Here is a 56156-nt window from a genome sequence, read left to right as displayed (position 1 = left end):
CAGCTCGAACACGATCAGCGTCGTCGAGATCGGCGCGCCGATGATCGCACCCGACACGGCGCCCATTCCCACCAGCGCGTAGAAGGTCGGGTTCGCCACCGCCGGCCCGAAGGCGAGGTTCAGGCAAAGGCCGAAGGCCGCCCCGGACATCGCACCGAGGTAGATGCCGCCGGAGAACACGCCGGTGCCGAAGCGGCAGGACAGGCACAGCACGGTCGCCAGGATCTTCGCGACGAGCAGGATCGTCAGCAGGGTCAGCGTGTACTGACCCGCGATCGCCTGGCTCGTCGCCTCGTACCCGACCCCGAGCGCCTCGGGCAGGAACAGCGCCACGACCCCCATCCCGACGCCGGCGATCGGCGGGAGGAGGGCAGGCTCGACCCTGCGGCGGGAGATCAGGCCGCGGGCGATCCGGCGGCCCTTCGCCGCGAGTTGAAGGAACGTCCAGGCGACCGCACCGCAGATGACGCCGAGAATGGCGCCGAGCGGCACGTCGTAGGCACTGGCGAGCCCGTAGTCGGGAATGACGAAGCGGTGGAGGTCCCCCAGCTGCGCGCGGTTGATGAGGGCCGCGAGCACCGAAGCGAGGACGACCGGGCCGAAGACGCTTAGGGCGTAGTTCGAAAGCACCACCTCGAGCGCGAAGAGCACGCCCGCGATCGGCGCGTTGAACGCGGCCGATACGGCCGCCGCCGCGCCGCAGCCGATCAGCGTGCGCGCCTCCCGGCTCGACAGGCCGAAGCGGTCGGTAAGATAGGTGGCCAGGGCGCCGCCGATGAAGACCGACGGCCCCTCGCGTCCGGCGCTCGCGCCTGTGCCGAGCGCCAGCGCGGTGGCCAGCGTGTTCACCGCGCCGGCCGCGACCGACACGGTGCCCGGCGGGCTCGCCCGCGCCTCGATGACCTCCGCGACGCCTTGGCATCGCACGGTGGCGAGCACCCCGATCCTGTGCGCGAGCCAGAGAAGGCCGCCGACGAGGAAGCCGCCGATCACCGGCACGATGAAGGCCCGTGCCGGGTCCAATCCCCGTGCCCCGCGCGCCAGCGACGCCGTGCCCTCGCCGTAGGACAGCGAGGTCAGGTACTCGACCGACATGATGAAGCCGAGGACGGCGTAGGCGGTGACGACCCCGAGGACGCTCGCCAGCACCCACACCTTCCAAGAGGTGACCGTCAGCGCGCGCTGTCGCGCGTGGCGGAGCCACAGGCGGATGCGGAGAACGGGAGTGGCCATCGCCGCCGCGGCTATCACGCTTCGCAGGCCGGCAGAACAGCTGCGAAGGGTTCGTCACGCAGCGTGATCTGGGCTGCGCCTTTGACCTCCGACAAGACGTGGTAGAAGGCGGCTTCGAATGAGAACAGCCCCGGGGGCAATCATGCGCCACCTTCTTTCCCGTAGTTTCGTCGGCATCGCCGCGTTGACCGTGACCGTGCCGGCCCTCGCGCAGGTCCAGGCGCAGCCTGCCGGCCGCGGTCTCGCCGGCAGCTACGACCGCGCTGCGGACCGGCTCGCCGCGGTCGAGGAGGCGGTGCGCGACCTTCAGGCCAGCGTCTACTCGGTCGAGGGCGGCCAGCGTCCGTTGGCCGCGCAGCCCGCGCCTCGCCAGGCGCCGGCGGCAGACGCCTCCACCGTCATCCGCCTTCAGGAGCTGGAACAGCAGGTCGCCGAGCTGACCGGCAGGATCGAGGAGCTGACCTTCCGCCTCGCGAGCCAGCAGCGGCAGATCAACACCATGCTCGAGGTGATCGGAACGCCGGACCCGATGGCCGGTCCGACGGTAAGCGGCGCCGAAGAGACCGATGAAGGCGCGCAGCCGCAGGAGCTCGCCGAGGCCGTCCAAGCCGGCGAGGGAAGCACGACTTCCGAACCCGCGACCATGGTCGAACTGCCGGACGATCCGGACGAGGCCTATGACGTCGCCTACGAGGCGCTCCTGGCGGGCGACTACCCCCGTGCGGAGGCGTCCTTCGCCGCCTACAGCGCCAAGTTCCCCGAGGGCGTCCGCACGCCGGAGGCGAAGTACCTCCTCGGCGAGATCTACCTTGCGACCGGTGCCTACAAGGAAGCCGCGAGCACCTTCCTCGACCACGTTCGCTCCTACCCGGAGGACCCCCGTGCGGCCGAGGCCTACCTGAAGCTCGGGACGGCCTTCGCCCGCCTCGACCGTGCCGACGAAGCCTGCAAGCTGTTCGCGGCGAGCGAAAGCAAGTTCCCCGATGCGAGCCAAAGCGTGAAGGCCCGCCTCAGCGCCGAGCGCAATCGGGTCGGCTGCGCGGCCGGCTAGGGGCGGTCGAGCCGCGGCCTATGGCGCGGACGGTTCGGCGTCGCCCGTGTCTTTCCCCTCGCGGCGGCCCGATCGAGCAGACCGCGCAGGACGGGCTAGATCGTTCTTCGAAGTCGTCAGGCAGCGACTCGTAGGCCGCGTTTGGCCTGGATGAACTCGGCGTAGCGCTGAAGCCAGACGGCGAGCGCCTCGCCCGGGTCGTGCTCGTTCGAGATCGCCGCGGCTGCCTCGGCGCAGCCACGGAACTCCCGCCGGAACATGGAGACGATCGGATCGGAATGCTGGGGGAAGGGCCGGTAGAGCGTGCCGACACCGCCCCCGCCCGCTCTGCGATGTCGCCTACGGGAGCATGGACACCCGTCCCCACTCACCGTCACCCCGGGCCCGTCCCGGGGGCCAGCGCCCGACTTCCTGTCCTGCGCAGCACTGCTAGCGGGGCACGACGCCGCCCCTCGCGCCTCTTCTGTCGAAGGCCGCGGCGCTCCGAGGCCCAGTAGGGGATGGCCCGCCTTCGGCGGGACGCGGAGAGGCGCTCCAAGCGCAGAACTTATCCCCGCCTCGTTTCCTCATGCCATGCTGCCCCCGTTCTCTCGGACAGGCCGGGCGGTGTGCACGCTACTCATCGGTTCGGGGGACGGTGATCCTAAGGCGAGCGGGCGTAGCGGCCCGTACCATGAGTGGCTGATCGGGGCGCACGGCTCACTTCCGAGGGACGAGGGATTGAAGCGCTATCGCGGACCCCGTCGCCCGAAGGGCGACCGCTTTCTTGTAGGCCCGCCTCCGGCGGGACGGCGCCGAAAGGTCGCCCCCTGCGAGGGCCCCTTGGCAAGATCGCCGCCGGACGTTCACCGTTCTGGGCTACAGTATCACTTTCCCTTCGCGCTCAGCGCGGGGACGTCCGGACACCCGGCCCATCGTACACCCCGCCCTAGCGGGCGCTTCGGCGCGCGCCCTGGTGACAACCTCTCCGGTCGGGTTCACAACGCCCCCGTGACCCGGGGTATCCTTTCATGAGAGTGATCGTCTGCGGCGCGGGGCGCGTCGGCTACGGCATCGCCGCGCGCCTGACGCGCGAGAAGGCCAACGTGACGGTCATCGACCGGAACCCGGCGCTCATCCGCGGCCTGGCCGAGCGGCTCGACGTGCGCGGCGTCGTCGGTTCGGGCTCCTACCCCGACGTGCTCGTCGAGGCAGGCGCGAAGGAAGCCGACATGGTGATCGCCGTCACCGCGTCCGACGAAGTCAACATCGTCGCCTGCCAGATCGCCCATTCGGTCTTCGGCATCCCGACGAAGATCGCGCGTATCCGCGCGCAGGCTTACCTTCAGACGCGGTATGCGGACGTCTTCAGCCGCGACAACATTCCGATCGACGTCATCATCTCGCCCGAACGCGAAGTCGCCGAAGCGGTCCTTCAACGCCTGACGACGCCCGCAGCCTCCGACGTGAAGGCCTTCGCCGACGGGCGGATCTGGGCGGTCGGCGTGCGGCTGCGCGAGGACTGTCCCGTCCTCGAGACGCCCCTGCGTCAGGTGCGCGAGCTGTTCCCCGACCTGCACGTTACCATCGTCGGCGTGCGGCGCGGCAACACGCTCTTCCGGGCGCAGGCCGCCGACCTTCTTCAAGCCGGTGACGAGGTCTTCTTCATCTGCGCGGCGGAGTGGGTCGAGCGGGCGCTCGAGATCCTCGGCGAACCGCAGCCACGGGCCCGGCGGGTCATCCTGATCGGCGGCGGTAACATCGGCTACGACGTCGCCTCGGCGCTCGAGGCGAAGGGCCAGGTCAAGATCCGCCTCATCGAGCTCGACGAGGAGCGTGCCGCCTTCGTCGCCGAACGCCTCGAGAAGACCATCGTGCTGCAGGGCTCGGGCCTCGACCGCGAGGTGCTGCGCGAAGCCGGGGTCGCCGATGCGGAAGCGGTCGTCGCCCTTACCAACTCCGATCAGGTCAACGTCCTCGCCGGGGTCATCGCCAAGCGCGAAGGCGCGCGCCGGGCCAACGTCCTCATCAACGAGGCGGAGTACGGCCCGCTTAGCCACTCCGTCGGCATCGACCGCTACATCGACCCCCGCGCGACCACGATCTCCACCATCCTGCAGCACGTGCGCCGCGGCCGGATCAAGGCGGTCTACTCGCTCATGGACGGCGCCGCCGAGCTGATGGACGCAGTCGCCCTGCAGACGTCGAACCTCGTCGGCACGCCGCTCGGCGAGGCGCACCTGCCGCCCGGCGTCGCGATCGGCGCGATCCTGCGCAGAGGCGAAGTGATCCTGCCGGACTCGACCACGTCGATCGAACCGCAGGACCGGGTCGTGCTCTTCGCCCTACGCGAGAGCGTCGAGGCGGTGCAGAAGCTCTTCCGCGTCGGAATCGAGTACTTCTAGAGAGATGCCGGCGCGACCGATGTCCGCCCGCCCGGCGAGGGGCCGCTAGAACGTCATGTCCTTCGCCCCCATCGCCCGGTTCCTGGCCTACGCCTTCTTCGCCGTCGCCATCTGTACCATCATACCCGGCATCTACTGCGCGGTCACGCGGTCACCGGACCTCGACGGCTATGCGTTCGCCTTCGGTCTCAGCTTGTTCGCGGGCGGCGCCGCGCTCGCCTTCTCGAGCGGCCTACGCGAGCGGCCCGCGGTGCGCGGCGGCCTGCGCGAGCTTCTCGCCGCGCTCGTCCTCTTCTGGGCCGGCGTGCCAATCGTCGCGGCGGTACCCTTCTTCCAGCAGGGCTGGAGTTACGGCGATGCCTGGTTCGAGGCGGTCTCGGGCCTGACGACGACAGGGGCCTGGCTATCGAGCCCTTCCGCACGAGCGAGCGAAGCGGACATGCTCTACCGGGCCTCGCTACAGTGGACCGGCGGCCTAGTCTCTCTCTGCACGGCCGCCGCCATCTTCGTGCGGGCGGAGTTCATGGGCGTCGCCCCGCTCGTTCCGCCCTTCGCGAGGGGGGAGAGCGGCTCCTACCTCCGCGCCTTCGCGGCGGCTTACCGGGTCTTCCTGCCCGTCTTCTCGAGCCTGACCGCGATAGGCCTGCTGACCCTCTTCCTTTTGGGAGTGCCGATCGTCGAGGCCGTGGTGCTGAGCATGTCGCTCCTCTCGACCAGCGGCTTCGTGCCAGACCCTGGCGGCATCGAGAGCTACGGCGTTCCGGTCACGATCGTGGCCGTCGTCCTCATGGCGCTCGGCGCGGTGAACTTCATCGTCGTGGCGCAGGTGTCGACAGGGCGAAGGCGGCGCATGCGGGGGGGCGAAGACCGCGAGACTCTCACTTTCTTCCTCCTCTGCCCCGCGATCGCGCTCCTCTTCTGGCTATCTGCCGGCGCAGGCGACCTCGACCGCCTTCTGCCCCAGCTGTTCAACGCCGTCTCGATCCTCTCCACGAACGGGGTGACGATCGGCGAGCCGCCGCAGCTGACGCCGGTGCTGGTGACGGCCGTGATCGGCGGCGCGGCGGTCTCCACGGCAGGCGGCGTGAAGCTCCTGCGCTGGCTCGTCACGTTCGACCGGGCAGGCGAGGAGCTATGGAAGCTGATCCACCCAGGCGGCGTCGTCCCGAGGCCGGTGACGATCAACGAGTTCGGCGTCTGGATCCATACGATCGCCTTCACGATCCTTCTCGCCGTCTTCGTCCTCATAACCGCGTTCTTCGGAAGCTCGCTCGAGGCCAGCGCGGCGACGGCCGTCGCCATGGTCGCGAATGTCGGCCCGCTGCTCGACCTAGCCCCGCGGATGACCGCGGATTACGTGCTGCTCGACGGCGCCTTGAGGCCTTTGCTCGCGCTCGGCATGATAGCGGGCCGGCTGGAGCTGGTCGTGCTGCTAGTGCTACTGAACCGCCGCTTTTGGGAGAGTTGAGCCAGAAACTCTTAGCGGTTTCGATTGTTGATGTTGCAACGCACATCACGCTGGCGGATCATGCCGAAATGAATCGAAGGGTGTTGCCATGACAGATAAGAAGCCTGCCCTACAGGACGTTTTCCTCAACCAGATGCGCAAGGACAAGGTTCCCGCGACGGTCTTCCTCGTGAACGGGGTGAAGCTTCAGGGTATCGTCACCTGGTTCGACAGCTTCTGCGTTCTTCTGAAGCGCGACGCGCAGGTGCAGCTTGTCTACAAGCACGCCATCTCTACGATCATGCCGAACGGGACGGTGAACCTCCGCGAGGTCGAGGAGGACTAGACGTCCCCCGCCACGGAGCAAGACGACGCCCCTACCAACTACCGAACCCGCGCAGGGCGGGGAGGCACCGATCGCCCCCATCGCGAGGGCCTTCGTTCTCCAGCCCGTCTACGTCCGTGACCCTTCCGGGCTGCGTTCCGAACGAGGCGCCCTCGACGAGGCCGTCGGTCTCGCTGCCGCCATATCGATCGAGGTCGTCGAAGCAGAGATCATCCGGCTGGCGCAGCGGCGGCCGGCAACGCTGTTCGGTACCGGCAAGGTCGACGAGATCAAGGCGAGGCTCGAGGCGGCGGGGGATATCGGGCTCGTCATCGTCAACGGCACGCTGACCCCGGTCCAGCACCGCAACCTAGAGAAGGCTTGGAATGCGAAGGTCCTCGACCGGACCGCGTTGATCCTGGAGATCTTCGGCGAGCGGGCCCAGACCCGCGAAGGCGTGCTGCAAGTCGCGCTCGCCCACCTTACCTATCAGCGCTCCCGCCTCGTACGGTCCTGGACCCACCTCGAACGCCAAAGAGGCGGCGCGGGCTTCCTCGGCGGTCCAGGCGAGCGTCAGATCGAGGCCGACCGGCGTGTCCTCGCGGGTAAGATCGACCGGCTGAAGGCGCAGCTCGAAGAGGTGCGGCGGACGCGGACCCTGCAGCGGGCGAAGCGCAGCAAGGCGCCTCAGCCTGTCGTCGCGCTCGTCGGTTACACCAACGCAGGCAAGTCGACGCTCTTCAATCGCCTCACCGGGGCCGAGGTGATGTCCGCGGACCTCCTCTTCGCGACGCTCGACCCGACGATGCGGAAGGTGGATCTGCCGTCGGGCACCAGGGTCATCTTGTCCGACACGGTCGGCTTCATCTCGGACCTTCCGACGACGCTCGTCGCTGCCTTCCGCGCGACGCTGGAAGAGGTGCTGGAGGCCGACGTGATCCTGCACGTGCGCGACGTCGCGCATGAGGAGACGGACGCACAGCGCGCCGACGTCCTCTCCGTCCTCGGGGAACTGGGCGTTCACGATGAGGACGGGCGGCGGGTGATCGAGGTCTGGAACAAGGCCGACCTCCTTCCGAGCGCGGACCGCGACGTCCTCTCCTCGACAGCCCGAACGAGGGCAGACGACGCGCGTGGTACGCTCGAGGATCCGATCCCGGTCCTCGCCTCAGCGCTGACGGGTGAGGGGCTCGATACGCTCTTTGCTGAGATCGAGCGTCTCCTGACCGCCGAGCATCGGACTCGCTCCGTCGCTCTGCCGCCGGGGGAGGGCGCCGCCCTGTCGTGGCTTCACGAGCGTACGGACGTCGTGTCGGCCGAAACGACGGACGACGGCGGTGTCGTCGTCACGGTCCGGCTGGGCGCAAAGGAGAGCGGTCAGTTCCAGGAGCGCTTCGGCTATGCCTTCGCAACGGCCGAAGAAGCCCACCGGGGACGCAAACGCGCCTGATCCACACGCGCGTCGCGACAAAAAAAGAGGCGGCCCCGAAAGGCCGCCTCGATAGTCTTCGCTGAGTCTAGGTTCAGGCGTTGCGACGGCGGCGAGCCGTCGTGGCGCCGGCCGCAGCCAGACCCGAGAGCATGAAGACGGCCGCACCCGGAAGCGGGATCGGGTTCGCCGGCGTAACCACCGTCACGTCGTCGACCATGCCGTAGTAGCCGTAGCCACCGAACTCGAACAGCAGGTGAGCGGCGACGTAGGAGCCGAGCGCGTCGAGCGCACCGCTCATCGTACCGTCGTTCAGCATGTCGTTCATGAACATGAAGCTGATGTGGAAGTTGCCGATCAGGTCACCGGCCGCGTCCCCGGTCGAGGAGACCAGTTCGAAGTTCAGCTCGTCCATCGCTTGCGACGACGGGTCGGAGGCGATGTCCACGACCTTCGTGAACATGTACTCGGCAGCGCCTTCGCCACCGGCCGCGACCGAGATCAGCGCGGAGTTCACTGTACCCGCGGCGAACACCCCTTGCGAGTCGGCGACGGCGTCGTCGTCGACGTCGAGCACGATGCTGAAGTTGGAGAACGCATAGCCGGGATCAGCGGGCGTCGCACCTTCGAGGCCGGGGCCGTTCGAGGGCATCCCCTCGTCGAGCGTGCCAGAGACAGTGACGGTCGAGGCGCTGGCGGCTGCGAGGCCGAGCGACGCGACGACGCCGGCGGTGGACATGAGTAGCTTACGCATACGTATTAAACCCTCCGAAAGCTTTGGAACCTTGCAACAGGTAAACAGAATTGTACCTCGATCGTTCCAAAACCATGTCGCCCCGTTAATCAACCGTGGTTGATGCGTCGCAGCATAAACTTATCGTGTGTCGCTGGCCGACTCCGGCGCGCCGAGCGCGTGTTCCATGACGTAGTAGAGGACGTTCTGTTCGAGCACGCCCCCGACGAGCCAGGATCCCGGCCCGTCCGCGAAGACGATAACGTCTTGTCCGCCGTGACTTTCGGACGGCGCCGGGATCAATGATTGCTGTTTGAAATCAACGTCCTCGACCTCTTCTTCGGTCAAGACGGGACGTCCGCCGTCGACGTCCGGCAGCATCAACGTGCCGGGACCATTGGCATAAGAGAGGGTCGTATAGGGTTTGCCGTCAGCAGCCGGGACCGGCGTCTCGGCGCCCTCGTCATCCTCCATCACGAGTCCGAGAATAGGGTTACCGCGGCGGGGGTAACCTTGAAGCGCGAGGGTGTGTCCATGGTCCGCGGTGACCATGATGAGGGTATCCTCGAGGCCGGCCGATTCGATCGCCGCCTCGACCGCAGCGTCCAACTCGACGGTGTCTTGGAGTGCGCGCGCGGCGTTCCCCGCATGGTGTGCATGGTCGATCCGCCCGGCCTCGACCAGCAGGAAGTAGCCGTCGTCGGAGCGGCTCAGCTTCTCGATCGCGAAGCGCGTCATCTCGGCGAGGGAGGGGTCGTGCGAGCCGTCCTGACGGTCCGCTTCGTACGCCATGTGGCTCGGCTCGAAGAGGCCCAGGACAGGTGCGTCGTCCGAGGTATCGAGCTTTCGAAGACCCTTGTCGTCGAAGACGAACTCACCGCCGCTTTCTTGCCAGGCCTCGATCAGGTTCCGACCGTCCGCTCGTCCGCCTCGGCGCTTCTCGTACTCGGGATCACGGGCTTCCGCCGGGAGGAAGTTCGACCGTCCGCCGCCCATCGCAACGTCGAGGTTGAGGCCCGGGGCACGCTCGAGGAGCTGGCGGGCGATGTCGGTACACGCATCCGCGCTCTTCGGCATATCCGCGTCGCTCTCCCAGTCCCGGTCGGCGCTCGAAGCATATAGCGAAGCCGGGGTCGCATGGGTCAGGCGGGCGGTCGTGACGACACCGACGCGGCGGCCCGTCCCGGCCGCGAAGTCGGCGATGGTCTCGAGCCCGCCGCCGAGCGCCGCCTCGCAGTCACCACGGGGGACGGTCTGATCGACGTTGATGACGCCCGAGCGGGTCTTGCGGCCCGAGAGGATGGCGGTCGCGGTTCCGGCGCTGTCCGGCGTCTGGTGGTCGGTATTGTAGGTCTTGGACAGGGCGGTGTGCGGCAGCGATTCGAAGGTAAGGACGTTCTCCTCGCCCGTCTCGCCGCGCTGTTGTCCTTGATAGATGCGGGCGGCGGTGATCGTCGTGCCGTCCATGCCGTCGCCGATGAAGAGGATGACGTTCTTCGCCGGACCCTTCTTCGCTTCGACCGACATGCGGGCGTCGAGCGCGGCGCGCCCCTCCGCCTCCCAGTCGGGTGCGGCGGGCGTGGTCTGAAGAAGAGTGGTGGCGAGGAGGGCGAGAAGCATTAGGTCCGTCCGTCTGACTTGAGGGAGGGTTAACGGGGGTTGGCCTAGGGGGGAAGCGAGCTTTCGCCGCAGCGCGGAGAACGAGGACCGATGAGACGACGCGCCGCGCATCTTCTCCTGCTGCTTTGCGCCGTCCTGACGCCGGTCGCGGTGATCTTGTCCCATCGGAACTTCACGGTGCTGCTCGGCCTGCTCGGGCTGGCCGGGCTCTTCTCTCTGCGGCCGAAGGTGCCGTGGTGGGCCGTCCCGGCTGCGCTGCTGGCCGGCTGGGCGGCGCTGACCACGCTCTGGTCGCCTTATGACGACGCGCTGTCCTGGCCGCCCTACCTCGGCCTCCTCGTGCTTTTGACGGCGGGTGCGGCAGGCGTGAGGGGGCGCGGGGCACGGGCGGTTCTGATCGCCGCCGCCATCGGTGTCGCACTGCTCGCCTTCGAGGGCCTCACCGGCGGGGGTATTCGCGACGCGCTGCCGCCGCCGAACCGGGCGGACAAGGACGACGTCGCGACCGCGCGGGGGATCGGCCTCGGCCTCTTCCTTCTGCCGGGCGCCATCTTGTTCCTCGTCCGGGAAGGGCGTCCGCGCCTCGCCGCGGTCATCGCGCTCGGCCTCGCCTACGCCTCGACCCGCTTCGGCATCGCCGCCAATGCCCTTGCCATGCTGGCAGGGGCGGGAGCGGCGTGGACGGCGACTTTCAGGCCGAGGTGGACGCTGCGGCTTCTGACCTATGCCGGTGCCGGTGCGTTCGTGGCGCTTCCGCTCTTCGCGCAGCTCCTGCCGGCACCGGACGTACTAGTGACCCTGGAAGACGGGCCAATCAGCTGGCGCCAACGGCTCCTCATCTGGAAGACGGTTTGGACCGCGACGACGGAGGGATGGCTACCCTTCCTCTTCGGTCATGGCATCGAGGGCGCGCGGATTCTGGGCGAAGGGCTCGGCACGGTCGACTTCGCGAACAGCAACGCCGTCACCTTCGTCGTGCCGACCCATCCGCACGACGTGCCGCTTCAGGTTTGGCACGACCTCGGGCTCGTCGGCGCGGTGCTTTCTATCTGGGCGGTCCTGGCGGTTGATCGGCGGCTCTTCCGCATCCAGGACCGGCGCGTCGCGGCGGCAGCGAGCTTCATTCTCGCGGCGACGATCGTCTTCGCCTTGGTCGATGCGAGCCTTTGGACGTTGTGGCGCGTCACGGGCCCGATCTTCGGCGCCTGGCTCGTCACTGCCGCCGCCGGCCCTCATGCGTTAAGGCGGCATCGTGACCGAGCTTGAGATCGACTGGGACCTGATCGGCGACGCGCCCGTGGCCGTCGCGGTATCAGGCGGTGCGGACAGCTTCGCGCTGCTGCACGCCCTGACGGAACGCGGCCTGCCGGTCGTCGCGCTGACGGTGGATCACGGTCTGCGCGAAGGGTCGGCGGGAGACGCAGAGACCGTCGCCGAGTGGTGCCAGGCGCGCGGTGTGCCGCACGAGACCCTGGCTTGGGAAGGCGAGAAGCCGACGACCGGCATTCAGGACGCCGCGCGGCGGGCCCGCTACCGCCTCCTGTGCGAGGCCTGCGAGCGGCTGGGGCTGGATCGCCTCGCCGCCGCCCACACGCTCGACGACCAGGCCGAGACGGTCTTCATGCGCCTGCGCCGGGGCGCGGGCAGGGGCCTCGCGGGCATGCCGCCCTCACGCAAGATCGCGTCGGGGCCGGGTGAGCCGGTGACGTTGCTGCGGCCGCTCCTGGGCGAACGCCGCGCCGCGACCCGCGCCTACACCGAGGCGCACGGCCTGCCGGTCCGCGAGGACCCGACCAACTTCGACGAGCGCTACGAGCGCGTGCGGGTCCGGGCGTTGCTCGCAGCGCTGGAAGAGCAGGAACTGCTGACGGCGGAGGCGCTGGGGCGGACGGCAGACGCGATTTCGTGCCTGAAATTACCGGATACCGACGACCCCCTTCTCCACCCACTAGCATGGGAGCCAAGCGAAGACGGTACAGCGTGCGTGGACGCAAGCGAGGGCGGAGACCCGTGGACTCCCAATGTTGTCTTTGCGGTTGGCGGCGGCAGCTCGCTCTACGAGTTGCGGCGGAGACAGGAAACAGGTGGGAATGCCCTTGAAATCGGAGGGGTCCTCGACGCGCCAAGTGGCAACTCGTTCCGCGGAACGCTCGTTTACCGAGAACCCGCCGCCCTCCTAGGCCGCGCTGACGGTACTCCCGGCCTTGCGCCCGTCCCGGCGCCGCCGGGCTCTAGGCACCTCTACGACCGGCGCTTCATCGTCCACGTCCCCGCAGACGCACCCGAAGAGCTCACCCTCCGCCCGCTCGGCCAGCTCGTCCCGCGCGACATTGCGACATCGACACTCGCCCGGTCGCGCGTGTCGACCTTACCCTGCCTGTCTCGAGAGGACCGAATCACCCACTTGCCTGCGACCGCGCAGCGCGCCGTTCGCGATGCCCTGAGCGGTTGGAAGGGAGCGAAGGAGTGCTTACCTCCTGACAATGCCACGTTCGAGGTCCGTTCCTTGCTTGCCGAACGGTTCGCGAACGAGGTGATTAGGTACTGATAAGCCGGGTCTGCTACGATGCGCGGACCGCTAGGGACGAAGGACCCGCGAATGAACAACCGCCACTGGATGGTCTGGGGCCTGATGCTCGTCGTCGCCCTGATGATGCTTTACGTGTTCTCGAACGCGGGGCCGACCGGCACGACCAGCGAGCTCGCCTACTCCGACTTCCTCGAGCGCGTCGACGACGGGGCCATCACCTCGGCCGAGATCGACGACAACCGCATCCGCGGCCTGATGGAGGGCGGACGTCGCTACGAGACCACAGTGCCGCGCACGGCGGACGTCTCGGGCCGCCTCGAAGACGCGGGCGTCAACATCAGCGTCGTGCCCGAAGAAGAGGTGCCGCTGCTCCTCGCGCTCCTGTTCCAGCTCCTGCCCATCCTTCTCATCGTCGGCCTCCTCTTCATGGCGGTCCGTCAGATGCAGGCGGGCTCCGGCAAGGCGATGGGCTTCGGCAAGTCCAAGGCGAAGCTCCTGACCGAACGCCACGGCCGGGTCACCTTCGACGACGTCGCGGGCATCGACGAGGCCAAGGAAGAGCTCGAGGAGATCGTCGAGTACCTTCGCGACCCGATGAAGTTCCAGCGCCTCGGCGGCAAGATTCCCAAGGGCGCGCTGCTCGTCGGTCCTCCGGGCACGGGTAAGACGCTGCTCGCGCGCGCCATCGCGGGCGAAGCGAACGTGCCCTTCTTCACCATCTCGGGCTCGGACTTCGTCGAGATGTTCGTCGGCGTGGGCGCGTCCCGCGTGCGCGACATGTTCGAGCAGGCGAAGAAGAACGCACCCTGCATCATCTTCATCGACGAGATCGACGCGGTCGGCCGCTCGCGGGGCGCAGGCCTTGGCGGCGGTAACGACGAGCGCGAGCAGACGCTGAACCAGCTTCTGGTCGAGATGGACGGCTTCGAGGCGAATGAGGGTATCATCCTCATCGCCGCGACCAACCGCCCGGACGTGCTCGACCCCGCGCTCCTGCGTCCCGGCCGCTTCGACCGTCAGGTCGTGGTGCCGAACCCCGACCTCATTGGGCGGGAGAAGATCCTCGGCGTTCACATCAAGAAGGTGCCGCTCGGCCCCGACGTGAACGTCCGCGCCATTGCGCGCGGCACGCCCGGCTTCTCCGGCGCGGACCTCGCCAACCTCGTCAACGAGGCGGCGCTGCTCGCGGCGCGTCGCGGCAAGCGCATGGTCACGAACAAGGAGTTCGAGGACTCCAAGGACAAGATCATGATGGGGGCGGAGCGCCGCTCGACCGTCATGACGGAGAAAGAGAAGACGCTGACCGCCTATCACGAGGCGGGCCACGCCATCGTCGCACTCAACGTCCCCTCGACCGATCCCGTCCACAAGGCGACGATCATTCCGCGCGGCCGGGCGCTGGGCATGGTCATGCAGCTGCCCGAGCGGGACAAGTTCTCGATGTCGAAGCAGGAGATGACCTCCCGCCTCGCCATCCTCATGGGCGGCCGCGTCGCCGAGGAGCTGAAGTTCGGCAAGGAGCACGTGACCTCAGGCGCGAGCTCGGACATCGAGCAGGCGACCAAGATCGCCAAGGCGATGGTCACGCAGTGGGGCCTCTCGGACGAGCTCGGCCCCATCGCCTACGCCGAGGACGAGGGTGAGGTCTTCCTCGGCCAGTCGATCGCGCGGTCCAACTCGATCAGCCCCGAGACGGCGAAGAAGATCGAGGAGGAGATCCGCAAGCTCGTGACGACCGCCCATAACGAAGCGGTGCGCATCCTCGGCACGGACCATCACGACGACTGGGTGAAGCTCTCCGAAGGCCTCCTCGAGTACGAGACCCTGACGGGCGAGGAGATCAAGCGGCTCCTGGGCGGCGAGAAGATCGTCCGCGACGAGCCCCTCGACCTCGGCCCCCCGCCGTCCTCGGTCCCGAGCAGCGGCCGGGAAGGTCCGGCGGCGGGACCTGAACCGGCCGGCGCTTGATAGAGACGACCACGTTCACCCCCGCTCCGGCGGGGGTTTTCGTTTTCGCGGGCCAGCATTACCCTTCGCGTGGGAACGAAGGGGCATCTCATGAAGACTGACAAGCTGCCGGTCGGCGAGACGATCACGTTCGCCTTCCGCTTCGGCACGCGTGCGATACCGACGCTGATGCGGCTGGGGTGGTTGCCTCTGGCCCTGATGGTAGGTGGGTTCGCGCTCGTCGGGTGGGGCCTAGCCGATACCCCGATGATGGCAGCGAAGATCGGATTCGGTGGGATCCTCACCCTGGCCGGAACGCTCCTGTTTGTTCCCATATACGTTATTCTGATCCGAGAAGCCGCTGGCGGCTACAAAGCGCCACCTGGCCTCTTTGTACTGAGTTTCGGCGGACGCGAGGCGCGCGTGTTGGGTGCGGCGTTCATCCTCGGGTTCGTCTTCCTCGTCGTGGTCGTCGGGTTTCAGGTCGCGAAGCTCGCGATCGGCGCCGTCGCCAGCTTCGTCGTCGGTGACGGCGTACTCGGTCTGATATTGAGTGTCGTCATCACGCTAGCATGGTTCGTCGGTATCGCCTGGTTCTACTGCGCCACCATCACCTTCGTTCCGATGGCCGCCACCGAGAACCGGATCGCACTGACCGAAGCGTTCGCAGCAACGAAGGATAACGTCTGGCGGATCCTCGCATGCGTCTTCGTCGTGTTCGGCACCCTCTTCGTACTTGCGATCCTGATCCAGTTGATGAGCTTCGCGATGACCGGCGGGTTGATGGCGGTCGGCAGCGAGGTGGCGCTCGCGTCGATCGTGTACGCCTTGCTGACCGTCGTCGTCTTTCTAGCCCTGCAGATCTACCAAACCCTCGTTGGCATCGCGCTGCCAGGTCGCATCACCGGCGCTCTACGCGGTACGCCGGACGACGCGGTCGAGGATGTGTTCGCTTGAACTCCGTCGTGTCCTGCTAGAATTGTGGGTTGTCAGCGCGGAACGCTTCGTCAAGCCGTCGCTGGTAGTGCGACTGGATGACCAACGGGCGGCCACCAACGCGGCGTATGCCAGCCTTACGCATCGTGGGCAGCGCACTTCTCCTACGATCCCTGCGGAAACGCGCAGTCATCAGGGCGCTTTGGCTGCCCGCGGCGTTGGCGCTCTACAGTGTGACCCTATCCGCATGGGCGTATGGGGTTCACTCTGCCTCGTTCGTAAACTTCCTGCCTAGCTATGTCGGGTATGTTGTCACTGCCCTTGCATTCGTGAGCGCAGGGGTGAACCTCGTTCGCGGGATGGCGGGTCAGTCCACCCCTACGGGCCTTCTCCCGCTTCGGCTGGGACGGCCCGAGTTCCGCACCTGCTGGGCGGTGGGTACGTTGGTCCTCGTCGGGGTGACGATGGCGGGACTTCTTCTGCTCATACCTGGACAGGTGGATCGCGCACTTGGCCTGATCCTTCCTTCTTCTACGCCGTTGGACGGTATGGCGCGGCGGGTTGTTCTCATGATCGCGCTCCTCGCCCTGATCGCGATCATGGTTTGGCCGATCGCCCGATTGGGCCCGCTGCTCATGATTGCGGCCGTAGAAGGGAGCTTCGCCCCCCGCCGCGCCTTGGCTGCCACCAAGGACCAAGTTGGTCGACTTACCGCAGTCGTGTTCTGCGTTTTCCTACTTGCCCAGCTGGTCGCGCCTCTGTCGAACGGATTGATGGCGGTGTCGACGGGACCGATAGTAGAGATGACAGGGAAATCTCACCTCTTGGCGGTGCCGCTCCTAGCGGTAACGAGCCTCCCGCTACGCCTCTACTTCTTCTTGGTGGTGGTCTGCCTGGTCGGAGAGCTTGGTCGAGTTCTGATGGGCTACGGAGAAGTCGACCTCGAAGAGGTTTTCAAATGAACCTCGCGCCTCCCATCCTCATGGGCATCGTCAACGCGACGCCCGACAGCTTCTCCGACGGCGGACGGTTCGCCGGGCAGGCTGGCGTCGAGCATGGCACAAGGCTGGCTGAGGAGGGGGCGCAGGTGCTCGACGTGGGCGGGGAGAGCACGCGCCCTGGCGCCGCCTTCGTGCCGGTCCAAGAAGAGATCGACCGCGTCCTGCCGGTCATCGAGGGGCTGAAGGTGCGCTCGGACGCACGGATCAGCGTCGACACGCGAAAGCCCGAGGTGGCGCGGGCAGCCGTCGCGGCGGGGGCGTCGATCTGGAACGACGTCAGCGCGCTGACCTTCGGTGAGGACAGCCTTGCGACCGCCGCCGCGCTCGGCATGCCGGTGGTCCTGATGCACGCCCAGGGCGATCCCGCGACCATGCAGCAGGAACCGCGCTACGGCGACGTGGTGGGCGAGGTGCTAACCTTCCTGCGCGCCCGGATCGAGGCGGCGCGGGCGGCGGGCGTGGAGCAGGTCATCGCGGACCCAGGCATCGGCTTCGGCAAGACCCTCGACCACAACCTCGCGCTCTTCCGCTCGCTCGAGCGTTTTCAGGAGTTCGGCGTGCCGCTCCTCATGGGCGCGTCGCGCAAGCGCTTCATCGCCAGCCTCGACCGCGACGGCGCGGCGGACGAACGCCTCGGCGGCTCGGTCGCGGCGGTCCTGCGGGCGAGGGCGGCGGGGTTCGGCTGGTTCCGCGTGCACGACGTCGCGGCTACGCGGCAGGCGCTGGCGGTGTGGGAGGCCTCGAATGACGCTGTTTGAGGATGGAAATTATATCTGGCGAAGGCCGGTCGTAGCTTTTGTTCCTCTCTCGATAATTTTTGGTGGACTGACGAACCCAGCCGCTCTTCTGTGGTTAGAGAAGGGTAGCAACGAGTCGTACGTAGAAGCCTATATTCGTACTCTACCCATCTGCGGTTACCCATCGATTCTAGCACTGCTAATCGTATTTACTTGGTTGTCCTTGCTGAAGCCCACGCCGATCAGCCTCTTCTACGCGACATTCTTCACCACTATATTCGTTGCGGCCTTTTGGATTCCGCTGTCGCACTTCTTCGGTTCGGACATAGGAGATTGGAGTCTACGATCCTTCGTAGAGGTTCTGACGGCATCGCTTCTAATTGCAGGCCTGACAATCCTAGGTGGAATGGTGTTCTGGCTTCCAGCCGCCCTTGCGGGCGGTCTTATCTTCCGGTTGATCGCTTTCAGGTACAGACTGTCCGAGTGACGGAGGCCCCCATGCCCGGCGACGACCAACCCTTCGAGCGGCACATCTTCGGCACGGACGGCGTGCGGGGGCAGTCGAACTCCGGCGCGCTGACGCCGGACGGCGTGCTCCGCCTGGGTCTCGCCGCCGGCAAGGTGTTCCAGCGCGGCGATCACCGCCACCGGGTCGTCATCGGCAAGGACACGCGGCTCTCGGGCTACATGATCGAGCCCGCCCTCACGGCGGGCTTCATTGCCGCCGGCATGGACGTGATCCTGCTCGGCCCCGTGCCAACCCCCGCCATGGCAATGCTGACCCGCTCCATGCGGGCGGACATCGGCGTGATGGTGTCTGCCAGCCACAACCCCTATCAGGACAACGGCATCAAGTTCTTCGGCCCCGACGGCTACAAGCTGTCCGACGAGACCGAAGCGCAAATCGAGCGGATCATGGAGGAGGGGACGGAGGACGTCCTCGCCGAGCCCGCAGACCTCGGCCGCGCGAAGCGGATCGAGGACGCGGGCGCGCGCTACATCGAGTTCGCGAAGGCGACGTTGCCCCGCACGTTGAGCCTCGAGGGCATCCGCGTCGTCCTCGATTGCGCCAACGGCGCCGGTTACAAGGTCGCGCCGACCGTTCTCTGGGAACTCGGCGCCGACGTGAAGACGATCGGCGTCTCGCCCGACGGCTTCAACATCAACAGGGGCGTCGGCTCCACCGCGCCCAAGAAGCTTCAGGACGCGGTCCTCGAGTATCGCGCCGACATCGGCATCGCACTCGACGGGGACGCGGACCGGGTCATCATCTCGGACGAGAAGGGCCGCATCGTCGACGGCGACCAGATCCTCGCCACCATCGCCGCCGCGATGAAGCGCACGGGCCGCCTGCGCGGCGACGGCATCGTCTCGACCGTGATGGCGAACATGGGGCTCGAACGGTTCCTGGCCCGCCACAAGCTCGGCCTCACCCGCACCAAGGTCGGCGACCGCTACGTCGTCGAAGCCATGCGCGAAAGCGGCATGAACGTCGGCGGCGAGCCGTCCGGCCACGTCATCTTGTCCGACTACGCCACCACTGGCGACGGTCTCGTCACCGCTCTTCAGGTGCTGGGCCTCGTGCGGGAGGAGGACGCCCCCGTCAGCCGCGTCTGCCACCGCTTCGATCCGTACCCGTCGCTGCTGAAGAACGTCCGCTACAAGGGCGGCGATCCTCTCGAAGCGGACAGCGTCAAGGACGCGATCGAGAAGGCGAACGAGACCCTGGGCGAGCGCGGCCGCACCGTGATCCGCAAGTCCGGCACAGAGCCCCTGATCCGCGTCATGGCCGAGGCGGACGACGAAGCGCTGGTGAAACGGGTGGTGAGAGACATCTGCGCGGCTGTCGAGAAGGCGTCCTAGTGAGGGGACGCGTTCTGATCGTCGCTGGGTCCGACTCCGGCGGCGGGGCGGGCATTCAGGCCGACATCAAGACCTGCACCGCGCTCGGCGCCTACGCTGCGACGGCCGTCACCGCGATCACGGTCCAGGATACCCGCGCAGTCCACGCCGTGCATCCGGTCCCGCCGGACGTCATCGCGGCGCAGATACGGGTCGTGCTGGACGACATCGGCGCGGACTGCATCAAGATCGGCATGATCGGAAGCGCGGGCGCGGGCGAGGCGATCCTGTCGGCTTTGCCCGACGGCGTGCCGGTCGTCCTCGACCCCGTTCTCGTCGCCACCTCCGGGGACGCGCTCGGCGACGGCGAGGTGGCGGCGCTGATCCGCGACCGGCTCATCCCCCGCTCAGCGGTGGTAACGCCGAACCTGCCGGAGCTGGCGGCGCTTTCGGGCCTCACGGTCGACGACGAACCCGCGATGCGTCGCGCGGCGCAGGCGCTGCTCGCTTCCGGCGCGGGCGCGGTCCTCGCCAAGGGCGGCCACATGGACGGCGACGAGGTCGTGGACCTGCTCCTCGGCCAGTCGGACGAGACGGCGATCCGCCACCCTCGGCTCGCGTCGAACGACACTCATGGGACCGGTTGCACGTTGGCGAGTGCGCTCGCCGCTTCGGTCGCTCAGGGCCTGCCGCTCGAGACCGCCGCCCGCCGTGCCGTCGCTTACACGGCGGCCGCTATAGAGCACGCGCCCGGCCTTGGGCGTGGCCACGGCCCGCTGAACCACGCGCTGCGCGAAACGCCCGAGGGCTGGACGGCTGATCGAAGCGTGAGGTGACGGCGCGCATCGGGCGGGGCAGTCTAGATGCGATGTTCGAACTCCTCCTTGCGACGGCGCTCCAGAACGCAGCGGTGCCCATCGAAACCGAAGTCCTCGAAGGCATCAGGGCACCCGCCGCCCCGATCTGCTCCGTCACGCTCCACGTCGGCGTAGACGAGGCGGGCGAGCCCTTCGACCGCTCCGTCTATCGCTACGATGCGCCGTCGGACGAGTGGTCGCTCGTCTCCTTCAACGGCGGCCCGCCGCCCGAAGAGGAGCTGGAGGAGTTCGAGAAGAACGGCCGCGACGGTGGCGACCGCAGCGACGATCCCGTCCTTCCTGGTGCCTTCTACGCGGACAGCGTCTCGAAGTTGAGCGCCGATTGGGTCCGCCTGTCACCGTCCGAGGAAACGGAAGCTGTGCTCTATGGGCTCGAGGACTTGCCGGAGGACACGGTGATCGCGAACGGGCGCGATTTATCGGACAACATCCGCCTGCAGTTCTTGATCGAGAAGGCAGAGAACGGTCCCCGCATCGCGATGGCCTTCGGCCAGCTGAAGAAGAGCTGGCGGATCCCGCTCATCGCTCGCATCGACCGCTTCGACATCGCCCGCCGCTTCGCGCCCGCGTCGCAGGAGACCGGCGTGCCGGGCGCCATGCTGCCCGTCGCCGAGCACGTCGAGATCTCGGCGGACGTCCTCGGGAAGGACCGGAGCGCCGTCATCGACACGACTTATGGGGACTGGGACTGCGAACCGGGCAGCACGGACGAGTCCTAGAGCCCGGCGGCGCTCTTCGCCCGCCGCACCGCGGAGTCGAACATCGCCTCGGTCAGAACGCCGGTGTTCGTGTTGTAGCGAGAACAGTGGTAGCTGGAGACGAGCGTCAGCGGCCCGTTCGGCCCTTGAAGGTCATAGGACGCTTCGTGCCCAAAGGGATGGCTCGCGACGCGGGCGCCGAGGGCGCGAAGGGTCGAGTCGTGACTGATCTTGCCCAGGCAGAGGAGGGCGCGGAGGTTCGGCAGTGCCGCCATCCGAGCCTGCAGGTACCCGCGGCAGGTGTTCGCCTCTTGGGCGGTCGGCTTGTTCTGGGGAGGCACGCAGCGCACGGCGTTGGTCACCATCACGCCGCGCAAGGTCAGCGCGTCGTCGGGGCGTCGCTCGTATGGACCGCTCGCAAGGCCGCTTTCGATCAGCGTCGCATAGAGAAGGTCCCCTGCATAGTCGCCGGTGAACGGGCGGCCGGTCTTGTTCGCCCCCTGAAGGCCCGGGGCGAGTCCAATGATCAGAAGACGGACAAACTCTTCGCCGCCCTCCGGCGCGAAGCTCGGCACCGCGCCGTTGAACCATTCGGGATGCGCCGCTTCGTTCGCCTCGCGGAACGCCACGAGGCGAGGGCAGAGCGGGCAGTCCGGCGGGGCCTCGGGCGGCAGCGCCTTGCCGGTCACTCCTCCTCGTCCACGCGCGCTGGGGACTCGCGGCGGGGGCCGCCCTTGCGCGCGATGACGTCTTCGATCTCGGTCAAGTCGATGAAGACGTCCGCCTGCCGGCGGATCTCGTCCGAGGCCAGGGGCGGTTGTGACTTGATCGTGGAGACGCAGATCACGCGGCAGCCCTGCTCCTGCGCGCGGAGGATCGCGTGGCGGAAGTCGCCGTTTCCGGTGAACAGCACGATGCAGTCGAGCTTGCCCGCCATCAGGACCATGTCGGTCGCAAGCTCGATGTCGGTCGACCCGCGATAGCGCCGCACGCCGTCCTGCCCGACGAAGCTGCGCGCGGGCTTCGTCACCATGGTGAAGCCGTTGTAGTCCAGCCAGTCGACGAGCGGGCGGAGCGGCGAGTAGTCGCCCTCAGGATCCTCCTGCATGGCGGTGTAGTAGCTCGCACGGACGAGGCGGGTCTCGCGGCGCGCGCGGGAAAGAAGGCTCTTGTAGTCGATGTCGAAGCCGAGTGTCTTCGCGGCCTTGTAGAGGTTCGCACCGTCGATCAGGATCGCCGTTCTATCGTCGGGGTCGAGGCCCATCCAGTCTGCCATATTATGCTTTCAGTCTCTGGTGTGTTCGAAAGGCGCGACACTAGAGAAGACGAATGCTCATGAAAACCGTCGTCCTGATCGGGCTCGGCTCGAACAAGAGTTTCGGACCTTTCGAGCCGACGGCGCTGGTCGTGAGGGCTGCACGAGCCCTCCAAGTCCTCGGACCGATCGAGTGCACCCCCTTCTACGGCAGCGAAGCCTGGCCCGATCCCGCCGCCCCCCCTTACGTGAATGCGGTCGCCGCGGTGGAGACCGCTGCGGAACCCGAGAGCGTACTCGAAGTCCTACTCGCCATCGAAGCGGGGTTCGGCCGGCGCCGCGCCGGGTTCGACCGTTACGCGCCGCGCACGCTCGACCTCGATCTCCTGGCGGCCGGCCCCTTGCGGCGCGATACGCCGCGGCTCTGTCTGCCGCATCCAAGGCTTGCGGAACGCGGTTTCGTCCTTCTGCCGCTAAGAGACCTTGTACCGGACTTCGTGCATCCTGTTACCGGCCGTACCGTCGACGAGATGATCGACGGCCTGGTCTCTCCGGGAACCTGGCCGCTCAGCCCGCAGCCCGATCTTCCTCGGTCCAAGACAAGAGCTTCTCGAGCAGGAGCTCGCGCTTGATGGGTTTCGCTAGGTAGTCCGACATCCCGGCCTTCAGGCATTTCTGCCGGTCATCGGCGAGCGCGTGCGCCGTGACGCCGATGATCGGCACGCGCGCCCCGGCGGAACCGCTAGCCCGGATCGCAGCGGTCGCAGCGAAGCCATCCATGATGGGCATCGAGACGTCCATCAAGACGACCTCCGGGGAAAGCTCCGCGAACAGCGCGACCGCTTCCTCGCCATTGTTCGCGAAGTGTACCGCGTAACCCGACCCCGTCAGCATCGTCTTCACGACGAGCTGGTTCACGGCGTTGTCCTCCGCGACGAGAAGGACTCGTTCGCGGTCCGGGGACGACTTCGGAGGCGCGGCGGCGCGCAGGGCGGCTCGGGCCTCGCCTGCGGTACGGACGGCGCCTTCGGTCAGCGCTGCCGAGACGACTTCCTGCAGCACCTGCGCGCGCGCTGGTTTCACGAGGAAGGCGTAAAGGCCGAGACGCGCCTGCAGCGCGGGGTCATCGAGCTCACCGGCCGAGGAAAGGATCATGCGCGGCGTCTTCGCGGTGGCGGGATCGTCGGCGAGGCGTTGAGCCAGCATCACGCCGTCCATGTCAGGCATATGGTGGTCGAGGATGATCAGCGCGAAGGGGTCCTTCGAACTCGCGCGTGTTTGCGCGAGCGTGAGGCCCTCCGCACCCTCGGACGCCAAGGTGACGCGCAGTCCCCAGCCGGAGAGTTGTTCGTGCAGGATGCGCCGGTTCACCGCGTTGTCGTCCACGACGAGGACGGGCGCGTCGCCGAGATCGACCTGCGGAAGGGCGCTTGGCTGCTGCGTGTCGGACAGCGGCAAGGTCACAGTGAAGGTGAAGACGGAGCCCTCGCCAACCGTGCTGCGTACGCGAAGTTCGCCTCCCATCAGCTCGGCGATCCGTTTAGAGATCGACAGTCCGAGGCCAGTGCCTTCGAAGCGGCGAGACACCGAGTTGTCGACCTGTTCGAACTGCTGGAAGATGCTCTCGAGCTTCTCGTCCGGAATCCCGCAGCCAGTATCCTCGATCTCGACGGTCAGTTCGACTTCACCGTTGTCCACCTCACCGGTGACGGCGATGAGGACGTGGCCCTTGTCCGTGAACTTGATGGCGTTGCCCGCCAGGTTGGTGATGACCTGACGGAATCGGCCCGCGTCGCCGACGAGGCGCAAGGGCAGGTCCGGTTGGATCGAGACCATCAGGTCGATCTTCTTCTTCGCGGCCGCAGGCGAGACGATGGCCGCGACGTCCTCTATCGCTGACGCCGCACTGAAGGGTTCGGTCGCCACGCTCATCTTGCCTGCCTCGAGCTTCGAGAAGTCGAGGATGTCGTTGATGATCGTCAGTAGACTGTCTCCAGAGCGCAGAATCACTTGCGCCATGTCGGCCTGTTTTGCCGAGAGTTCCGTCCCGATGAGGAGTTCCGCCATCCCGAGGACGCCGTTCAGCGGCGTACGGATCTCGTGCGACATGTTCGCTAGGAACTCGGACTTGGCGCGGGAGGCGGCCTCGGCCTGCTCCTTGGAGACCCGAAGGTCATCCGACAGTTCGCGCAGCTCGTCTTCGCGCCTCAGGTCGCCCGTCATGTCGGTCAACGCCACGACGTAGCCGCCGCCCGTGCGCGGCGAGTAGTTCTCTCGGAACGCCGTACCGTCCGGTCCTCGGCGATAGTGGACGAGCGGCTGGTGGGTCCGGATCGCTTCAGGGTCGAAGTCGTCCCCGACCGATGTCGACGAGACGCCGTCCTCCGTACGTCCGAAGCCTTCCTTGTAGGTCGCCGCGTAATCGACGCCGATCTTCCAAGTGGCGTTCGGCAGGCAGACCGACGCGCGGTCGTTCATCATCTCGATGCGTCCGTCCGGGCGAAGCACGACGAGGCCTTGCCCCATCGTGTCGAGGACTTCTCCGAGCAACTCCGTACGCTCGCGCAGGGACCGTGTGCGCTCGGCGATCCGGCTTTCGAGGAGCCTGTTGGTTTCCTGAAGCGCCTCGCGAGCCTTCTCGGCGGCGCGGCGGGCGTTGTATTGCTCGGTGACGTCGCGGGTGCATCCGCGGAAACCGAGATAGGTTCCGTCCTCGTCGTAGCGCGGCACGCCGTCCGTCGCGAGGACGCGGCCGCCCCTGGTCGTCATCATGTGGTCGGTGAAGGGCTTCCTGCTTTCGATCTGCGTCAGGTATTCTTGCCACCGCACTCGACCGTCTGCGTCAGCGGTCTCGTTCGCGTAGAACGCTTTGAGCGGCCTACCGACGATCGCGTCGGGGGTCATGCCCGTCCACTCGGTCACAGTGTCGGAGATGTAGCTGAAGCGACCCTCCGCATCCGACTCCCAAAGGCAGTCCGCCGCCAGCATGGCGAAGTCGCGGAAGCGCGCTTCGTTCGCCGCGAGCTCGGCCTCGGCTGCGCGACGGTCGGTGATGTCGACGATCCAGCCGCGGTATCCAGAGAAAGCGCCGTGCTCATCGAGGATCGGCACGGCGGTGGTCAGCGTCGTAACGAGCCTGCCTGCGGCGTTGTAGCCGCGGGTCTCGAGGTCGCGGATCCCCGACTGCGTCTCGAGGGCCGCCCTCAGACGGGGCATGTTCGCAGCGGAAACCGGATCGGCGGCGTCGCAGAAGCGCTGCAGCGGCACGCCGAGGAAGGACTCGCACGGTCGGCCGGTGAGCTTCTTGAAATTGTCGGAGACGTGGGTCAGCCGACCTTGCTGGTCGGTCTCGAAGTTGTAGTCCTGGCTTGCGGACAGGAAGTCGGAGAGCGCGATCTGCGTCAGCTCTCCCTGTCTGGTTTCCAGGGCGATCCTCGCTTGCAGGTCGCCGATCAGCCTCTGCATCGCATCGAGGATGAGGTGTGTGAGGCCGATCAGGACCAGCATCGTCAGGCCGATCGCCTGTACGAACCCGTCGCCCTGTCCGAGCAGGTAGAAGCCCGTCGGTGCGATCAGCGTGATCAAGACGAACCGCGAGAGCTTCGGCATCACGTAGAGGCAGAAGCTCGACGCGACGCCGGCGATGCTCAGCCAGCAGGCCAGCAACATGACTTCGCTCATCCCGCCGCGGGTGATGAGGAAGGTCATATGAGCGGAGTAGCAGAACGCGATCGCCGCGCTCGTCACGTGGATGCGCCGAAAGGCCGCATCCGTCTCCTCCTCGTTGAAGCGCTCCACGCCGGCGTGCCGCCAGTGGACGAAGCGCATGGCAGAGTTGATGCCGATGATCGCGGGCAAGATGGCGCTGATGTGGTGCCCGGTCGCCCAGCTCGCCCAGGCCCCGATCATCGATGCGCAGGTGATCGTCGCATAGAGGATCGGCGTGAGATAAACGAACTCACGCAGCAGCCTGACGCGCAACGCGCGGCCGGCTTCGGTCTCGTCGAATAGCCTCGCCATGGTGCCCCGGGGGTTGCCAGCCCCCTGGGCCTACGCGGCATGGGTTAAATGCGCGCTACCATATCCGGACTCGTTCTTCTGGCGGCAGGTATAGGTCGTCATCCGGCCCAACGTCGAACGCTTCGTACCAAGCGTCCATGTTCCTTACGACCCCGTTGGTCCGATACTGTCCCGGGCTATGCGGGTCTGTCGTCAGCCGGTTCTTGAGTTCGTCTTCACGATAGAGCGTCTTCCAGACCTGAGCCCAGGCCGCGAAGAACCGCTGATCGCCGGTCATGCCATCGATAACAGGGGCTTCCTTACCGTTGAGGCTGAGCTTGTAGGCATCGTAGGCCATGGTGAGCCCGCCGAGGTCGCCGATGTTCTCGCCCATGGTGAGGCCCGGGTTCACGTAGAACCCTTCGACGGGAGAGTAGCTCCCATACTGGGCGCCGAGCTGCTCGGTCTTCTCCTCGAACCCGGCGGCGTCGGCCTCGGTCCACCAGTCGCGGAGCATGCCCGTGCCGTCGGACTTGCGGCCCTGATCGTCGAAACCGTGCCCGATCTCATGACCGATCACCGCGCCGATGCCGCCATAGTTCACGGCGGGGTCGGCGTTGGGGTCGAAGAAGGGCGCCTGCAGAATCGCCGCCGGGAAGACGATCTCGTTCCTGTTCGGCGAGTAGTAGGCGTTGATCGTCTGCGGGGTCATGAACCACTCGCCTTCGTCGATCGGACCACCGAGCTTGGAGATCATGTCGTTGAAGGCGAAGAGGTCGGCACGCTTCTTGTTGCCGAGCGCGTCGTCCGGATCGACCTCGAGGCTGGAATAGTCGTGCCACTCGTCGGGGTAGGCGATCTTGGTCGTGAAGGAGGCTAGCTTCGCCTCAGCCTGTTCCCGCGTCTCGGGGCTCATCCAGTCGAGCGTGCGCAGGCGCGCTTCGAAGGCGGTCTTCAGGTTGGCGACCAGACGCTCCATCTGCGCCTTCGACTCTGCGGGAAAGTACCGGTCGACGTAGACCTCGCCGATCGCTTCGCCGAGCGCGCCGTTGACCGCCGCGACACCGCGCTTCCAACGCTCGCGCTGCTGAGGCACGCCGCGAAGCGTCCGGCCGTAAAAGTCGAAGACGGCATCGTCGATCTGGCTCGGCAGAACGTCGGCGTAGGAGACGAGGGCGTGCGCCTTCAGGTAGTCTGACCAGACCTCGACGGGCGTGTCGCGAAAGATCTCGGCCTCTGCGCGCAGGGCATCGTTCTCCTCCGCGATCAGCGGCGTCGAAGGGTCGATACCGAGCTGCTCGAACATCGACCGCCAGGGCATGCCGGGCGCGTACTCGGCCAGCGTTTCGATCGTGTAGGGGTTGTAGGTGAGGTCGCGGTCGCGCTGCTTCGCGGGTTCCCAATGGGCTTCGGCCAGCCGCTTCTCGAGTGCGTAGACCGCGTCGGCCTTCGACTGGACGTCATCCTCGCCGGCGAACGTCAGCATCTGCGCGAGGAACGCCCTGTAGGCCTCCGCCTTATCGGCGAACTCGGCCTTCAGGTAGTAATCCCGGTTCGGCAGGCCGAGACCGCTCTGCGTCAGGTAAACCGCGTATTGCTCGGGGTTCTTCGAGTCGATGTTGACGTAGAGGCCGACCGGGCTCTCCGACGCCGTCCGCACGTTGGCGAAGGCTGCCGCGACGTCCTCATGGGTCTCCAGAGCGTCGTAAGCGTCGAGGTCGGCTTGGATCGGGGCCATTCCCTTCGCTTCGATCTCCTGGGTGTCCAGGTACGCCGCGAAGTAGTCGCCGATCTTCTGCTCGTTCGAGCCGGACTGGACGGTACCGGCCTCGGCCGCCGCGGCGGAGTCGGTGATGATGTCGCGCACGCGGTCCTCCGAGCGTTCGAAGAGGACCGTGAAGGCACCGTAGCTCGAGAACTCGGCCGGAATCTCGAAGGTATCGAGCCAGCGGCCGTTGACGTAGCGGAAGAAGTCGTCGCCGGGATCGACGCTCTGGTCGATGTCCGCCGTCTCGATCCCGAAGGTACCGAGTTCAGGTGCGTCGGTCGTCGCCCTGGCGCTCGTGGTCTGCTCGGGACCTTGCGGGTCCGTCGGCGCTTGCTGAGTACCGCATGCGAGAAGTGCGAGCGTGGCCGCACAGCCGAGAAGGGTTTGCCTTTTCATTCGGTAGGTTCCGTCGTGGCTTAGGGCGTGAAGCGGCCCTCTTTCGCTCGTTAGACCGAACACGCGCCGTTCACAAAACCCCGGAACGTCGAACCCGACCGGCGTCGCGGCTGTTGGACCGTCACATTACTCGCTGCCATAGCTGGGAGGCACGACGCGATGACGATCGGAACGACGCGGCCGCACTGGGACATCCAGCGCCGGGGTGGGCCCGTGCTCGCCACCGCCGTCCACGCCGGCCATGTCATCCGGGAGGAGTTGAAGCCCTACCTCGCCATCTCGGAGATTGATCAGCGACGCGAGGAGGATCCCATGACCGGGATCTGGTCCACGGTCGGGGACGACGCCTTTCGGAGCTATGACAGCCGCTTCCAATGCGACCTCAACCGCCCGCGCGACAAGGCGGTCTACCGGACGCCGGACGACGCATGGGGACTGACGGTCTGGAAGGAGCTACCGCCCGAGGAGATGCTGGAACGCTCTCTGGCTGCCTGGGACGACTTCTACGAGATGATGGCGACTTGGATCGAAGGGCTCATCGCCGAGTGCGGCAAGGTCCTGATCCTCGACATTCACAGCTACAATCACCGCCGCGACGGAGCCGACGCCGAGCCCGCGCCTGGCAAGGACAACCCCGACATCGATCTGGGCGTCACCACGCTCGATCGGGATCGGTTCGGTTCGGTGCTCGAGGCGGTGAAGGGCCCCCTGATGGAGACACCGGCGCGCGGTCACTACCCTGACGTCCGCGAGAACGTCCGATACCCCGACGGTGGCCACTGGCCCGAATGGGTCTTCGCCAATTACGGCGACGACGTCGCGACAATCACGCTCGAGTACAAGAAGTTCTACATGGACGAGTGGTCGGGCGACGCCTTCCTGCCCGTGGTCGAGGACCTGCGAGTGGGCCTCGACCGGGCGGCCGAAGCGGGGCGGCACGCGCTCGCGCGGCTTTGACAGTGCCGGGTCTTCCCCGCGCCAGCTCCGCCCGCCATGCCCTGCCCATGACCGAACCGTTGGACCTGCCGACCGCGCCGCCTCGGTCGTTGCCGCCCGTCGCCGCGCGCGTGGATGCCGCCCTGCTGGAGATCGACCGCGAGGTCGACTGGCTGGTCGCCCTCTCGCCGCTCGGCAACGATGCGATGTGGCACGACTTCGTCGAGAGCGGTTTCGCCGAGGAGCCTGTCCTCCGCTACCCCGCTCAGCGGGAAGACCTGCATGAGTTGAGAGAGCGGTTGCTGTCGCTGCCGGTAGAGGAGATCGAGGAGGGGCCGCTCGAGGCGATCCTGCAGGAGAAGCAGCGCGAACTCGACCGGCAGATCGAGCTCGTCTCGCTGCGCTGCACGGAAGGTTTCGTCGCGGCGTCGATCGACCTCTTCGGGGACGCCGATCCCGATCTTCTGCGTACCGCGCAGAACATTCTCGACTCGGTCGAGCGAGAGGACGCGGGCGAGGAGGGCGCGGACGCCGGCGACTTCGTGCGGGCCGCCGAGGCCGAGTTCGCCGCCTTCGCCAAGGCTGATCCGCGCTTCCGGGCGGAGATCCACGTCCTCGACGACTTGAACTCCTCCGTCATGGTCAATCACGGCGACCTGTACGTCGCGCGGTCCATGCGCGTGGGTTCCGAGCGGGTGGCGCCGCTCATCGCGCACGAGGTCGGCACCCACGTCCTGACGGCTCATAACGGCCGGCAACAGACGCTGCTGCAGTTGTCCGAGGGTTTGGCGGGTTACGACCCGTTGCAGGAAGGGCTTGGCACCTTTGCCGAGTACCTGACCGGCTACCTGCCGCCCAAGCGCCTTCGCATCCTTGCCGCCCGCGTGATCGCGGCGGATCTGGCCGTCCAAGGACTGAGCGTCTGTCAGATCTTCGAACGGCTCTACGAGGGCGAAGGCATGCTGGCCGACGATGCCTTCGACACGGCCGTCCGGGCCAAGAGGGGCGGGGGGCTGACGAAGGATGCCGTGTATCTGCGAGGTCTGCGCGAGCTTCTCGCCTACCTGGCGACCGGAGGCGACTTCGAGTTCCTCCTCCTCGGCAAGTTCGCCATGTCGCAACGGCATATCATCCGTCGACTCCTCGACGAAGGGTGGCTTACCGGCCCAGCGCTCCTTCCGAGCTACCTGAACGACGAACAGGCGCGCCGCCGCCTCGACAGAGCACGCCGGCTGACCGTGGATCAGCTTTTCCAAAGGACGCCCGCCCCCGAGAGGACCCTCCAATGAAGCTGACCTTCGTCATCAACGACATCATGAGCGAGGACGAGACGTACACGACGATCCGCCTCGGTCGCCGGGCGCTGCAGATGGGGCACGACGTCGCCTTCGTCAGCCTCGTCAACTTCACCTATGAGCCCGACGAGAGCGTCTCTGCGCTCGCGTCGGTCCCGCGGGCGCGACACGAGACCGACGCGGAGCTGCTCGCGGACGTACAAGGCGACGACGCGGAGCTAACGAAGATCTGCATCAGCGACCAGGACGTCCTGTTCCTTCGCGCCGACCCTGCGCCCGAACTGGTCGCGCGCCCCTGGGCGCACGTTTCGAGCCTTCTCTTCGCCCAGCTCGCGGCGAAGCGCGGCGTCATCGTGCTGAACGATCCGCAGCACCTGACAGACGCGTCGAACAAGACGTACTTCCAGCAATACCCCAAGGCTATCCGCCCAGTGACGTGCATCACGCGCGATCCCGCCGAGATCAAACGCTTCATCGAGGACCAGGGCGGGAAGGCCGTGATCAAGCCGCTTCAGGGTTCGGGCGGGCAGGGGGTCTTCGTCATCACGCCGGAGACCATGGCCAACCTGAACGTCTCCATCGAGACGACGGTGAAGGACGGCTACGCGATCGTTCAGGAGTACCTGCCGGACGCGGCCGATGGCGACCTTCGCCTGATCACCCTCAATGGCAAGCCGCTTCAGGTCGACGGCACCTACGCCTGTTTCCGGCGATACAACGACACGGGCGATGCGCGCTCGAACTTTTCCGCGGGCGGAAAGATCAAGCTCGAAGCGCCGGATGAGCGCGCGCTTCGCCTCGCCGAGATCTGCGGGCCGAAGCTCGTCAATGACGGCATGTACCTCGCCGGGCTCGACATCGTCGGCGACAAGATGATGGAGATCAACGTCGATACGCCCGGCGGCATCAACCTCGTCGAGAGCCTGACCGAGATCGACTTCGCCGGCGCGATCATCCGCGACATGGAGCGCAAGGTGGAACTTCGCGACCACTATCGCGGGCGCCTGAGGAACGATCAGATCGCCGTCATGTGAGTTTCGCTTGCGGGGGGCGGCGGCCTCCCGCAACACCCGCCCGCCATGACGAATGATACCTCAGACGACGCCCGCCTGCGCCTCGCCGTGCAGAAGTCCGGCCGCCTCGCCGACGACAGCTTCGACCTATTGGAACGCTGCGGCCTCAAAGTCCGCCGCTCCCGAACCGAGCTCTACGCCCGGATCGAAGCGCTGCCGATCGACCTCCTCCTCGTGCGCGACGACGACATCCCTGGACTCGTCGCCTCCGGGGCTTCGGATCTCGGCATCGTCGGCGGCAACGTCTTCGAGGAGGAGCAGTTGTCCGGCGAAGCGAAGGGCGCGCAGCGGATCGCGCCGTTGGGCTTCTCTCGGTGCCGCCTCTGCATCGCCGTCCGCAAGGGCGAGGGCTACGAAGGGCCGAAGGACTTGGCGGGCCTCTCGATCGCGACGTCGTACCCCGCGATCACCGGCCGGTGGCTGGAGGAGAACGGCTCTGACGCCCGCACGGTGATGATGACCGGCGCAGTCGAGATCGCCCCGCGCCTCGGCATCGCCGAGGCGATCTGCGACATCGTCTCGACGGGCGCGACGCTCGACGCCAACGGCTTGCGAGTCGCAGAGACGATCTTCCGTTCGGAAGCGCTGCTCATCGGCTCCGAGCGGCCGCTGTCGGAGGCGAAGAAGCGGACCCTCGACGCGCTGACCGCCCGCATCCAGGGAGTCATGCGTTCCCGCGACGCCAAGTACGTCATGATGAACGCCCCGCGCGACGCCATCGACGCTATCCGCGACGTCCTGCCCGGCGCCGACGCCCCGACGGTGATCGACCTAGCCGGGCCCGGCGAGATGGTGGCGCTGCACGTGCTCTCCACGGATCAGGTGGTCTGGGAGCACCTGGAAGAGCTTAAAGGTTTGGGCGCCAGCGCGATCCTCGTCCTCGACGTCGACAAGATGCTGTCCTGACGAGCCCCGCGCTCGCTTGACGCTCCCCTGCACCGTCCCTACAGGGGCGGCCTTGGTCCGCCGCTGTAGCTCAGTGGTAGAGCGCACCCTTGGTAAGGGTGAGGCCGAGAGTTCAATTCTCTCCAGCGGCACCAGCCTCCAGCACGTAGGCTAAGCGGACCAAAGAGGAGCCAGGAAGGCGGGAGCCTCGATGTCCGAGCGAGACCGCCCTAAGCCTGACGACGCCGATCCCAAGACCGAACGCGAACGCCGCCTCGCCGCGGCGCTTCGTCGAAACCTGCGCCGCCGGAGGGCGCCGAGCACATCCGAGGAGCCCGACTGATGGACAGGCTAGCGATCATCGGGGGGCGCGAGCTCTACGGGGAGGTGCCGATCGCCGGGGCGAAGAACTCCGCGCTCAAGGTGATGGTTGCAGGTCTCCTGACGGACGAGCCCCTTATCCTCGAAGAGGTGCCGGACCTCGCCGACGTCCGCCAGCTGACGACCCTGCTCCAGAACCACGGCGCGAGCGTCGAGCGCGAAGGCTCGACCCTCACGGTCCACGCAAAGGACATCGCTTCCACGACCGCGCCTTACGACATCGTCCGCAAGATGCGCGCGAGCTTCAACGTGCTGGGCCCGCTCCTCGCGCGCGAGCACGAAGCCCGCGTCTCGCTGCCGGGCGGCTGCGCCATCGGCGCCCGCCCCGTCGACTTGCACCTCAAGGCGCTCGAAGCGATGGGCGCCGAGGTCGAGCTCGACGAGGGCTACGTCGTCGCTCGCGCGCCGGGCGGCCTCAAGGGTGCCCGCATCTCCTTCCCGTTCGTCTCCGTCGGGGCAACGGAGCACGCGATGATGGCCGCGACCCTCGCAGATGGGCGCACCGTGCTCGAGAACGCGGCGCGCGAGCCTGAGATCGCGGACCTCGCCGACTGCCTGCGGGCGATGGGCGCGAAGATCGACGGGGAGGGTACGTCGACCGTGACGATCGACGGCGTCCCCCGCCTGCACGGCGCCACACATGAGGTCGTCGCGGACCGCATCGAGATGGGCTCCTACGCGATGGCCGTCGGCGCTGTCGGCGGCGAGCTGTTCTTGAAGCGGGGCCGCCTCGCGCTCCTCGGGGCGGCGGACGGCATCCTCGAAGAGGCCGGGCTAACTCTCAAGGAAGAGAACGGCGGGCTACGCGTCACCAAGTGGGGCCGGCCGACCCGCGGCACGTCGGTCCAGACAGAACCCTTCCCGGGCTTTCCGACCGACCTTCAGGCTCAGTACATGGCGTTGATGGCGATGGCGGACGGCACCTCGACCATTCGCGAGACCATCTTCGAAAACCGCTTCATGCACGTGCCCGAACTGATGCGGATGGGCGCGGACATTCACGTCGAGGGGCGAAGCGCGACGGTCATCGGCAAGCGCCGCCTAAAGGGCGCGCCGGTCATGGCGACCGACCTCCGTGCCTCCATGTCCCTCATCATCGCGGGTCTCTCGGCGGAGGGGCAGACCATGGTGTCACGCCTCTACCACCTAGACCGCGGCTTCGAGCGCTTGGACGACAAGCTGCGAGCGGTCGGCGCCCTCGTCGAGCGTGTTCCGGAGGAGTAGAGGGCGGCGGTTCCGAATGCCGCCTTCCGATCCTTAACGCGCCCTTAACCGCACCGCGTCTCAGTCTGAGACACGGTCAGGAGGGTAAGCGATGAGCGCAACGGAGCCTATGACGCCAGCAGCGAGCCTCCCCGCGTTCCGCCTCGGCGCCAAGCCTGCCATGGCCGTGCTGGGGTTCGCCTCCGGGCTTCCCTACGCCGTCTTCACGGGCACGATCATCGCCTGGTTCACCGCCTACGATGTCGACGCGAAGTCGATCGGCGTCTTCTCGATGTCGAGCCTGCCTTACGTTTTCAAGTTCCTCTGGTCGCCGCTGCTCGGCGCCTACAGCCCACCGGGCGCAGGGCGGCTTCGTGGCGTCAGCCGGCTGCGGTCGTGGATCCTCGTCAGCCTCGCGCTGATCACGCCGGTCCTGTTCCTCCTGCCGAACCTCGACCCGACCCGTTCGCTGGGCCTCGTCGCGTTTCTCTCCCTCATCGCAATCTTCGCCTCGGCGACGCAGGACATCGCGATCGGCGGCTGGCGCATAAGGATCGCGAAGGACGAGGCGGAACTGAACAGCCTCGTCTCGATCGAACAGTTCTCCTACCGCACGGCATCCTTCTTCGGCGCCGCCGTCGCCTTCGTCATCGCGCAGAACGCGTCGTGGGATGCAGCCTGGTGGGCGATCGCCGGGCTCGTCGGCGTCTGCTTCGCGCTCGTCTTCTTCGTGCCCGACCCGGCGATGGATGAGGCGGAGGATACCGAGACCCCCATCGCGCTCGGCGGCAGCCTGAGTTCGGCTGAGCGGCGCCGGTTCTTACTGCCCGTCATCGCCGCCTGGGGCCTGAGCCTCGTGCTCGTCTTCGCCTTCATGTTCTACAACCTCAACAAGGAGGCCGTGGACGCGGTGATCGGCCGGGAGATCATCGGCGTTCGCGACTTCACCCTCAACGTCGGTCCGGTCATCGTGGCGGCTTGCCTCCTCGCGCCCGTCCTCGCCGCGATCGGCGTGATCCGCCGGACGGGCCCATCGCTCGGCACCCAGGCGCCGGGGCAGGGGGTGAGCGACATGCTCTACCGCAACCTGCTCGAGCCCTTCATCGATCTGGTCACGCGGTTCCGGTTCGCGCTGATCCCGATCCTCTTCCTGACCCTCTTCTACCGCTACGCGGACGGGGTCTGGGGCGCTTTCGCCTATCCCTTCTACCTCGGCGCGCCGGAGAACAATGGCGGTCTCGGCCACACGCTGATCGAGGTCGCGGCAGCGTCCAAGACCTTCGGCGTCCTCATGACGCTCGCGGGCGTCGCGGTCGGGGGCGCGATGTTGAAGCTCATCGGCCAGATGCCGGCGCTGGTCGTCGGCGCCGTGCTCGCCGCGGCGACGAACCTGCTCTACGCCGACCTCGCTGTCGACGCGCGCTACACCGACGCCTTCATCGCGTTCGTGCACCTCGACGTCCTCTTCCCCTTCATCAACGCCGTGGTGAACCTGCTTGCCGCCGACCCGGTCGAGATCGGACCGCGCTTGGGGCGCCTGATGGTCGTGATCGCAGCGGAGAACCTTGCGGTCGGCATCGCGAGCGTCGTCTACGTCGCCTACCTCTCCAGCCTCGTGAACAAGGCCTATGCGGCGGTGCAATACGCGATTCTGGCCTCGCTCTCGCTTCTGGTCGCGGTGCTGGGTCGCGGCCTCCTCGGCGAGCTGATCGACGAACGCGGCTTCGCCTACGTCTTCGTCCTGACGGCGGTCCTCGGCCTTCTCGGCGTCGCGGGCAGCGTCATCGAGTGGGTGCGACGGGGGCGGGCGGCACCTCGTCCTGACTGACGGTCCTCGCCGTGCAGTCCTCGAAGGCGGGGGCGTCCTCGCCGCGCGTGGCCGGACCGGTGGTCAGACTCGCGACCGCGCCGCCGGGTGGGGTCACCACGGCGTAGGCGCGGCAGTCCGCACCGACGTCGTAGCGCCGGAACTCTGATCGGCCTTCGCTTCGCGTCAGAGCCGGCTCGCCCAGCACGGCCTCGAGGTCCGCGACCGGCCGACCGAGGAAGCTGTCGGCGCTCGGCCCGCGCATGACGAGGGGCGGCGCTGGCGGCGCCGTCGTCGGCGCGGCCGCGTTGGGCGTAGGGATGGGCGCCTCGGACCCACCCGTCGCGCACGCAGCGAGGGTTGCCAGCAGGGCCGAGGCCGCTAGAGCACGCGGGAACGACATCAAGGGGCTCCCTTAAGGCATGACGACGGTAGTGGACGTGATCGCGGTCGGAAACGCGATCGTCGATGTGCTCGGGCATACGGACGATGCCTTCCTGACGCAACATGAGGTGCCGAAGGGCGGCATGATCCTGATCGACACGGCGAAGGCCGAGGAGATCACGGGCGCGCTCAAGGCGACGGCGGAGGTCGCGGGCGGCTCGGCTGGCAACTCGATGGCATGCCTTGCGAGCCTCGGGGGGCGCGCACGCTTCGTCGGCAAGGTCGGCGACGACGATCTCGGCGGGGTCTACCGCGAATCGATGCGCGCGGTCGGCGTCGCCTTCGACACCGCCGTTCACGCTTCGATCCCGACGGGTCGCTGCCTGATCGCGGTCACCGCAGACGCCGAGCGTTCCATGGCGACCTTTCTCGGCGCGGCGGGCCATGTCGGCGCTGAGGACGTAACCGACGATGCCGTGTCGGGGGCGGAGGTCACCTACCTCGAGGGCTACCTTTTCGAAGGCTACGACCCCCGCGAGGCGTTCAAGCGGGCGTCGAAAGCCGCCCGGGCGGCGGGCCGGAAGGTCGCGCTGACGCTCTGCGACACGGGCGTCGTCGAGCGGCAGATGGACGAGCTGATGGCGTTCTTGAAGGAGGGCGTGGACCTCCTCTTCGCCAACGAGGCCGAGGCGATGACGCTGACCGGCACGACGGACGTGGACGCGGCGGTCGAGGCCCTGCGCGGCCTCGTCCCCTTCGCAGCAGTCACCAGGTCCGAGCAAGGCTCGATCGTCTTCGGACCGGACGAGGCGCCGCAGGCCGTGCCCGCTGTGGCGCCCGAACAGCTGATCGACACGACCGGGGCAGGCGACGCCTATGCCGGCGGCTTCCTCTACGGCTTCACCCGGGGAAGGCCCCTCACAGACTGCGCAAAGCTCGGCAGCTTGGCTGCGTCCGAGGTCATCAGCCACATGGGCCCACGGCCGGAGAAGAGCCTCAAGGCGCTGGCCGAGGGGGCGGGGCTGCTCTAGCCCCCGTAGATCACGTCATCGCCGTCCCCGCCGGTCAGGACGTCCGCGCCGAGGCCGCCGACGAGCGTGTCGTTCCCGCCGCCACCGAAGAGGCGGGTCGCGGTCTCCGCGGTGCCGACAAGGTAGTCGTCGCCGCCGCCGCCGATCGCGGCTTCGAAGCCCGAGATCGAGGTGGACTGGGACGGGCCGCTTACGGAGGAGCGTTCCAAGTCGATCGTGAGGTTCTCCTGAACGTCCTCGAAGCTGACCGTATCGAAGCCCGATCCGCCGATCAGCGTGTCGCGGCCACTGCCGCCGATGACGAGGTCGTCGCCTGCCCGCGCGTCGATGTGGTCCGCCCCGGCACCGCCATACAGAACGTTGTCGGCGGCGTTCCCGAAGATCGTGTCGTCCCCGCTGCCGGAGTAGAACTCCTCGATGGTCGCTTCGAGGTCTCCGATCAGCTTGGTGATCAGGTTGAAGTATGAGAAGCGTTCCGTGGCGCTGTAGGTCCGGCCGTCGGCCAGGGTGAAGTCGAAGCGTACCCCCACCGTCGAACCGGAAAGGTCAGAGACGCTGGGGTTGATCTCGAACCGGATCATCCCGTTCGCCAGCGTGACACGCCCGCCCGACACGTCGTCGATCGACACGATATCTCCCCGTATCGGCTCGCCCGTCAGGAAGTCGGTCGCGTTGCTCAGGTACTCGGCCTCGGAGACCTCCTGAACGAAGTCATTCCCTCCCAGGCGGCTCTTCGCGCCGGGCATGAGGTCAACGTAGTTCGCAGCAACGCCGCTGTAGACCACCACGTCTCGTGCTGTGTCAGTGAGGACAGCTAGCGTTCCATTAGCGATGCTGTCGTTGACGTAGTGCGTGCCCATCTTTCTCCCGCTCCGCGCCGTCTCTGCCGACAGGTAGAGATGGGTTGTCTGAAGCAAGGCTTAAGAAGCGAGGAAGATCAGCGGTTTGATTGGGTTAGCGGGTCGCCTTCTCTTCGTGGCCGCTCTGTCCCGTCCGGCCGGCGAGCTTCGCTGCGACCTCATCCCAGCCGATCTCGTTCGCGGCGAGGAGGACCGCGAGGTGGTAGAGGACGTCCGCCGCCTCTGCCGCGAGCTCGTCCTTCTGCCCGAGCGCCCCGGCGAGGGCGGCTTCGACCGCTTCCTCGCCGAGCTTCTTGGCGCAGCGCTCTCGTCCCGCGCTCAGGAGGCTCGCCGTGTAGCTCTCCTTCGGGTCCGTGCCCTTGCGTGCTTCGACCGTCGCCATGAGGGCGTCGAGCGTCTCGCCGATCCCACTCATAGCCGCACCGGAATGCCGCGCGCCGCGAGGTGGTGCTTCGCCTCCTCGACCGTGTGCTCGCCGAAGTGAAAGATCGAGGCGGCGAGGACAGCGTCGGCGCGGCCTTCGGTGATGCCGTCCGCGAGGTCATCGAGGCTACCGACACCGCCCGACGCGATGACGGGGATCGGCACGGCGGTGGCGATGGCCTTGGTCAGCGCGAGGTCGTAGCCCGTGCGCACGCCGTCGCGGTCCATCGAGGTCAGGAGAATCTCTCCTGCGCCCCGCTCCGCCGCCTCGCGCGCGAACTCTATCGCGTCGATCCCGGTCGGCGTTCGGCCGCCATGGGTGAAGATCGACCAGCCCGCGCCGTCCCTCTTGGCGTCGATCGCGACGACGACGCACTGGCTGCCCGCCGCCATCGCCGCCTCGGTGATGAGGCCGGGGTCGCGCACGGCGGCGGAGTTGATCGCGACCTTGTCCGCCCCCGCCGCGAGGAGGGCGTGGACGCCCTCGACCGAGCGCACGCCGCCGCCGACGGTCAGAGGGCAGAAGGCGCGCTCTGCCGTGCGCGTAACCATGTCGAGAAGCGTCTCGCGCCCCTCATGGCTCGCCGTGATGTCGAGGAAGCAGATCTCGTCCGCCCCGGCGTCGGAGTAGGCGGCGGCGGCCTCGACCGGGTCGCCAGCGTCTCTAAGGCCGACGAAGTTCACGCCCTTTACGACGCGACCGTCCTTGACATCCAAGCAAGGGATGATGCGGGCTTTAAGGGTCACGCCGTCCTCGCGATGCCTTGCGCTTCGCTTGGGTCGATCGTGCCCTCGTAGAGCGAGCGGCCGAGGATCGCGCCCGCGACGCCGTCAGCCTTGTGGAGCGCCAGCGCCTTGATGTCGTCCGCGTCCTTGACGCCGCCCGACGCGAGGACCGGGATCGTCAGCGCGCGCGCGAGTTCCGCCGTCGCCTCGACGTTGACACCTGTGAGGGCGCCGTCGCGGCCGATGTCGGTGAAGACGATGGCGGCGACGCCTGCGTCCTCGAACCTGCGCCCGAGGTCGATGGCGGTCATCTCCGAGCCCTGTGCCCAGCCCTCGGTCGCGACGAGGCCGTCGCGCGCATCGATGCCGACCACGATGCGGCCCTCATGCGCTTTGGCCGCGCCCTTGACGAGCGCCGGATCCTTCACCGCTGCCGTGCCGAGGATGACCCGCGTGATGCCGAGGTCCAGCCACCGGTCGACGGTCTCGCGGTCGCGAATGCCCCCGCCGAGCTGCACCTTGGCGTCGGTCTCGTAGAGGATCGCTTGCACGGCCTCCGCGTTGGCGGGCGCGCCGGCGAAGGCGCCGTCGAGGTCGACGACGTGCAGGCGGTCGAAGCCTGCGTCGCGGAAGCGCCAGGCTTGGGCCGCCGGGCTCTTCGCATAGGTCGTCGAGCGCTCCATGTCCCCGTAGAGAAGGCGGACGCACTCGCCGCCCTTGAGGTCGATGGCGGGCCAAAGCTCGAAGGTCATGGGCGCCACTCAAGGAAGTTCGAGAGGAGAGCGAGGCCGTAGGCCTGGCTCTTTTCGGGGTGGAACTGCGTGCCTGCGACGTTGCCGCGCGCGATGAGGGCGGGGACGGGCTCACCGTACTCCGCGGTCGCAGCGATGACGGCGTCGTCCTCGGGCTCGAAAACGAAAGAGTGGACGAAGTAGGCGTCGCCGTCCGGCGGCAGGAGAGGGTGGCGCTGGCCGCGTGCCCTCACGTCGTTCCAGCCCATGTGAGGGGATTTGAGCGCGCCGGTCTCGAGGCGCCTGACCGTGCCGCCGATGAGGCCGAGGCCGCCCGTCTCGCCGTGCTCGAGGCCGCGGTCCGCGAGGAGCTGCATCCCAACGCAGATGCCGAGGAAGGGGCGGCCCTTCGCGACCGCCTCGTTCATCGCGTCCACGACGCCGTCCTGCGCGGAGAGCCGCGCCATGCAGGCTGCGAAGGCGCCGACGCCGGGCAGGACCAGGCGGTCGGCACTAGCGATGACGTCGGGGTCGCCGGACAGGACGACGTCGTGCGCGCTTTCCGCGACGCGCATGAGCGCCTTTCGCGCGGAGTGCACGTTGCCCGAGCCGTAATCGATGAGGCAGACCTTTGGCATAGCCGGGGGATTAGCCGGATCGGCCGCGCACGCAAGGCTCAGGAGCCGAGCGAGCCCTTGGTCGAGGCCGGCGCGCCGCCCAAGCGCGGCTCCGGCGTCACGGCGATCTTGCAGGCGCGGGCCAGCGCCTTGAACGCGCTCTCGACGACGTGGTGGTTGTTGAGGCCGTAGAGGCACTCGACGTGGCAGGTGAGCCCGGCATTGGTCGCGAAGGCGTGGAACCACTCGCGGAAGAGCTCGGTGTCCATCTCGCCGATCTTGTCGCGCGTGAACTCCACCTTCCAGATCAGGTAGGGCCGGCCCGACACGTCGACCGACGCGCGGCTCAAGGTCTCGTCCATCGGCACGTAGGCATGACCGAAGCGCGTGATGCCGCCCATGTCGCCCAGGGCCTTTTTCAGCGCGAGACCCATGACGATGCCCACGTCCTCGGTCGTGTGGTGACCGTCGATGTGAAGGTCCCCATCACAGCGGACGTAGAGGTCGAAGAGCGCGTGCTTCGCGAAGCCTTCGAGCATGTGGTCGAGGAAGCCGATACCGGTCGCAACGTCCGCGCGGCCGGTGCCGTCGAGGTCGAGGCGGACGGTGATGTCCGTTTCTTTCGTCTTGCGGGAACGCTCGGCGCTGCGCGGTGCAGGCGCGGTGTCGAGGGGCATCAGAAGGTCTCCGGCGGAAGGGTCGACCGCTTACTAGCCGTAGGATGTGAAGAAGGCGAACCCCCTTTGGGCCGGGGTGGAGCGTCAGGCGCGCGAACACCCCCGCCCGGCCGCGCGTCGGCAGGACGGGGGCGCTCGTCCGGGTCAGTCCGTGTAGACGTGGCCGCGACCGTCGCGGTTCTCCATGAACGCCGCCTTCTCCCTCGCACTGAGACCGCGCTGGGACTTCACCCAGTCCTCGAGGGCGGCGGAGGCGTAGCGGTCCTCGCCGCCACGAGCGCAGACGGCCTTCACCGTGCCCATGTCGTCTTCGACCTCCTCCTCGAGCACCGTGGGTTCGTCCGTGCGTCGGGTGTGAGCGCGGCAGCGGCGTCCGAGTTCACCCACAGCCTCGCCGACCATTCCCATCTTCTCGCCCCAGGCGCCCATGCGTTCGCCGAACTCGCCCATGACTTCACCGAAGTGGCCCATGGCTTCGCCGTGCATCTCGGACCAGGCTTCCATCTCCTCCTCGAACTTGGAGAAGTCCTGATCGTTCTTCCCGCTGCCGGGAACGAGGATCCAGGTGCCTTCCTCGTCCTCCTTCGTCCGGACGGCGGGCACGGGCGGCGTAGGCGGCGGGGGCGGCGCGACACGGGCTCGTGCGACGGTCGGCTCTTTCGGCGGCTCGGGGACCAGTTCTTTGAACGGATCGCTGAGCAGGACCATTTCGACGTTGCGGCCATGCACGACGTAGCTTTCGCCGTCGATCACGACTTCGGTCTGGTGCCCGTTCTCGTCATCGTCGTAGCGGTTCACTTCCATGGCCTCTGCGCCGTTGGATTCCGCGCGAGGTGCTTCGCCCAGGTCCTGCGGCGCCGCATCGGCGCCGTCCTGTGCCGTCTGCGTGGCCGCAGCGAGTGGCAAGGCGAGGCCGAGCACCGCGACCGTGCCGAGGAGGCGGCGGGCGAGGGAGGGGAGGGGTCGTCTCATGATCTCGATCCTTTCCTTGAGATCGCTATTCAGCGCGAGGGCGGGCACGGCCGGACCGCGTGCGGCGCACATGAGGGTGGCCGCGTAGTCGGCAGTCGGCGCACCGAGGGCTCGGACGGCTTCGTCGCAGGCGGCTTCCTGGTCGGCGCGGAACCGGTTCACTGAGAGAGCGATCAGCGGGTTCGGCCAATGCAGCGCGGCGAGCGACCGGGCCGCCGTCTGCGTCCACAGGTCCCCGCGCCGCAGGTGCATCACCTCGTGAACGAGCGCGAGGCGCTGCTGTTCGCGTGTGAAGGTCTTCTCGAAGCCGAGCGGCACTGCGATCAGCGGGGCAAAGACCCCCATGACCTGGGGCGACGCGGCAGCGCCGGATAGGATCAGCCGGAAACGCTTCGGGCCGATCTCCGCACTGACCTCGTCGGCAAGCGCGTCGAGGGCTGGGCTCGGTGCGGCGGCTTCGGCGAGGAGCGTGCGGCGCCAGAGCCAACTGCCCATGAAAAGTCGGACGAGCATCACGCAAGCGCCGAAGACCCAAAGGCACAGAACGACGGCAGGAAGCGTCGGAAGAGCGACTTGGAGCCCTTCGCTGACCTCAGGCGGAACGGCGGCTTCTAGCGGGAGCGCCGCTGCCCCCGTCCCGCCTGACGGCGCGACCGTGTAGGCATCTGGACTCTCCGCCCAACCGGGCGCTTCGGCCCCGCCGCCCGGCCAGGCCAGAAGGCCCAGACCGAGAGGCGGAAGGATCAGGCGCAGCCCCGGGGCGAGCCACATCACGACCGCTGCACGCGCGCCGAAGGCTTGCCGGACAATGCGGCGCAGGGTCAGCACGAACCAGCAGAGGATGGCGCCGACGACGTTGGCCACGACGAGCCAGATGAGGAAGGCCTCGGCGTTCATCGGTCTTGCTCCCCACGCAGGGTACGAACCAGCGCCTCGAGTTCATCGAGGTCGGTCTCGGACAGTCCCTGGCCGTCCGCGAGGTGCGCCACCATCGGCGCCGCCCGCCCACCGAACAGGCGTTCTGACAGGCGGCTGACGGCATCCTTGCGATGAGCTTCGCGAGCGATGAGTGGACGATACAGGTAGCGGCGCCCCTCAGGCTCCGCTGCCAAGGCCCCCTTGTCGGTGAGGCGGGCAAGCAGCGTCTTGACCGTACGGTCGCTCCACTCGCTGTCCTTGAGCGCCGCGACGACTTCGGCCGCGCCGAGCGGTGCGGTCTCCCACAGCACGTCCATGACCCGGAGCTCCGCGCTGGTGATGCGCATCGCCGTCCTCCTATTGACTACAAGCGTAGTCGAAGCACGTGACCACAGCTGTAGTCAATAGGGTCCGGCAGTGCGGGCGCGCGTGAATTGATTTGACAGAACCCCGCCCTGCAGGTTGTGCTTCCCTCGTCGGCCACCCCTCAAGCTATCGGTGAACCGGCGCTCAAGGCTGAGACCATGCGTTCCACAGAAGACCGTTCGACTTCGGCCATCATCCCCACCACTGATTAGGAAACACGAGATGGCCACTGGCACCGTGAAATGGTTCAATACCGAAAAAGGCTACGGCTTCATTCAGCCCGATGAGGGCGGTCAGGACGTCTTCGTCCACATCACCGCCGTTCAGCGTGCCGGACTGCAGGGTCTCAACGACGGTCAGAAGATCGCCTACGAGCTCTACACCGACCCCAAGCGGAACAAGACCTCCGCGTCGAACCTGCAGCCGCTCTAAGTCTCCGGCGTCTGTAGGCAAGGGGGCGGTTCCGTTCCGCCCCCAGCACGCCTAGCTAGACGCCATGACCGAAACGCCGCTCACCGACGCCGCCGCTGCCGCCCTGGACCTCGGCGTTCCGAAGGGTTCGCGTGTGGTCGTGGCCATGTCCGGCGGCGTGGACAGCTCCGTCACCGCCGCGCTCGTCGCGAGGGCGGGGTACGAGGCCGTCGGCATCACGCTTCAGCTCTACGACCACGGGGTCGCGATCCAGAAGAAGGGCGCCTGCTGCGCCGGGCAGGACATCGCGGACGCACGTGCCGTCGCCGACCGCCTAGGCATCCCCCACTACGTCCTCGACTACGAAGACCGTTTCGGCGCCGCCGTGATGGAGGACTTCGCCGAGACCTACCTGGCAGGCGCGACGCCGATCCCCTGCGTTCGCTGCAACGAACGGGTGAAGTTCAAGGACTTGCTCGAGACGTCCCGCGAGCTGGGCGCGGAAGCCATGGCGACCGGCCACTACATCCGCCGCGCCCTGGGGCCCGACGGCCCGGAGCTTCGCCGCGCGGCGGATGCTTCGAAGGACCAGAGCTACTTCTTGTTCTCGACCACGCCGGCACAGCTGGACTTCCTGCGTTTCCCCCTCGGCGAGATGCCGAAGGCGCAGGTCAGAGCGCTCGCCGCCGAACTCGGGCTGGTCGTGGCGGACAAGCCCGACAGTCAGGACATCTGCTTCGTGCCCGAGGGCAAGTATACGAGCGTCGTCGAGCGCCTGCGTCCGGGGGCGGTGGAGCCGGGCGAGATCGTGACGCAGGACGGTACCGTGCTCGGCCGTCACCCGGGCGTCATCCACTATACGGTCGGCCAACGACGCGGCCTCGAGATCGGCGGGTTGAGCGAACCGCTCTACGTCCTGCGTCTCGATGCGGAGCGCCGGCAGGTCGTGGTCGGGCCGCGCGAGGCGTTGGCCAAGGCACGGGTGCGACTGAAGGAACTGAACTGGCTCGGCGGCGGTGCCTTTCCGTCCGGGGCGCGCGTTGCGGTGAAGCTCCGCTCCACCCGCCCGCCCGCGCCAGCGGTCACGGGACGGGACAAGCGAGGACCCTTCGTCGACCTGGACGCGGCGCAGGAAGGGGTCGCACCCGGACAGGCGTGCGTATTCTACTCAGCCGACACCCAGCATGATCGGGTTCTGGGCGGCGGCTGGATCGAAGCGGCCGAAACGCTGGCACCCCTTACGGCTTGAACGGATCGGGACCGAGCTCTCTCGGAGGCGTCTTCGGTGCGGGGATCTCCTTAGGCGCCTCTAAACCTTTCGCCGGCGACCGGTCCGGCTTGTAAGCGCTCAAGGCCTCCTTTGCGCGCGTGTTCAACGCAGACGCGAGCGCCGTGCTCGCCGTCTCGGTTTCTTCGGGGGCGATCGCCGGCGGCGTGAAGCCTTCGCTCTCTGGCGGCGGCGATACACCGATCGGGTGCCCACCCAACGCGCTCAACGCAATGGCGGAGACGCCGCGCGTGACCGCCTGAAAGGCGTCGAGCGTGCCGTTCAGGACGACGAAGGGGAGGCGGGGGCTGTGATCGGGCGTCACCTGTCGATCTCCGTGTCAGAAGCGTAGCGAGCCCCCGGATCGTCATCGAGACCGAGGCCATCGGACGGCACCCGGCCGTCCTCGTCTTCTTGCCCTTCGGCGAGCTCGGCTTGAATCGAGTCCTCGAGATCGCCCATCTCGGGAGCGTCGTCGTTGTCGTCCGTGCCGACGCCTCGATGGACGTCGGCAGAAGGCAACTCGACGTCGCCGCGCGGACCACCGCTGTCGCCCTCGGCGAGGTGGCGCGGCTGGGTGGGGGCATCCACTGCATCGGAAGGCGGCGTTCCGGCCACGTCCTCGTAGACGGCGGTATGGGGGGCACCGGCCTCCGAGCTCGGCGTCTTCCCGTCGCCGTCGAAGGTCTCTTTCATCTCTTCCTGGCTGCGCACGTCGTCGGCCTCGGAGACTTCTTCAGGCTTCTTGTTCTTCCAGTCGTGACCGGAGGTGACGGGATCGTCCTGCGGCTCACCGCTCGAGAACGTCGCCTTCGCCTCCGCCTTCCCGCGGCCGATGAGGCCGGTCAGCGCTGTCTTCGCCCGCTCGTAGCTCTTGAGGATCGGTCCAGGTTCGGTGCCGCGATCGGTTTGCTCGTCCATTACGTGCCTCCTTCGTTCGCTAGAGAACAGACACCTGCCGCCCGGCGTTCCGCAAGCACGGTAAACAGGCGTGACGCCCCCGGTTGAGAGGCGCGGCGGGGCGGGGTAGGGCGCGCCTGACTCCTGCGCATCCGAGGCACCGATGAACATTCACGAGTATCAGGCGAAACAGCTCCTCAAACGCTACGGCGCGCCCGTCGCGGACGGCGTCGTCGTCCTGGACGCGAGCGAAGCCGAAGCGAAGGCGAGCACGCTGCCGGGGCCGCTCTACGTCGTGAAGGCGCAGATCCATGCGGGCGGTCGCGGCAAGGGCTCCTTCAAGGAGGCCGAAGCGGGCGAGAAGGGCGGCGTAAGGCTCGCCAAGTCCCCGCAAGACGCCGCGGAGCAGACCAAAGCCATGCTCGGCAACACTCTCGTCACCAAGCAGACCGGGCCTGAGGGCAAGACGGTCGGGCGCATCTACATCGAGGACGGCGCGGACATCGACCGCGAGCTCTACCTGTCCATCGTCGTCGACCGCGGCACGGGCCGCGTCGCCTTCATCGCCTCGACCGAGGGCGGCATGGACATCGAGGAGGTCGCCGAAAGCAGTCCTGAGAAGATCGCGACCGTCACCGTCGACCCCAAGTCCGGCATGACCGACGACGTCGCGAATGAGCTCGTCTCGGCGCTCGCGCTCGACGGACCGGCGGCGGACGAGGGCCGTCAGCTGATGCATACGCTCTACCAGGCGTTCACCGAGACCGACATGGCGATGCTAGAGGTGAACCCGCTGATCGTGATGGAGAACGGCCACCTCCGCGTCCTAGACGCCAAGGTCGGCTTCGATCCGAACGCCGAGTTCCGCCACGCCGACCTCGCGGAGTTGCGGGACGAGACGGAAGAGGATCCGCTGGAACTCCGCGCGGGCAAGTCCGACCTCTCCTACGTGAAGCTCGACGGTAACATCGGCTGCATGGTGAACGGCGCGGGCCTCGCCATGGCGACCATGGACATCATCAAGCACTACGGCGCGGAACCCGCGAACTTCCTCGACGTCGGCGGCGGCGCCACCAAGGAAAAGGTCACCGAAGCCTTCAAGATCATCACCTCGGATCCCGGCGTCCAAGGCATCCTCGTGAACATCTTCGGCGGCATCATGCGTTGCGACGTCATCGCCGAAGGCGTTCTGGCAGCGGTGCAGGAGGTCGGCCTCAACGTGCCCCTCGTCGTCCGCCTCGAAGGGACGAACGTCGACAAGGGCAAGGCGATCATCGACGGCTCCGACCTCAACGTCATCGCGGCGAACGACCTGGACGACGCCGCGCAGAAGATCGTCAAAGCCGTTCAGGGCTGAACCGGCTTTCGCGCTTTTCGGACGCCTCGAACCCTTCGCAGGGCGGGGCGTCCGTGCTAACGGCACGCCGTTCGCGGGTATAGCACAATGGTAGTGCAGCAGCCTTCCAAGCTGAGGATGCGGGTTCGATTCCCGCTACCCGCTCCACCAACCTGAAGCATTTCGTACGTCCCGCCCGCTGTCCGGCGCTTGAAGGCGCGGGGGGTTGTTATTCTGTCTGTCGATCTTCGGCTCGGACCCCAACGAAGACCGACAGCGGCACCGCGTTTGCCAGGGCCTCGAAGCCCGCGGGCGATGGATGAAGCCCGTCGCCCTCGTCGTAAGCCGGACGAAGCCGGTCGGGCGAAGCCGGGTCCTTGAGCGCCGCGTCGAAGTCGAGGACGGCGTCGAACGTACCGGAACGCCTGATCCAGTCGTTGATCCGCCGGCGCGCCTCTTCGTGCGCGCCGCCCGTCGGGTACACTTCGGTCGAGCCGTAAGGAGCGATCGTCGCGCCGATCGGCGTGACGCCTGCCGCGCGGGCGCGCTCGGCGATCTGGACCAGGCCTGCGGTCATGTCCGCGACGAAGCCGTCCACACCCTCGTCGGTCAGCCCGCTGCCGCCGATGTCGTTAATCCCTTCGAAGAAGATCAAGTAGTCCATGTTGGGCTGTGCCAGCACGTCTCGGTCGAGCCGTGCGAGGACGTTCGGTCCTAGGCAGTTCCTGAGAACACAGTTTCCGCCCAGACCGAGATTGACGACCGACAGGTGATCGGTCGCCTCGTTCGCCTGAAGTCGGCGAGCTAGGAAGTCCGTCCACCGATCGTTTCCGTTCGTCGTAGATCCGCGTCCGTCGGTGATCGAATCGCCGATGACGCCGATGGACGCCGCTTCCTCGCTGGCCGGCACTTCGATCGTCGAAAGCACGTACCAGTGGTCGGTAGACCCCCCATCAAGCACGGCCTCGCCGACGTGTTCACCGCTCTCGAAGTGAGAGGTGGTTCGCGAGCCGGGATGACCGCTCTGCCGGTCCGGGGCCTGCACCACGTGCATGGTGACCGCGACGTCGCCGAAAGCCTCGAAAGAGAAGTCGGCTTCGTCCGTGTAGAAGACTGCCCCTGGCGGTATCGTCACGCCGGCATGTCCTGAGAAGGAAAGCGGAAGGCTCGTTCCCTCGGAAATGGCCGCCGAGCCCGGCCCTTGCGCGACCGCGATAGAAAGCGAACCGATCACGAGCGGCTCTTCGCCGAACTCGTTCGAGAGCCTGACCCGCACCGTCTCGCCGTTCCTCGTCGGCTGCACGGTCTGGCGTATCGTCACGTCCCCCATCGGTACGGGCAGCTCGTTGCGATCTTCGACCAGTTGCTGCGCCGTTCCCCAAGCCGCAACCCAACCGTGCTCACGCGCCTCCTGGGCGAATGCGACCGAGGGCAGAAGAAGGAGGCTGCAAAGGGCGAGGCGCATGATTGAGATCCTTCGTTCGTCCGTTTTCAAGCCCGCTCCTGCTTCGTCGGAAAAGGACACGTCAAAATATAGGCTGAGTCGATCCGCCCATGCGAGGAACGCCGGATGCGTTCACGCGCCTTCGGCGCGACGAAGGGATGGGGACCGTGCGGGAAGGACGCTTGGGTGCGGCCCGTCGTTCTTGGCAGCGTCTCAGTGCTTCTACCGTGCGCCGTTCCGAAGGGACGACCGGACCACCTATCGGCACGTGACGAGCTGGCGCGCCTCGTCGTGCAAAGCGGCACCGCTCGCGAGGATCGAGCGGTGGGGCAGGTCCGCCTCCTCGCCGGAGGCCAGGGTGACGAGGCCGCCTGCCTCGCGGATCAGAAGGATGCCTGCGGCGACGTCCCACGGGCTGAGGTCGTGCTCCCAGAAGGCGTCGAACCGTCCGCAGGCGACCCAGGCGAGGTCGAGGGCGGCCGAGCCGAAGCGCCTGATCCCCGCGAGCGCCTTCATCGGCCGAACGAGCTCCTGCGCGAAGGCTTCGTGGCCGGTCTTGTCGCGGAAGGGCAGGCCGGTACCGAAGAGGCACTGGGCGAGGGGACGGGGCTCCGCGACGCGGACGGGCCTGCCGTTGAGGGTCGTGCCCCGCCCCTCGGCCGCAACGAAGATCTCGTCCGAGGCGGGGTTCAGGACGACGCCGGCGACGGGGCGGCCCCTGCGGGCGAGGGCGATCGAGACGGAGAAGTGGGGGATGCCGCGCAGGAAGTTCGTCGTCCCGTCGAGCGGGTCCACGATCCACTGATGGTCGGGGTCGTCCCCCTCGACGATGCCGCCCTCCTCGAGGTGGGCGCCGAAGCGCGGATAGTCCGCCCGCAGCCGGTCGAAGACGGCACGTTCGGCGCCGAGGTCGGCCTCGGAGACGAAGTCGGAGGGCTTCTTGCGCTCGACCGTGAGGGTGTCGAGGCGGCCGAAGGCGTCGCCGAGGACCGCGCCTGCAGCCCTCGCGGCGGTCGTCATGGTGTGAAGGACGGCGTCGAAGTCTTCGGCCATGAACGGCACTCCCAAACGTGCCGCCGTCCTGCGGGCGAAGGGTCGCGGGCGCAACCGCGCCCGCGCGTTCAGGTCAGGTGGTCCTCGACGAAGGCGCCGAGGGGCTTGTAGCGCTCCTCGTAGACGCGGTCGTAGTGCGCCGTCATCTTCGGGTTCGGCGTGTACTCCGCCTCGAAGCCCTGTCCCATCGCCGCCTGCGCGTCGCCGGTGGAGGCGTGAAGCCCCGCTGCGATGGAGGCAAACATGGCCGCGCCGAGCGCACAGGTCTGCTCGGCCCGCGCGACGCGGATCGGCATGTTCAGGACGTCGGCCATGGTCTGCATGACGAGCGGGCTCTTCTGCGCGACGCCGCCGAGGCCGATCACCTCGTCGATGGCGACGCCTTCGCGCCGGATGCGCTCGACGATGGCGCGCGAGCCGAAGCAGGAGGCCTCGACGAGGGTGCGGAAGACCCTGGGGGCATCGGCGCCGAGCGACAGCCCTGCGATGGCGCCGCGAAGCTCCTGGTTCGCGTCGGGCGTCCGGCGGCCGTTGAGCCAGTCGATGGCGACGAGCTCGGACGTGGTGGGGTCGACCTTCTCGGCCGCTTCCGACAGCATGGCGATGACGCGGCCCGGGCCAAGGTCGGCAGGCGCCGTGTGCCCGGCATCCCCCGCGCCCGGCTTGATCCCCTGAAGCGGCCAGGAGAGGAGCTCCGCGAACCAGGCGTAGAGGTCGCCGAAGGCGGATTGCCCCGCCTCGAGCCCGACCATGCCGGGGACGACCGAGCCGTCGACCTGGCCGCAGATGCCTGCGACGGTCGTCGTACCGAGCTCGTCCTCCCGCACGATCATGATGTCGCAAGTCGAGGTGCCGATGACGCGGGAGAGGGCGCGCGGGCGGATCTCGCCGCCGACCGCGCCCATGTGACAATCGAAGGCGCCCGCCCCGACGACAGCGTCGCGGCTCAGTCCCAACCGTTCGGCCCATTCGGGCGTCAGGTGGCCCACGACCTTGTCGCTCGTCAGCGTCTCGCGCGCGAAGGTGTCTCTGTACCCCTTAAGCCGCGGCTCGATCGCGGTAAGGAAGCTCTCGTCCGGCAGGCCGTCCCACTCGTCCGCCCAGAGGTTCTTGTGCCCCGCGGCGCAGCGCCCGCGCGGCATGGTGCGCACGGCCTCTTGTCCGGTGAGCAGAGCCGGCATCCAGTCGCAGTGCTCGACGAAGGAGACGGCGGCGTCCGCCACGCGGTCGTTGCGGCCAAGGACGTGCGCGACCTTGGCCCAGCCCCACTCGGACGAGTAGATGCCGCCGACATATCTAAGGTAGTCCGTGTTGGACCGGGCGTTCAGCTCGTTGATTCGTGCGGCTTCCTTGGTCGCGGTGTGATCCTTCCAAAGGACGAACATCGCGTCGGGGTCTTCCGCGAACTCCGGCTTGAGGGCGAGCGGCACGCCGTCCTCGCCGACCATGCAGGGGGTAGAGCCCGTGGTGTCGAAGGAGAGGCCGGCGACGCGTGCGCCCGCGTCTTCGCCCCCTTGCGAGAGCGCGCCCGCGACGGCCTCCTCGAGGGCGTCGATGTAGTCCTGCGGGTGCTGACGGTACTGGTCGCGGTCCGGTTCGCACCAACGGCGTTCCGCCCAACGCTTATAAGGCGCGACGGCCGTACCGAGGGTCTCGCCGCTCTTCGCGTCGATGAGGAGCGCGCGGGCGGAGTCGGTGCCGTAGTCGAGGCCGAGGACGAGGGTGCGGTCCGTCATCAGTTCGGGCCCCCTTGGCCGTAATAGGCGTTCGGCCCGTGCTTCCGCTCGAAGTGCTTCTTGACCAGGTGCTGGTTCATTTCCGCCTGCGGGTTGAGCTGCGCCGTCATCAGGCCCATGCGCGCGACCTCCTCGAGGACGACGGAGTTGCGCACCGCTTCGGCCGCGGTCTTGCCCCAGGTGAAGGGCGCGTGGTTCTTGAGGAGGACGCCCGGGACGTGGAGCGGGTCGCGGTTGCCGACGGTCTCGACGATGACGTTGCCGGTCTCGTGCTCGAACGCGCCCTCGATCTCTTCCTTGGTCATGTCGCGCGTGCAGGGGATGTCGTCGGCGAAGTAGTCCGCCTGCGTTGTACCGAGGATCTTTATCGGCCGTCCGGCCTGCGCGTAGGCAGCCCCGTGCGTCGAGTGGGTGTGGGCGACGCCGCCCACGCCCTCGAAGCGGTTGTAGAGGACGAGGTGGGTCGCGGTGTCTGAAGACGGCTTGAGCGTGCCCTCGACCACCTTTCCGTCCAAGTCGACGATGACCATGTCGTCGGCCGTCATGTCGTCGTAGGGAACGCCCGACGGCTTGATCGCGACCAGGCCCTGGTCGCGATCGATGCCGGAGACGTTGCCCCAGGTCAGGAGCACGAGGCCGTGCCGGACGAGAGCGAGGTTCGCCTCGTAGACCTCTTCCTTCAGGGTGCGAAGAGACGCCATGTGAACGCTCCTTCTTAAGAGTAGGCCGCCTCGCCCAAACGGATGTCTCGCTTGAAGGCGGGCAGGGTGGTGGCCTCGTCGATGACGAGAAGCTCGATGCCGAGCATCTCGGCGAGGTCGCGGAAGTGTTCGGTTTTGAGCGCCATGGAGAAGACCGAGTGGTGCGCGCCGCCGGCGTGCATCCAGGCGGCCGTGCCGGTCTCGAAGTCCGGCTGCGTCTTCCAAAGCGCGGCGGCCGTGGGAAGGTTCGGCATGTCGTGGGGGACGTCCACCACGTCGAGCTCGCCGCAGATCATTCGGAAGCGGTCGCCCATGTCGACCATGGCGACGTTGGTCGCCTCGCCCGGCGGGGCGGTGAAGACGAGGCGCGCCGGGTCCTCCTTGCCGCCGATGCCCAAGGGGTGGACCTCGACCCTGGGCCTGCCCGCCGCGATGGTCGGGCAAACCTCGAGCATGTGGGAGCCGAGGCAGAGACCGCCGCCGTCCGGCAGGTGGTAGGTGTAATCCTCCATGAAGGAGGTCCCGCCCGAAAGGCCCTGCGCCATGACCTTGGCTGCGTGGAGCATGACGGCCGTCTTCCAGTCGCCCTCGGCGCCAAAGCCGTAGCCGTCGGCCATTAGGCGCTGCGCGCCGATGCCTGGAAGCTGCTTGAGGCCGTGCAGGTTCTCGAAGGTGTCGGTGAAGCCCTGATAGTCGTGCTCGGTCAGGAAGTCGCGAAGCCCGAGCTCGATCCTGAGGGCGTCGAGGAGCGAGCCGTGGCGGTCGGCGCCCGCTTCGAGGCCGTCCTGAAGCTCGTAGGCGCCGGCGACGACGTCGAACTCTTCGCGCAGGCGTGCGTCAGAGACGGCATCGACGAAGGGGACGAGGTCGCCGAGGCCGTAGCCGTCGACGGTGGCGCCGAGGCGGATCTGCGCCTCGACCTTGTCGCCCTCGGTGACCGCGACCTGGCGCATGTTGTCGCCGAAGCGAGCGATCCTGGCCCTGCGCAGCGCGTCCCGGCCTATGGCGGCGCGGGTCCAGGCGCCGAGCTGTCGCTGGACGCCCTCGCTCTTCCAGTGACCGACGACGACACGGCGCTCGATCCTGAGGCGCGAGCAGATGAAGCCGAACTCGCGATCGCCGTGGGCGGACTGGTTCAGGTTCATGTAGTCCATGTCGATCGTGGACCACGGGATCTCGGCCGCGTACTGCGTGTTGAGTTGGCAGAAGGGCTTCTGCAGCGCCTGAAGGCCGGCGATCCACATCTTGGCGGGGCTGAAGGTGTGCATCCAGAAGACGAGGCCGACGCACGCGTCGTCGTCATTGGCCCGCTTGCAGACCGAGAGGATTTCGGTGGGCGTCGTCACCACGCCCTCGAAGGCGAGCGACGCGGGCATGGCGGGGCTGCCCGCGAGGTGGCCTGCGACTTCCCGGGCCTGAGCCTCGACCTTGGCGAGGGTCTCCTCTCCGTAGAGGTGCTGCGATCCGACGACGAGCCAGACCTTGCGGCTCTTAAGATCGGGGAGGGACATGGACGGGCTCCTGACCTGGACTTGCGCCGCACTATGGGCGCGGCGCTCTTGGGACAGGCCCTGGCGCTACCAGAAGATCAGGTAGACCAGGGCGATGATGGCGCAGATGGCGACGGTGTGGACGACGTCCCACCGGTTCCAGCTCTCACGGACTTCCGCTTCTTGCTCCGGCGTCGTCGAGCCGAAGGTGAGGCCGGCGATGGCGGCGGCGTCCTTCGGCTTGGTGAAGGCGCTGATGCCGACCATGACTGCGATCGTGAAGATGAGCAGCAGGCAGCAATAGTAGAGCCAGTTCATCCCGACGATCCCGGCGAAGAGCGGGTTGGACTCGGCGAGCGGCGGGACGAGGCTCAGGATCAGGCGAAGCATACCGGCCGCGAAACCGATGATCAGCCCCCAGAAGCCTGCCGTCGGTGTGATCCGCTTCGAGAAGATGCCAAGGAAGAAGACCGCGACGATAGATGGAGCGATCAGGCTCTGAACGCTTTGAAGGACCTCATACAGACTCGAATCTTCGCCTAGGCGTCTCAAGACTGGGACCCAAGCAATACCGAGTAGAACGATGACGATTGTCGCAATTCGCCCAATTTGAAGGTAGTGTGCCTGCGTCCGGCCAGGCTTCATCCGCTCGTAGAAGTCGACGGTGAAGAGCGTCGCGGACGAGTTGAAGAGCGAGGCGAGGGAGCTCATCAGCGCGGCGATCGCACCGCCGAGGACGATGCCCTTCACCCCTTCGGGCAGCAGCTCGCGGACGAGGACCGGGAAGGCCGAGTTCGGCCCGGGCAGGTCGATCATGCCTTCCTGCGCGAGCGCGAAGGCGATCATGCCGGGGACGAGGAAGATGAAGACGGGCAGGATCTTTAGGTAGCCGCCGAAGATCGCGCCGCGCCGCGCCTGCGCCATGTTCCTGGCGGAGAGGACGCGCTGGACGATGTACTGGTCCGTGCACCAGTACCAAAGGCCGATGATGATCGAGCCGCCTACGACGGCCGGCCAAGGGAACTCGGGGTCGTTGATGGGGCGGAACAGGTGCATCCGGTCGCCCGAGATTTCCGACATCACCGCCCAGCCCTCGAAGAAGCCGGAGTCGCCGCCCAAGCGCACGAGGCCGGCCACGAAGATGACGATCGAGCCCAGGAGCAGGACCGGCGTCTGGAGGACGGAGGTCCAAAGGACTGCCTTCATGCCGCCGACGACTGTGTAGGCGCCGGTCAGGATGACGAGGCCGATCGCGGCGATCCAGAAGAAGTCGACGCCGAACAGCGTGTCGATGCCGAAGATCTCCTTAATTGCGAGGCCGCCTGCGAAGACCGTCACCGACACTTTGGTCAGGACGTAGGACACAAGGGAAATGAAGGAGAAGAAGGTGCGCGTCTCGGGCGTGTAGCGCCGCTCGAGGAACTCGGGCGTCGTGAAGATCCGCGTGCGCCAGTAGAAGGGCACGAAGGTCCAGGCGAGGATCAGGATGATCCACGATTGAAGCTCCCAGTGGGCGAGGGCGAAGCCGCTCTCGGCGCCCGCGGAGGCGAGTCCGACCAAATGTTCCGAGCCGATGTTGGAGGCGAAGATGGAGGCGCCGATCGCGAGCCAGCCTGCGCTGCGGCCTGCGAGGAAGTAGTCCTCCGTATCCTCTTCCTTCTGCAGCGCGACCCAGACGACGATGCCGAGAAGCGCGAGCATGAAGAGGGCGAGGACGAGCCAGTCCAGGAAACCAAAGCTCACGACGCGTCGCTCCTGCTTGTCTTACCGGCGCCGCTCACTGTCCCGCCTCGGCGGTGAAGCGCAGCACCATCACGTTGCGGTAGGTGTCGCCGGGCTCGAGCCGGGCGGAGGGAAATCCGTCCTGGTTCGGCGCGTCGGGGAAGACCTGCGGCTCGAGGCACAGGGCGTCGCTCTGCCTGTAGAGCGTCTCGCCTTTGCCACTCATCGTCGCGTCGATGAAGTTGCCAGAGTAGAACTGAATGCCGGGCTGATCGGAGAGCACTTCCATCGTTCGTCCGGAGACGGGGTCGTGTACGCGGGCGGCGAGGCGGGGTTCGCCGCCCGCGTCGCCGTCCAGAACGAAGTTGTGGTCGAAGCCCTGGGCGATCCGGACCTGCTTGTCCGAACCGTCGCGGATGTCTTCGCCGATCGGCTTGGCTTCGCGGAAGTCGAAGGGGGTGCCTTCGACCGGGGTGACACGGCCCGTCGGGATCAGGCTCTCGTTCGCGGGCGTGTAGGCGCTGGCCTCGATCGTAAGCTCATGGCCGAGGACCGGCGCTATGTCCTCGTGGCCCGAGAGGTTGAAGTAGCTGTGGTTCGTC

General features: G+C 67.3%; 52 protein-coding genes and 2 tRNA genes (1 of these 54 running past the window's edge). 28 read left to right on the top strand and 26 right to left on the bottom strand.

Translation table 11 applies throughout. The features are described 5' to 3' along the window. On the bottom strand, positions 1-1233 hold the 5' portion of the coding sequence (locus GGQ59_RS12645) for a chloride channel protein (protein ID WP_183819187.1). Its footprint begins 405 nt before the window's first position; 1233 of the gene's 1638 nt are visible here — the first part of the coding sequence; it begins with the start codon at positions 1231-1233; the stop codon falls past the left edge of the window. 118 nt (positions 1234-1351) lie between these two features. On the opposite strand from GGQ59_RS12645, the gene ybgF reads away from it, so the two are divergent. After that, a complete protein-coding gene (gene ybgF / locus GGQ59_RS12640) occupies positions 1352-2284 on the top strand; it encodes a tol-pal system protein YbgF (protein ID WP_183819185.1) in 933 nt (310 codons plus the stop codon). 116 nt (positions 2285-2400) lie between these two features. On the opposite strand, the gene GGQ59_RS12635 is transcribed toward ybgF, so the two are convergent. Then, a complete protein-coding gene (locus GGQ59_RS12635; RefSeq protein WP_183819183.1) occupies positions 2401-2544 on the bottom strand; it encodes a hypothetical protein in 144 nt (47 codons plus the stop codon). A gap of 750 nt (positions 2545-3294) precedes the next feature. On the opposite strand from GGQ59_RS12635, the gene trkA reads away from it, so the two are divergent. From trkA to hflX, 4 genes are all read left to right on the top strand, one after another. Further along, on the top strand, positions 3295-4668 hold the full coding sequence (gene trkA, locus GGQ59_RS12630; RefSeq protein WP_183819181.1) for a Trk system potassium transporter TrkA: 1374 nt from the start codon (positions 3295-3297) through the stop codon (positions 4666-4668). A 55-nt stretch (positions 4669-4723) separates the two neighbouring features. Next, entirely contained in the window at positions 4724-6136 is a 1413-nt protein-coding gene (locus GGQ59_RS12625) for a TrkH family potassium uptake protein (protein WP_183819179.1), read from the top strand. An 88-nt stretch (positions 6137-6224) separates the two neighbouring features. After that, entirely contained in the window at positions 6225-6461 is a 237-nt protein-coding gene (gene hfq / locus GGQ59_RS12620) for an RNA chaperone Hfq (RefSeq protein ID WP_183819176.1), read from the top strand. 79 nt (positions 6462-6540) lie between these two features. Further along, complete coding sequence (gene hflX, locus GGQ59_RS12615) at positions 6541-7890, top strand: GTPase HflX (protein WP_425511358.1); 1350 nt, start codon at positions 6541-6543, stop codon at positions 7888-7890. 73 nt (positions 7891-7963) lie between these two features. Here the strand turns inward: hflX and GGQ59_RS12610 are convergent, their stop codons facing one another. After that, positions 7964-8608 carry a hypothetical protein gene (locus GGQ59_RS12610; protein WP_183819174.1) on the bottom strand — a complete coding sequence of 215 codons (645 nt, stop codon included), beginning with the start codon at positions 8606-8608 and terminating at the stop codon, positions 7964-7966. A 135-nt stretch (positions 8609-8743) separates the two neighbouring features. Then, on the bottom strand, positions 8744-10222 hold the full coding sequence (locus GGQ59_RS12605; protein WP_183819172.1) for an alkaline phosphatase family protein: 1479 nt from the start codon (positions 10220-10222) through the stop codon (positions 8744-8746). A 90-nt stretch (positions 10223-10312) separates the two neighbouring features. On the opposite strand from GGQ59_RS12605, the gene GGQ59_RS12600 reads away from it, so the two are divergent. The 10 genes from GGQ59_RS12600 (at position 10313) to GGQ59_RS12555 (ending at position 20812) form a co-directional block, all read left to right on the top strand. Continuing rightward, complete coding sequence (locus GGQ59_RS12600) at positions 10313-11488, top strand: O-antigen ligase family protein (RefSeq protein ID WP_183819170.1); 1176 nt, start codon at positions 10313-10315, stop codon at positions 11486-11488. Further along, complete coding sequence (gene tilS, locus GGQ59_RS12595) at positions 11475-12770, top strand: tRNA lysidine(34) synthetase TilS (protein WP_183819168.1); 1296 nt, start codon at positions 11475-11477, stop codon at positions 12768-12770. Before GGQ59_RS12600 ends, tilS begins: the two co-directional genes overlap by 14 nt. Positions 12771-12821: 51 nt before the next feature. After that, complete coding sequence (ftsH, locus tag GGQ59_RS12590) at positions 12822-14720, top strand: ATP-dependent zinc metalloprotease FtsH (RefSeq protein WP_183819166.1); 1899 nt, start codon at positions 12822-12824, stop codon at positions 14718-14720. A 90-nt stretch (positions 14721-14810) separates the two neighbouring features. Beyond that, positions 14811-15656 carry a hypothetical protein gene (locus GGQ59_RS12585; RefSeq protein WP_183819164.1) on the top strand — a complete coding sequence of 282 codons (846 nt, stop codon included), beginning with the start codon at positions 14811-14813 and terminating at the stop codon, positions 15654-15656. A 443-nt stretch (positions 15657-16099) separates the two neighbouring features. Continuing rightward, positions 16100-16597: a hypothetical protein gene (locus tag GGQ59_RS12580; protein ID WP_183819162.1), complete on the top strand. Its 498-nt coding sequence runs from the start codon at positions 16100-16102 to the stop codon at positions 16595-16597. Continuing rightward, a complete protein-coding gene (folP, locus tag GGQ59_RS12575; protein WP_183819160.1) occupies positions 16594-17394 on the top strand; it encodes a dihydropteroate synthase in 801 nt (266 codons plus the stop codon). The genes GGQ59_RS12580 and folP overlap by 4 nt, the downstream gene beginning before the upstream one ends. Further along, on the top strand, positions 17381-17860 hold the full coding sequence (locus GGQ59_RS12570; protein ID WP_183819158.1) for a hypothetical protein: 480 nt from the start codon (positions 17381-17383) through the stop codon (positions 17858-17860). The genes folP and GGQ59_RS12570 overlap by 14 nt, the downstream gene beginning before the upstream one ends. Before the next feature lie 11 nt (positions 17861-17871). Further along, positions 17872-19236: a phosphoglucosamine mutase gene (gene glmM / locus GGQ59_RS12565; RefSeq protein WP_183819156.1), complete on the top strand. Its 1365-nt coding sequence runs from the start codon at positions 17872-17874 to the stop codon at positions 19234-19236. After that, positions 19236-20051 carry a bifunctional hydroxymethylpyrimidine kinase/phosphomethylpyrimidine kinase gene (thiD, locus tag GGQ59_RS12560; RefSeq protein ID WP_183819154.1) on the top strand — a complete coding sequence of 272 codons (816 nt, stop codon included), beginning with the start codon at positions 19236-19238 and terminating at the stop codon, positions 20049-20051. Before glmM ends, thiD begins: the two co-directional genes overlap by 1 nt. Next, positions 20048-20812, top strand: a complete 765-nt coding sequence (locus GGQ59_RS12555) for a hypothetical protein (protein WP_183819152.1) — start codon at positions 20048-20050, stop codon at positions 20810-20812. The genes thiD and GGQ59_RS12555 overlap by 4 nt, the downstream gene beginning before the upstream one ends. Here the strand turns inward: GGQ59_RS12555 and GGQ59_RS12550 are convergent. Beyond that, the gene (locus GGQ59_RS12550; protein ID WP_183819150.1) at positions 20809-21480 is read right to left on the bottom strand and encodes a uracil-DNA glycosylase family protein; all 672 of its coding nucleotides are present in this window, start codon (positions 21478-21480) and stop codon (positions 20809-20811) included. The genes GGQ59_RS12555 and GGQ59_RS12550 overlap by 4 nt on opposite strands. Next, positions 21477-22067 carry a LabA-like NYN domain-containing protein gene (locus GGQ59_RS12545; protein WP_246408838.1) on the bottom strand — a complete coding sequence of 197 codons (591 nt, stop codon included), beginning with the start codon at positions 22065-22067 and terminating at the stop codon, positions 21477-21479. Before GGQ59_RS12545 ends, GGQ59_RS12550 begins: the two co-directional genes overlap by 4 nt. 53 nt (positions 22068-22120) lie before the next feature. Between GGQ59_RS12545 and folK the strand changes: the two genes are divergently transcribed. Next, a complete protein-coding gene (gene folK / locus GGQ59_RS12540) occupies positions 22121-22678 on the top strand; it encodes a 2-amino-4-hydroxy-6-hydroxymethyldihydropteridine diphosphokinase (RefSeq protein ID WP_183819148.1) in 558 nt (185 codons plus the stop codon). Here folK and GGQ59_RS12535 read toward each other — a convergent pair. Next, positions 22614-26066, bottom strand: a complete 3453-nt coding sequence (locus tag GGQ59_RS12535) for a PAS domain-containing hybrid sensor histidine kinase/response regulator (protein WP_183819146.1) — start codon at positions 26064-26066, stop codon at positions 22614-22616. The genes folK and GGQ59_RS12535 overlap by 65 nt on opposite strands. Positions 26067-26121: 55 nt before the next feature. Then, positions 26122-28209 (bottom strand): M13 family metallopeptidase, encoded by a 2088-nt coding sequence (locus GGQ59_RS12530; RefSeq protein WP_183819144.1) that lies wholly within the window; start codon positions 28207-28209, stop codon positions 26122-26124. A 159-nt stretch (positions 28210-28368) separates the two neighbouring features. Between GGQ59_RS12530 and GGQ59_RS12525 the strand changes: the two genes are divergently transcribed. The 7 genes from GGQ59_RS12525 (at position 28369) to GGQ59_RS12495 (ending at position 35810) form a co-directional block, all read left to right on the top strand. Continuing rightward, positions 28369-29166, top strand: a complete 798-nt coding sequence (locus GGQ59_RS12525; RefSeq protein ID WP_183819142.1) for an N-formylglutamate amidohydrolase — start codon at positions 28369-28371, stop codon at positions 29164-29166. A 47-nt stretch (positions 29167-29213) separates the two neighbouring features. Continuing rightward, positions 29214-30434 carry a tyrosine/phenylalanine carboxypeptidase domain-containing protein gene (locus GGQ59_RS12520; RefSeq protein ID WP_183819140.1) on the top strand — a complete coding sequence of 407 codons (1221 nt, stop codon included), beginning with the start codon at positions 29214-29216 and terminating at the stop codon, positions 30432-30434. Beyond that, complete coding sequence (locus tag GGQ59_RS12515) at positions 30431-31474, top strand: ATP-grasp domain-containing protein (protein WP_183819138.1); 1044 nt, start codon at positions 30431-30433, stop codon at positions 31472-31474. The genes GGQ59_RS12520 and GGQ59_RS12515 overlap by 4 nt, the downstream gene beginning before the upstream one ends. Positions 31475-31519: 45 nt before the next feature. Further along, positions 31520-32419, top strand: a complete 900-nt coding sequence (gene hisG / locus GGQ59_RS12510; RefSeq protein WP_183819136.1) for an ATP phosphoribosyltransferase — start codon at positions 31520-31522, stop codon at positions 32417-32419. Between the two features lie 59 nt (positions 32420-32478). After that, positions 32479-32553, top strand: a tRNA-Thr gene (locus tag GGQ59_RS12505). Positions 32554-32740: 187 nt separating this feature from the next. After that, on the top strand, positions 32741-34003 hold the full coding sequence (gene murA / locus GGQ59_RS12500; protein ID WP_183819133.1) for a UDP-N-acetylglucosamine 1-carboxyvinyltransferase: 1263 nt from the start codon (positions 32741-32743) through the stop codon (positions 34001-34003). Between the two features lie 91 nt (positions 34004-34094). Next, entirely contained in the window at positions 34095-35810 is a 1716-nt protein-coding gene (locus tag GGQ59_RS12495) for an MFS transporter (RefSeq protein ID WP_183819131.1), read from the top strand. Here the strand turns inward: GGQ59_RS12495 and GGQ59_RS12490 are convergent. After that, positions 35764-36192 carry a hypothetical protein gene (locus GGQ59_RS12490; protein ID WP_183819129.1) on the bottom strand — a complete coding sequence of 143 codons (429 nt, stop codon included), beginning with the start codon at positions 36190-36192 and terminating at the stop codon, positions 35764-35766. The two genes, GGQ59_RS12495 and GGQ59_RS12490, sit on opposite strands and share 47 nt — an antisense overlap. 19 nt (positions 36193-36211) lie before the next feature. On the opposite strand from GGQ59_RS12490, the gene GGQ59_RS12485 reads away from it, so the two are divergent. Continuing rightward, a complete protein-coding gene (locus GGQ59_RS12485) occupies positions 36212-37204 on the top strand; it encodes an adenosine kinase (protein ID WP_183819127.1) in 993 nt (330 codons plus the stop codon). On the opposite strand, the gene GGQ59_RS12480 is transcribed toward GGQ59_RS12485, so the two are convergent. From GGQ59_RS12480 to GGQ59_RS12445, 8 genes are all read right to left on the bottom strand, one after another. After that, positions 37201-37950 carry a calcium-binding protein gene (locus GGQ59_RS12480; protein WP_183819125.1) on the bottom strand — a complete coding sequence of 250 codons (750 nt, stop codon included), beginning with the start codon at positions 37948-37950 and terminating at the stop codon, positions 37201-37203. The two genes, GGQ59_RS12485 and GGQ59_RS12480, sit on opposite strands and share 4 nt — an antisense overlap. Before the next feature lie 208 nt (positions 37951-38158). Beyond that, the gene (locus tag GGQ59_RS12475) at positions 38159-38479 is read right to left on the bottom strand and encodes a phosphoribosyl-ATP diphosphatase (protein ID WP_183819123.1); all 321 of its coding nucleotides are present in this window, start codon (positions 38477-38479) and stop codon (positions 38159-38161) included. Continuing rightward, the gene (gene hisF / locus GGQ59_RS12470) at positions 38476-39234 is read right to left on the bottom strand and encodes an imidazole glycerol phosphate synthase subunit HisF (protein WP_183819121.1); all 759 of its coding nucleotides are present in this window, start codon (positions 39232-39234) and stop codon (positions 38476-38478) included. Before hisF ends, GGQ59_RS12475 begins: the two co-directional genes overlap by 4 nt. Next, positions 39231-39965: a 1-(5-phosphoribosyl)-5-[(5-phosphoribosylamino)methylideneamino]imidazole-4-carboxamide isomerase gene (gene hisA, locus GGQ59_RS12465; RefSeq protein WP_183819520.1), complete on the bottom strand. Its 735-nt coding sequence runs from the start codon at positions 39963-39965 to the stop codon at positions 39231-39233. The genes hisF and hisA overlap by 4 nt, the downstream gene beginning before the upstream one ends. Then, positions 39962-40582 (bottom strand): imidazole glycerol phosphate synthase subunit HisH, encoded by a 621-nt coding sequence (gene hisH, locus GGQ59_RS12460; RefSeq protein ID WP_183819119.1) that lies wholly within the window; start codon positions 40580-40582, stop codon positions 39962-39964. The genes hisA and hisH overlap by 4 nt, the downstream gene beginning before the upstream one ends. Positions 40583-40620: 38 nt before the next feature. Beyond that, positions 40621-41238: an imidazoleglycerol-phosphate dehydratase HisB gene (hisB, locus tag GGQ59_RS12455; RefSeq protein WP_183819116.1), complete on the bottom strand. Its 618-nt coding sequence runs from the start codon at positions 41236-41238 to the stop codon at positions 40621-40623. Positions 41239-41382: 144 nt separating this feature from the next. Then, complete coding sequence (locus tag GGQ59_RS12450; protein WP_183819114.1) at positions 41383-43107, bottom strand: M56 family metallopeptidase; 1725 nt, start codon at positions 43105-43107, stop codon at positions 41383-41385. Continuing rightward, a complete protein-coding gene (locus GGQ59_RS12445; RefSeq protein ID WP_183819112.1) occupies positions 43104-43475 on the bottom strand; it encodes a BlaI/MecI/CopY family transcriptional regulator in 372 nt (123 codons plus the stop codon). The genes GGQ59_RS12450 and GGQ59_RS12445 overlap by 4 nt, the downstream gene beginning before the upstream one ends. A gap of 241 nt (positions 43476-43716) precedes the next feature. Between GGQ59_RS12445 and GGQ59_RS12440 the strand changes: the two genes are divergently transcribed. After that, complete coding sequence (locus GGQ59_RS12440) at positions 43717-43926, top strand: cold-shock protein (RefSeq protein WP_183819110.1); 210 nt, start codon at positions 43717-43719, stop codon at positions 43924-43926. 64 nt (positions 43927-43990) lie between these two features. Then, positions 43991-45154: a tRNA 2-thiouridine(34) synthase MnmA gene (gene mnmA, locus GGQ59_RS12435; protein ID WP_183819107.1), complete on the top strand. Its 1164-nt coding sequence runs from the start codon at positions 43991-43993 to the stop codon at positions 45152-45154. Here the strand turns inward: mnmA and GGQ59_RS12430 are convergent. Together GGQ59_RS12430 and GGQ59_RS12425 are read right to left on the bottom strand one after the other, a co-directional pair. Beyond that, positions 45144-45497, bottom strand: coding sequence for a hypothetical protein (locus GGQ59_RS12430; RefSeq protein WP_183819105.1), 354 nt, complete (start codon positions 45495-45497; stop codon positions 45144-45146). The two genes, mnmA and GGQ59_RS12430, sit on opposite strands and share 11 nt — an antisense overlap. Next, the gene (locus tag GGQ59_RS12425; protein WP_183819103.1) at positions 45494-46093 is read right to left on the bottom strand and encodes a hypothetical protein; all 600 of its coding nucleotides are present in this window, start codon (positions 46091-46093) and stop codon (positions 45494-45496) included. The genes GGQ59_RS12430 and GGQ59_RS12425 overlap by 4 nt, the downstream gene beginning before the upstream one ends. Before the next feature lie 142 nt (positions 46094-46235). Between GGQ59_RS12425 and sucC the strand changes: the two genes are divergently transcribed. Both sucC and GGQ59_RS12415 read left to right on the top strand, forming a co-directional pair. Continuing rightward, positions 46236-47429 carry an ADP-forming succinate--CoA ligase subunit beta gene (sucC, locus tag GGQ59_RS12420; protein ID WP_183819101.1) on the top strand — a complete coding sequence of 398 codons (1194 nt, stop codon included), beginning with the start codon at positions 46236-46238 and terminating at the stop codon, positions 47427-47429. Between the two features lie 73 nt (positions 47430-47502). After that, positions 47503-47576 (top strand) — tRNA-Gly (locus GGQ59_RS12415). Between the two features lie 61 nt (positions 47577-47637). Here the strand turns inward: GGQ59_RS12415 and GGQ59_RS12410 are convergent. From GGQ59_RS12410 to GGQ59_RS12380, 7 genes are all read right to left on the bottom strand, one after another. Then, a complete protein-coding gene (locus GGQ59_RS12410) occupies positions 47638-48873 on the bottom strand; it encodes an SGNH/GDSL hydrolase family protein (protein WP_183819099.1) in 1236 nt (411 codons plus the stop codon). Between the two features lie 237 nt (positions 48874-49110). Then, complete coding sequence (locus GGQ59_RS12405) at positions 49111-49905, bottom strand: inositol monophosphatase family protein (protein WP_221401035.1); 795 nt, start codon at positions 49903-49905, stop codon at positions 49111-49113. Between the two features lie 68 nt (positions 49906-49973). After that, a complete protein-coding gene (locus GGQ59_RS12400) occupies positions 49974-51641 on the bottom strand; it encodes a ribulokinase (protein WP_183819097.1) in 1668 nt (555 codons plus the stop codon). Continuing rightward, the gene (locus GGQ59_RS12395) at positions 51641-52342 is read right to left on the bottom strand and encodes an L-ribulose-5-phosphate 4-epimerase (RefSeq protein WP_183819094.1); all 702 of its coding nucleotides are present in this window, start codon (positions 52340-52342) and stop codon (positions 51641-51643) included. Before GGQ59_RS12395 ends, GGQ59_RS12400 begins: the two co-directional genes overlap by 1 nt. Before the next feature lie 14 nt (positions 52343-52356). Further along, positions 52357-53853, bottom strand: coding sequence for an L-arabinose isomerase (gene araA / locus GGQ59_RS12390; RefSeq protein WP_183819092.1), 1497 nt, complete (start codon positions 53851-53853; stop codon positions 52357-52359). Positions 53854-53919: 66 nt separating this feature from the next. Then, on the bottom strand, positions 53920-55533 hold the full coding sequence (locus tag GGQ59_RS12385) for a sodium:solute symporter (RefSeq protein ID WP_183819516.1): 1614 nt from the start codon (positions 55531-55533) through the stop codon (positions 53920-53922). Between the two features lie 76 nt (positions 55534-55609). Further along, positions 55610-56156, bottom strand: a 547-nt coding sequence (locus tag GGQ59_RS12380; protein ID WP_221401033.1) for an aldose epimerase family protein, incomplete at its 5' end; no start/stop codon positions are given.

The organism is Parvularcula dongshanensis (genome assembly GCF_014199615.1).
GTDB classification, from domain to species: Bacteria; Pseudomonadota; Alphaproteobacteria; order Caulobacterales; family Parvularculaceae; genus Parvularcula; species Parvularcula dongshanensis.
This window is presented reverse-complemented; position numbering and strand designations above follow the sequence as displayed.

Coding starts and splice junctions, on each gene's coding strand:
- ybgF (WP_183819185.1), top strand. CDS start 1,352: ATGAGAACAGCCCCGGGGGCAATCATGCGCCACCTTCTTTCCCGTAGT.
- GGQ59_RS12635 (WP_183819183.1), bottom strand. CDS start 2,544: ATGTTCCGGCGGGAGTTCCGTGGCTGCGCCGAGGCAGCCGCGGCGATC.
- trkA (WP_183819181.1), top strand. CDS start 3,295: ATGAGAGTGATCGTCTGCGGCGCGGGGCGCGTCGGCTACGGCATCGCC.
- GGQ59_RS12625 (WP_183819179.1), top strand. CDS start 4,724: ATGTCCTTCGCCCCCATCGCCCGGTTCCTGGCCTACGCCTTCTTCGCC.
- hfq (WP_183819176.1), top strand. CDS start 6,225: ATGACAGATAAGAAGCCTGCCCTACAGGACGTTTTCCTCAACCAGATG.
- GGQ59_RS12610 (WP_183819174.1), bottom strand. CDS start 8,608: ATGTCCACCGCCGGCGTCGTCGCGTCGCTCGGCCTCGCAGCCGCCAGC.
- GGQ59_RS12605 (WP_183819172.1), bottom strand. CDS start 10,222: ATGCTTCTCGCCCTCCTCGCCACCACTCTTCTTCAGACCACGCCCGCC.
- GGQ59_RS12600 (WP_183819170.1), top strand. CDS start 10,313: ATGAGACGACGCGCCGCGCATCTTCTCCTGCTGCTTTGCGCCGTCCTG.
- ftsH (WP_183819166.1), top strand. CDS start 12,822: ATGAACAACCGCCACTGGATGGTCTGGGGCCTGATGCTCGTCGTCGCC.
- GGQ59_RS12585 (WP_183819164.1), top strand. CDS start 14,811: ATGAAGACTGACAAGCTGCCGGTCGGCGAGACGATCACGTTCGCCTTC.
- GGQ59_RS12580 (WP_183819162.1), top strand. CDS start 16,100: ATGGCGGGACTTCTTCTGCTCATACCTGGACAGGTGGATCGCGCACTT.
- folP (WP_183819160.1), top strand. CDS start 16,594: ATGAACCTCGCGCCTCCCATCCTCATGGGCATCGTCAACGCGACGCCC.
- GGQ59_RS12570 (WP_183819158.1), top strand. CDS start 17,381: ATGACGCTGTTTGAGGATGGAAATTATATCTGGCGAAGGCCGGTCGTA.
- glmM (WP_183819156.1), top strand. CDS start 17,872: ATGCCCGGCGACGACCAACCCTTCGAGCGGCACATCTTCGGCACGGAC.
- GGQ59_RS12545 (WP_246408838.1), bottom strand. CDS start 22,067: ATGGCAGACTGGATGGGCCTCGACCCCGACGATAGAACGGCGATCCTG.
- folK (WP_183819148.1), top strand. CDS start 22,121: ATGCTCATGAAAACCGTCGTCCTGATCGGGCTCGGCTCGAACAAGAGT.
- GGQ59_RS12535 (WP_183819146.1), bottom strand. CDS start 26,066: ATGGCGAGGCTATTCGACGAGACCGAAGCCGGCCGCGCGTTGCGCGTC.
- GGQ59_RS12530 (WP_183819144.1), bottom strand. CDS start 28,209: ATGAAAAGGCAAACCCTTCTCGGCTGTGCGGCCACGCTCGCACTTCTC.
- GGQ59_RS12525 (WP_183819142.1), top strand. CDS start 28,369: ATGACGATCGGAACGACGCGGCCGCACTGGGACATCCAGCGCCGGGGT.
- GGQ59_RS12520 (WP_183819140.1), top strand. CDS start 29,214: ATGACCGAACCGTTGGACCTGCCGACCGCGCCGCCTCGGTCGTTGCCG.
- GGQ59_RS12515 (WP_183819138.1), top strand. CDS start 30,431: ATGAAGCTGACCTTCGTCATCAACGACATCATGAGCGAGGACGAGACG.
- hisG (WP_183819136.1), top strand. CDS start 31,520: ATGACGAATGATACCTCAGACGACGCCCGCCTGCGCCTCGCCGTGCAG.
- murA (WP_183819133.1), top strand. CDS start 32,741: ATGGACAGGCTAGCGATCATCGGGGGGCGCGAGCTCTACGGGGAGGTG.
- GGQ59_RS12495 (WP_183819131.1), top strand. CDS start 34,095: ATGAGCGCAACGGAGCCTATGACGCCAGCAGCGAGCCTCCCCGCGTTC.
- GGQ59_RS12490 (WP_183819129.1), bottom strand. CDS start 36,192: ATGTCGTTCCCGCGTGCTCTAGCGGCCTCGGCCCTGCTGGCAACCCTC.
- GGQ59_RS12485 (WP_183819127.1), top strand. CDS start 36,212: ATGACGACGGTAGTGGACGTGATCGCGGTCGGAAACGCGATCGTCGAT.
- GGQ59_RS12480 (WP_183819125.1), bottom strand. CDS start 37,950: ATGCCCGGCGCGAAGAGCCGCCTGGGAGGGAATGACTTCGTTCAGGAG.
- GGQ59_RS12475 (WP_183819123.1), bottom strand. CDS start 38,479: ATGAGTGGGATCGGCGAGACGCTCGACGCCCTCATGGCGACGGTCGAA.
- hisA (WP_183819520.1), bottom strand. CDS start 39,965: ATGACCTTCGAGCTTTGGCCCGCCATCGACCTCAAGGGCGGCGAGTGC.
- hisH (WP_183819119.1), bottom strand. CDS start 40,582: ATGCCAAAGGTCTGCCTCATCGATTACGGCTCGGGCAACGTGCACTCC.
- hisB (WP_183819116.1), bottom strand. CDS start 41,238: ATGCCCCTCGACACCGCGCCTGCACCGCGCAGCGCCGAGCGTTCCCGC.
- GGQ59_RS12450 (WP_183819114.1), bottom strand. CDS start 43,107: ATGAACGCCGAGGCCTTCCTCATCTGGCTCGTCGTGGCCAACGTCGTC.
- GGQ59_RS12445 (WP_183819112.1), bottom strand. CDS start 43,475: ATGCGCATCACCAGCGCGGAGCTCCGGGTCATGGACGTGCTGTGGGAG.
- GGQ59_RS12440 (WP_183819110.1), top strand. CDS start 43,717: ATGGCCACTGGCACCGTGAAATGGTTCAATACCGAAAAAGGCTACGGC.
- mnmA (WP_183819107.1), top strand. CDS start 43,991: ATGACCGAAACGCCGCTCACCGACGCCGCCGCTGCCGCCCTGGACCTC.
- GGQ59_RS12425 (WP_183819103.1), bottom strand. CDS start 46,093: ATGGACGAGCAAACCGATCGCGGCACCGAACCTGGACCGATCCTCAAG.
- sucC (WP_183819101.1), top strand. CDS start 46,236: ATGAACATTCACGAGTATCAGGCGAAACAGCTCCTCAAACGCTACGGC.
- GGQ59_RS12410 (WP_183819099.1), bottom strand. CDS start 48,873: ATGCGCCTCGCCCTTTGCAGCCTCCTTCTTCTGCCCTCGGTCGCATTC.
- GGQ59_RS12405 (WP_221401035.1), bottom strand. CDS start 49,905: ATGGCCGAAGACTTCGACGCCGTCCTTCACACCATGACGACCGCCGCG.
- GGQ59_RS12400 (WP_183819097.1), bottom strand. CDS start 51,641: ATGACGGACCGCACCCTCGTCCTCGGCCTCGACTACGGCACCGACTCC.
- GGQ59_RS12395 (WP_183819094.1), bottom strand. CDS start 52,342: ATGGCGTCTCTTCGCACCCTGAAGGAAGAGGTCTACGAGGCGAACCTC.
- araA (WP_183819092.1), bottom strand. CDS start 53,853: ATGTCCCTCCCCGATCTTAAGAGCCGCAAGGTCTGGCTCGTCGTCGGA.
- GGQ59_RS12385 (WP_183819516.1), bottom strand. CDS start 55,533: ATGCTCGCGCTTCTCGGCATCGTCGTCTGGGTCGCGCTGCAGAAGGAA.